This window comes from Isoptericola nanjingensis, from assembly GCF_050311635.1.
Classification (GTDB): Bacteria; Actinomycetota; Actinomycetes; order Actinomycetales; family Cellulomonadaceae; genus Isoptericola; species Isoptericola nanjingensis.
In genome coordinates this window covers 329697-385745 of sequence record NZ_JBNOZL010000006.1, presented here as the reverse complement: position 1 = coordinate 385745, position 56049 = coordinate 329697, and the positions used below count along the sequence as shown (strand labels likewise).

The following is a 56049-nucleotide window of genomic DNA, read 5'->3' as shown; positions in this document are numbered from 1 at the left end:
GGTCGCGAGGAACTCCTGCTCGACCCGGCCAACGGCGCGCTGCTCGAGACCCGCCTCTCCGACCGCCAGGGCAATGTGCTCCTGAGCACTACCGTGCTCGACCAGGGCCCCCGAGACACCGCACCGGCGGCAGAGCCGCCTCTCTGCGGTCCGGGATCGGTTCCCGCGAGGTCGTGCTGAGCGTCGCGGGGTAGTTTCGAAACCTCCAGAACCCGATTCTGGTGCGCTCCAGAATCGGTCGGTTCTGGAAGGACGCTGCGGGCGCGGGCGACGGATTCACCCGGTTCGTCGGATCTGGGGCTCGGAAGCAGCAACTACAGGCCGCGCATCTCGGTATCGGCGAGGCTGCGCTCGTTCGCCGGCCGGGACAAGGTACGCACGGCGGCCGTGGCAGGAAGCGCGGAGACCAGGAGGACCAACGGGCCGAAGGGCAGCACCGCGCCGGCGGTCACGAAGGCCATGAGGCAGGCAGCACTGACAGCTGCGAACGTGAGACGCCATCTGCCGGCGCGTACCCCGGCCATGGTGGCGAGCACGATGGCGATCAGCGCGATGACTAGTGCGGCCCACGCCGTCCCGGACTCGAAGACACCACCGGACCGGTACGCCTGGGACTGCTGCACGGATAGGTGACACCTGACCTGTGGTGCCTGCGGGTGCTGCTGGAAGGATGTGTCCCGTGCCCAGACCCCATCCCAAGGAGTTCCGCGACGACGTCGTGGCGATCGCCCGCCAGGGAGAGACCCCGATCAAGCAGGTCGCGAAGGACTTCGGAATCAGCGAGTCGTGCCTGCGCAACTGGCTGCACCGCGCTGATGTCGAGGACGGCGCGAAGCCTGGCGTGACCGCGTCGGAGTCTGCGGAGCTGCGTGAGGCGCGCAAGCGGGTGCGGCTGTTGGAGCAGGAGAACGAGGTGCTGCGTCGTGCGGCGGCGTACTTCGCCCAGGCGCACCTGCCGGGAAAATGACCTACCCGCTCGTGAGTGAGCTCGCCGTAGCGGGGATCCCCGTCGCGGTGACGTGCCGGGTCCTCAAGCTCGCCCGCCAGCCCTACTACCGATGGCTTGCCAACCCGGTCACCGTCACCGAGCTCGAGCAGGCCTACCTCGCGAACGCCCTGTTCGACGCCCACGCCGACGATCCGGAGTTCGGCTACCGGCTGCTCGGTGACGAGGCCCGCTCGGTGGGCCACGTGGCGTGCGACCGCACGATGTGGCGCCGCTGCGCCGAGGGCGGCTGGTGGTCAGTGTTCGGCAAGAAGCGCGGCTCCAAGGGCGGCAAGAAGCCTGGCCCGCCCGCACACGACGACCTCGTGCGCCGCGACTTCACTGCCAGTGAACCCAACGCCCTGTGGCTCACCGACATCACCGAGCACCCCACCGCCGAGGGCAAGGTCTACCTCTGTGCGATCAAGGACGTGTTCTCCAACCGGATCGTGGGGTACTCCATCAGCGACCGCATGAAGTCCTCCCTGGCCGTGGCCGCCCTCGAGAACGCCGTCGCCAGACGGGCCATCGAGGGTCGTGAAGTAGCCGGCTGCATCGTGCACAGCGACAGAGGCAGCCAGTTCCGAAGCCGGAAATTCCTGGCGGCGCTGCGCGCCCATGATCTGGCCGGATCCATGGGGCAGGTCGCCTCCGCGGGCGACAACGCGGCCATGGAGTCCTTCTTCGCGCTGCTGCAGAAGAATGTTCTAGACCGGCGCCGCTGGACCACCCGTGCCGAGCTACGGATCGCGATCATCACCTGGATCGAGCGCACCTACCACCGACGCCGCCGCCAGGCCCGCCTCGGCAGGTTGACCCCCATCGAGTACGAAGCCATCATCACGACTCAGGTCGCACTCGCCGCCTGACAACCGCTGTCACCTATCCGTGCAGCAGTCCCCCTCGAAGTCATCAACCTGGTTGCGCGCGTAGGCGAGATCCTCAAGCCGGAAGGTGTCGCGCCATGCGAGGACGTTCTCGCACATCAACCACGTTCCGGCCATGACAGCGACGATCACGGCTCCTGTCCCCACGGCGGCCCACCGCTCGTACTTCGCGTCCATGCTCGTCCCCATCTCTCGCGGTGGATCCGAATACTCGCACGGGCGGCCCGGCCGCTGTCGTCAGGTTGTGGGATGAAACGAGGTCGACGCGGTCGGGTCGTGGGGCACGACGACGATCTGAACGTCGTCCTCGTAGATCACGCGGCCCGGGTCGTCCGACTCGATCCGGACGCATTCCACGCCGTGCGCGCTGAGGATCGCGAGGTATGGCGGCACACGATCCAGGAGGTGGGTAGCCGACTCCTTGAACCACGCCGTGGCGCGCGGGTGCGCGGTCTCGTCGTAGACGGAGGGGTCGGTGTCCATCGGATCCGGATAGGCCGCGTTGTACCAGTCGTTCCCGGCCCGCCACGTCGCGTGTTCCGCGGGCGTCAGGTGCCCGGCACGTCCGAGGAGGTTGGCGAGCCCGAAGACGCCGGTGTGTACACCGCGCTTGCCCGGGAGTGGCGACTGGAAGCGGACGAACATGACCGCAATCTCACCACAAGCTGCGCCTCACCGAGCTGCCGTCCGCCCTGCCGCCATGGCCGCCCCCGTCGGGTTTTGAAGCATCCAGAACCCGATTCTGGCGCGGCTCAGAATCGGTCAGTTTTGAGGCAAGGGTGGCCGTTGTCGAAGGCCTACAAGGCGCCTAACGTTCGGTGGTCAGTAGGAGCTGGCGGAGCAGTTCCACTTCCGACCTCAACGCGCGCCGACCCTGTGCGGTGATGCGCACCCAGGTGCGGTTGCGGCGTCCGTCGGAACGCTTACGCAACGTCACGTGGCCCGCTTCGACCAGGACCTCGAGGTGACGCCCCAGATTCCCGTCGGTCAGTCCGAGAGCCTGCTTCAGGTGGCTGAAGTCGGCCTCCTTTGTCTCGTTGAGGATCGCGAGGATCCCGAGGCGGGCGCGTTGGTGAACCGTCTCGTCGAGAGCTGCCAACGGGTGGCGTGCATCCTGGGCAGTCACGGCAGCACCGCGGGAGGAGCGGCGGCGAGAGCACGACTTTCGCGCAGCCAGACCATCAGGGTTGTTGCTGCGAGGCCGAGGATCACGACAAGCATGACGACCTGTGTCGGCCACGGACCGAGAAACTGGGCATGGTTCTCGAAGGTGCCGAGGTTGGCGAATGGCCCCACTGCCATGAGGACAAGGCCAGGGACCCAGAGGTAGGCCTCGCGCATGCGGGCCCCGAGTACCGTCAGCCCAAGGCCGAGGAAGAACACGGCGCCGAGGAACGACAGAGCGAGAAGGCCCCAGGGGAACACGATCAGGAAGCCCAGCGAGATGATCGCCATGATTCCCCAACCGTCGTGGCCAGGCCCGACGCCCGTGCGCCATGCGCGCACGCGTGCGACGACCCAGATCACGAGGTAGACGGCGAGCGGGAGCAATGGAAGCAGCGTTCGACGATCGTGCGCGACAACGGCCCAGCCGCCTCCGGACCACTCGATCTCCGTCGTGTGCGCCAGACGGATGAGGAACAGGACGTCGAGCGCGAGCACCAAGGCCAGCGCCAGCGTGTGGATCAACAGGGGGATGAAGACCGCGTGGCGGGCGGCTCGCTCCCGGCGACTCAGTGAGTCCAGGAACGCGGGAAGCGTATCGGCGTCGCTCATGGATCGGACTCTGTCATGCAGAGTAAACCGCCGTCAACACTCTGCAGCGCAGAGTCATCGCGTCGAGGTGGCCGCTGCGCTGTCAGTAGATGCGGGCGCCTCGCGAGGTGCGGACAGTGCCGCGCACCGTCGCGGCAGTGGGCCAACGTGGCCTGAGCCGGGCGGACCTCGCAGCGCTCCATCGCGCGAGGCCCTGACGGCCATGCGGACGCCAGGAGTTTCGAAACATCCAGAACCCGTTTCTGGCGCACCTCAGAGTCGGTCGATTTTGGATGGCCCTGGCGAAATCGGTCACAGGGCGAGTGCCGCATCCATGGAGCTGACGAACTTGTGCATCTCTCGCGCGTAGTCGATCTCGCGCCGTGTCGCTGCGCCGAGATACCCCCCTTCGCTGACCACGCGGACCTCGTCCGCGAGGTCGATTCGCCGGAGGTGGAGTTGCCCGAGGGCCTCGCGTGTTGTCGGCGTCAGCGCCCCATCGATCGGTTCCGGCCCGAGCACGATTACGCCCAGCGCAGTCAACCGTCGCCGCTCCGACTCGAACAGATCCTGGAAGCGCAGGGAACCGCAGAGGCACACCACCTTGGGCCGGCCATCGACGTCCACTCCCGTGTCTCCTCGCTGCAATGCGTCGGATGGAAGCGATGCTCCACGACCGTTCCGGCCCGGGCAAGTCCCAAACCGGTCGGTTCCCGGCTCGTCCTGTCGGGGCGCGCTACGCGACAAGATCGCCGAACCTCCCTGTCGCCCGGAAGCGTCTAGGTGACTCCAGGTGCGAGCTCTTGGGTCAGATGCAACTCGTACTCATTGACTGGTAGAGGCGCGTGCTCGTGTGGTGCGAGTTCCCCGGGCTAGGACCTCAGAGTCGGTCGGTTCTGACGCTTCGAGGCTGGGCGTTTAGAGCGCGGCGAACCCGGCATGATGGAGGCCATGTCGGTTGATCGCTCCTATATCCGGGTGAAGGCCATGCTCGTCGCGCCGAGTTTCGACGGCTCCCGCCACCTCGTCAGCTACAACGTTCCGACCAGCGAGAACCCCGCGGGCTACCACCGCCTGATCGGCGGCAGTGTCGAACTGGGGGAGACACATCGGGAAGCGATCATCCGTGAGGTGGACGAGGAGCTCGGAGCGCGCATCCTCGACCTCACCTACCTGGGCATGGTCGAGAACATCTTTCGGTACGACGGCGAGCTCGGCCATGAGGTCGTCGCTCTTTACTCCGGCCAGTTGGACCCACCGCCAGCCGCCGACGGCGGAACGCTCACCGAGTCGGACGGCTCGGTCGTTCCTGTCGTCTGGCGCCCGTTCGATGATGGCGAGCTGGCGGTGCCGCTCTACCCGGCAGGGGCGATCGACCAGATTCACGGCTCGCTGGCGCAGGTCGTCCCTCCCACGGGCAACTGACCACTTTCGAACTCGCACCAGTCAACTGGTAAAGGTGCGTGCTCGAGAGGCGCGAGTTCGGCGGGGGCCGGAGACGACGAGGGCGGCGGCAGGGAAGACCTCTACATGTCCAGCAGCACCACCAGGCACGAGGACATGCCCCACGACATAGGCGGCGAGCTGGGGTCTGCGTGAAGCGCATGGGACGATGTACGAGCGTGGTGGACGAGGCTCGGGGTTGGGGAGCGGTGCGCCACGACCCGGGTCGCGGACGTCTGGCACCACTATCCTTTACGCACGCAGGGAGCTGGACCTCACCGCCTCTCCTTGGCGGCAGATCTGGCCCCACCCGCCAGCATTGCGTGGCCTGGCTTACCCTCAAGCTAGATGAACTCCCGAAATATGTGAGAGGACAAGGATGCCCAATCAGAGAAATCGGCGCATCGTATTCCTGCTGCTGGTCGGAGGCCTAATCGCGACCTCGGTGACGTCGTGCTCTTTACCGGGATCGGGGCCCTGCACTCCTACTGATCCGAAATTGACTCCCAGCCGTGTCACGGCAGGTGACGAACTTGAGATCACGGTACCTGGACTCGTCGACGGTGACCGCTGTTCTCAGAACTTGCCTCAATCAGCAGAATACGAAGTTCAGTTGTGGCCATTCGACGGTGGAGGCCATCAGATTATCGGTTTGCTCGACCCTGACAATCTAGGGGCAGCGAGTGGAACGGTCCGTGTGCCCGTCGACTACCCGCCAGGCGACGCCATAATTCGGGTAGAGGTGAATGGGGTGAGCCTACGTTGCGAGCAGTCCGAGACCGATGAATGTGCGCGTTCAGAATCGAAGGTTCGTGTCAGCAGCATGGAGGGCTGACACGAACCTCCGATGCCGGGCCTAGTTGGCCGATCGCACCGCGCGGTCACCAGCCTGGTCCGCGATGGTCACCGTCGCAGGGAGTTTCGAGCCACCAGAAGCGAGCCGTCCAATTTCTCCGTCCATGCGCCAGGCTGCCTGACCTCCAACGATCATGTACTGATCGCTTGCGGCGCCCCCCGGTGCCGTCCACTCTCGAAGATAGGTGAGGTACGTCGCGTCCGACTTCAAGAGTTCGGCTGCATCGACTGCGTACTGGGAAATGTCTCCATCTTGACGAATTTCGATGATCTCTCCAGGCTCCACCTCGCCAACGATCGACTCTGTCACTCTGGCTTGAGTTACGGTAAATGACACGTTGCCGATGCGTTCGACGCGCGACGCACCCGTCGGCTTAACGACCACGGAGACCTTAGCTTCACTGCTCACCTCGTCGAGGGTGTCGAAGCTGTCGGTGTAGTCCAGCACAATTGGCCGCGAACCCGGCGCGGGTGCGGGGGTGGCGAGTTGGTTCCGCGTTTGAGCAGAGGGGATCACGTTGTTCGAGTACAACTGATTAATTGCCTCTCGTTCGGGCGTCTGCGGAGAGGTGCGGCTGCACTCTTGCCTCGGCTTCCAATAGTGATTCATAAGCATCACATTTTCGCAGCCTGATTCCCAGATATCCTCTGTCTGATCAGTCGGGTGCGCCAACCCGATTACATGGCCTAGTTCGTGGGCAGCAGTGCTCCGCTTCATCGTGAGTGATGCGGTCGAGAATTCAGAGGAGTTCATCTCGATGAACTGCATTCGGTCATGAAAGAAGGTGAGCATATCGCAATTCTGGAAATCTGGCGCCCGCCCGGACCAGTCGGTGTCGCCGTAGTCCATCACCTCGGCCACGATCATCGCAGGCCCGAAGTTGATGGCTTCTTCTAGGTCGATAGTCGTTGGCCCATCCCATGCACTGGCCGCATAGCGGAATATCTCGCTCCACTCATCATCCAGGGCTGCAGGGGTGTCGCCACCAACAGTCCAACTGGCCCAAGGGTGTTCGAACTCACACCCCGACCACCTTGCCGATGCGGTCGCCGTTTGTGCGGTGGCGAGTGAACTCCCTGCTGCCAAAGTTGCAACTAGTACTACAGCCGTAGATCGTGACGTTGACCTGCGCGGATGCGTCGATGGTAGTGCGCGGCTCGGGCCCGGGCTTGGTGGCGTCGTCGCCAGGTGGACCAGTCCAGGACGATGCCGATGCTTTTTGTCACGACGCCGTTGAGGGCGTTGAACAGGCGTCGGGCCTCTGCGACGGTGATCGCGATCAGCCCGGGTCGGCGTTCGGCGTCGCTGCGCGCGATGGCGGCGATGACTGTGAGGAACGCGTGGGCGAGCATCGCCAGGGTGGTCCATCGGTGCCAGGAGTCCCAGCGGCGGACTTGGTGCTGGTCGAGGCCGACGAGTCCTTTGGCAGCCTGGAAGTTTTCCTCGATGCGCCACCGCTGTCCGGCCACGCGCACCAGCGTGGCCATCGGTGTCTGCTCGGGGGTGTGGCACAGGTGGTAGGCGAGCTCGCCGGTGGCGTCGTTGCGGCGTACCAGCAGCATCTGCTCGCCGCCGGTGAGCGAGTCGGTCTCGGCGGCGGGCCTGTGGTCGGGCTCGATGCTGATCAGCGCCCAGGAGTAGTAGCGCGGACCCTTGGACCCTTCGCCCGCCGAGTACGTCTGCCACGCCGAGTCGGGCATGCTGGCGGCGAGGTCACGCACGGGCATCTTCCCGGCGCGGGTGGTCACCTGCCGGGAGGCGGCGACTTGCATGACGTAGCCCAGGCCGTGGGCACGGACGGCGGCGCGCAGCTTCGCATCCCCGCCGTAGACCTCATCGCCGGCGACCCACGCCGCCGGGGTGCCGGCCGCCACGGCACGGTCGATCATCGCCGCGGCCAGCTGTGGCTTGGTCGCGAACCCGGCCGCGTCCGGAACGCCGGCACGCTGGCGGCGGGCGGGGTCGTCGCACCAGGACTTCGGCAGATACAGGGCCCGGTCGATGAACGCGTGCCCGGCCGGGGCGGCGTAGGTCAGGTAGACCGCGACCTGCGCGTTCTCGATTCGGCCCGCGGTGCCGGTGTACTGACGCTGCACCCCGACGGTGGCGGTGCCCTTCTTCAGGTCTCCGGTCTCGTCGATCACGAGCACCGCACCCTCGTCGGCGAGATGGTCCAGCACGTAGCCGCGCACGTCGTCCCGGGCCCCATCGGCGTCCCATGCCGCGCGCCCGAGCAGGTGCTGCAGCCCGTGCGGCGAGGCGTGGCCCGCGTGCTCGGCGATCGTCCAGCAGTTCTTGCGCTCCAGCGGCGCGATCAACCCGGCCACGAAGTCTCGCGCGTGAGCCAGCGGCTCACGGCGGGCGAACCGCCCCGAGATCCGTCCCACCGCGGAGGCGAACTCCGCCTCCCACCGACCAGCCGCTACCCTGCGATCCGCGGCCACCGCCACGGAGTCGTTGTTCCACACAAGCATCGAACCCTGACGCGGTGGCCGTCCCTACGTCCAGGCCGTCTCGCAGCATCAGCGCAGGTCAGAGGTGCGCGATCCGCGACTGACCTACCACGCTGAGCTCCTACATTTGGGCGCTGCGAGTCTGCCAGGATGAGGCCATGGAAGACGTCCGCGCCCATACGACTCGACGGCCGGGCGCAGCCCTGACACCGCTCGAGTCCGCTCTGCTGGAGCGCATCTGCGCGGGTACCTGGCCAGGGTCTGAGGAAGCCAGGGCGCAACTCGTCCACGCGCGTTGGGGTGGCAAGGACCACGACGGCGACGCGTGCTTCCTCATTGATGTCCCTGCCGGGGCAGATGTGCCGAGGATCCCGTCGCGCGCAGGCGGTCCGATCGAAGCTCTTTCTGTCGTCGACGGGGACGAGCACCTGGGTCTGCTCGAGCTGTGGGTCGACGACGGCCGACTCCACTCGCTCGACTACAGCACCTTCAGCGACACGGCCAGCGAGACACTGCCCGAAGTTCACCTGCTCGACGCCAGCACCGCCCACAACGGCATGGAACAGAGTAGGTAAGCCGCCCGCCGCGATAACCGCCGAAGGGCAGGCCGTCGGACATCACGATCTACGGCTGTAGTACTAGTGCGGTGCTTACGAGGGCCGATCGTAGCGCGCGCCGAGATGTCATCTGCCGATCTCCTTTGAGCTGGCTGAATGCCCCCTGTGTGATGCAAGGTAGAGCGGTTGAGTGTCGGGGGCAACCGGTGCGGCGCCACGGGTTGGGGGCAGCCGATCCTGAGCGCCCTGCAGGCGGCGGGGCCTGCGGAGGCCGGAGCAAGACGGCAGGGTCACCCGGGCGCGGACGCCACAGGCCCGCGCTAGAGGTGCGTGCTCACGAGCACGGAACCGCCCTTTCGAGGAATCGTGCATCTGATGCACGAAACGCAGGGCGACCTGCGGCGAGGCGGCGCGAGTCGACGGCGTTAGCGCGCCCAAGGCGACGGACTGTGCTGCTGACCTGCAGCGACGCTGTCATCGCACCTAGGTGCGAGTTCTTGCATCAGATGCAACGCGCACTAGTCCATAACCGATAACCTGGATTATGACGATAAGCCTTTTTGGCCCGCTTTGAGGTGCTCTGAGCCCGGATGGCCGGCACCCACTGGTCTCGGTGGGCCGGCGCGCGCGGAGCGCGGGGTCGCGGTCGGCAGGCGGGGGCTGCGGCTCAGCCGACGCCGGTCGTGGACTCGCGGACGACGAGCTCGGGCTGGAACGTCACCTGCTCGACGACGTCGTCCGGGTCCAGCAGCAGGTCCGCCGCGCGGTGGCCGAGCTGGTGCGTCGGCTGGCGCACCGACGTCAGCGGCGTGGCCAGCTCGCCCGCGAAGGTGACGTCGTCGTACCCCACGACCGCCATGCCGGACGGCACGGGGACGTCGGCGGCGCGGAGCGTGCGCAGGGCGCCGAGGGCGGTGAGGTCGTTGACGCACATCGTGGCCGTCGGGCGCTCGGCAAGCGCGAGCACCTGCTCGGTGCCGGTCTGGCCGCCGTCGGCGTTGAGGGTGGAGATCGTGATCTCGACCAGCGCCTCGACGGGGTCGAGGCCGAGCTCCACGAGCGCGTCGTGCAGGCCGGCGCTGCGGTCGGCGCACTGGCGGATGGTGTGCGGGCCGTTGAGGAAGGCGATCCGCTCGTGCCCGAGGTCGACGAGGTGGCGTGCGGCGGCGGCGGCGCCCGCGCGGTCGTCGACGGCCACCGACGACAGCGTGTCGACCGGCGACGGGCGGTCGAGCAGCACCACCCGCAGCCCCCGGGCGCGGAGGGTCTCGAGGTGCTCGAGGTCCTGCGTGGCCGGCACGACCATGACGCCCTGCACGCCGTGCTCCTCGAAGAGGCGCAGGTAGCGGGCCTCGCGCTCCGGCTTCTCGTCGGAGCTGGCGAGCATGAGGGTGTAGTCCGCCTCCTCGAGGCGGTCCTCGATGCCGCGCGCCACGTCGGTGAAGAACGGGTTGGAGACGTCGAGCACGATGGCGCCCGCCGTCGTGATGGTGCCGGCGCGGAGCTGGCGCGCGGACCCGTTGGGCACGAACGCGAGGTCGTCGATGGCGGCGAGCACCCGCTCGCGCGTGGCCGGGGAGACGCGGTCCGGACGGTTGAGCACGTTCGAGACCGTGCCGACCGACACCTTGGCCTGGCGCGCGACGTCGCTGATCGACGCGCGGCGGCGGGGGGCGGTCGTCGTCATGGGCTGCTCCTCGGGTTCGGGCGCGTCGTCGCGCCTGGGCTCCAGCGTAGAGGTACCTGGGTGCCGGCCTGGTTGCTGCCCGGCGCCGTCGCGTGTTGCTAGGTTTCATGCTATGAACCGTTTCACCGACGACGGCGCAACGACGCACGTCTGTTTCGTGTCCCGCGTACGACGCGACCGCCTCGACGAGTACAAGGCAGCGCACGCCGCCGTCTGGCCCGAGATGCTCGAGGCGCTGGCAGAGACCGGCTGGCACGACTACCGCCTGTTCCTCGGCGCCGACGGCCTGCTCGTCGGCGTCCTGCGCACCGATGACTACGAGCGAGCCCAGCGCGACATGGCCGCCCGCGAGGTGAACGAGCGCTGGCAGGCCGCCATGAAGGACTTCTTCGAGCCCGCCGAGGGGCGCCCCGACGAGGGCTTCGTCCAGCTCGAGGAGGTCTTCCACCTGGAGTCCCAGCTCGACGCCGCACGCCGCGCCGACTGACCGCCCGCGACCTGTCAGGACCACGCGCACGTACACGCGCTCTTGGCCCTGACAGCTCCCAGTGCTCGGGAGCTGTCAGGGCTACGTTCACGTAGACGTGCTCCTGGCCCTGACACGTCGGCGGGCGAGTGGTCGAACGTGCGCAGACGGTTGACGCCGCCTCGCACCCCACCTAGGCTATGAAACGATTCAAAGCGCGGTCGCTCCGCCGGCCGCACCAGCACCGCGCGAGGGAGCGCGGACGAGGAGGAGACATGACGGCGACGACGCCCGTGCTCGACGCACGGCTGCGCAAGGCCCTCGGCGAGCAGACCATCGAGCTGCCCTCGTGGGCGTTCGGCAACTCGGGTACCCGGTTCAAGGTCTTCGGCACGCCCGGGACCCCCCGTGACCCGTACGAGAAGATCGCGGACGCCGCCCAGGTGCACCGCTACACGGGCATCGCGCCGCGCGTGTCGCTGCACGTCCCGTGGGACCTGGTCGACGACTTCTCCGACCTGGCCCGGCACGCCAAGGAGCACGGCGTGACCATCGGGACGATCAACTCGAACCTGTTCCAGGACGACGACTACAAGCTCGGCTCCCTCACGCACTCCGACCCGGCTGTGCGCCGCAAGGCGATCGCCCACCACGTGCAGTGCGTCGACGTCATGCGCGCCACGGGGTCCAAGGAGCTGAAGGTCTGGCTGCCGGACGGCACCAACTACCCGGGCCAGGACTCGATCCGCGCCCGCCAGGACCGGCTCGCCGAGTCGCTCGCGGAGATCTACGCCGAGCTCGACGACGACCACCGCATGGTGCTCGAGTACAAGTTCTTCGAGCCGGCGTTCTACCACACCGACGTGCCGGACTGGGGCACCTCCCTGCTGCACTGCCTCGCCCTCGGCGACAAGGCGAACGTCGTGCTCGACACGGGCCACCATGCGCCCGGCACCAACATCGAGTTCATCGTGGCCCAGCTGCTGCGCCAGGGCCGCCTCGGCGCCTTCGACTTCAACTCGCGCTTCTACGCGGACGACGACCTCATGGCCGGCGCCGCGGACCCGTTCCAGCTCTTCCGGATCATGCACGAGATCGTGCAGGCGGACGCACTGCGCCCGGAGTCGGGGGTGAACTTCATGCTCGACCAGTGCCACAACATCGAGGAGAAGATCCCCGGCCAGATCCGCTCCGTGATGAACGTCCAGGAGGCCACGGCGAAGGCGCTGCTCGTCGACGCCGAGGCCCTCGACGCCGCGCAGCGCTCCGGCGACGTGCTCGGCGCCAACGGCGCGCTCATGGACGCTTACAACACGGACGTGCGCGGCCTCCTCGCCGACCTGCGCGCCGAGCAGGGCCTCGACCCCGAGCCCATGAAGGCGTTCGCGGCGTCCGGCTACCTGGCGCAGATCGCGTCCGAGCGTGTCGGCGGCCAGCAGGCCGGCTGGGGCGCCTGAGCATGACGACGACGGCGGGCACGACGGCGGACACCGCGCCGCCCGTCCCGGCGGACCCGGACGCCGCGGTCGCCGACCGCGTGCTCGCGGGGCCGCACGGCGACCTGCGGGTGCGGGTCTACCGGCCGGCGGGCACGCCCGTCGCGGGCCTGGTGTGGGCGCACGGCGGCGCGTTCGCGCACGGCGACCTCGACATGCCCGAGGCCGACGGCGTCGCGCGCGGCCTCGCCGCGGCGGGGGTCGCCGTCGTGAGCGTGGAGTACCGCCTGGTGCCCGCGCTCGACTACCGCGCCGCGGGCGCGACGCCCGGGACGGACGGCGTCCGCTTCCCGGTGCCGTCCGAGGAGGTCGCCTTCGCCTTCGCGTGGGCCGCCGGGGGCGGCGCCGCCGACCTCGGCGTCCCCGCGGGACGGTGGTCTCTGGGCGGCGCGAGCGCCGGCGGCGACCTCGCCGCGGGGGCGTCGCTGCGGCTGCGGGACGGCGCGGCGCCGCTCGGCACCCTCAGCGGCGCCGTCGGGCCCGACGGCGTGACCCCGCGCAGCGTCGTGCTCGCCTACCCGGTGACGCACCAGGAGCTGCCCTCGCCCAGCGCCGAGCTGGCCGCCAAGATCGCGGGGCTGCCGCCGGAGAAGGACTTCCCGCCGGCCGCCGTGCGCGCGATGAACGGCAATTACCTGGGCCACGACGGCCCGGCGACGTCGCCCTACGCCTTCCCCGGCGGCCAGGACCTGCGCGGCCTGCCGCCCACGCTGATCGTCAACTCCGACCTCGACGCCCTGCGCTCGGGCGGCGAGGCCTACGCCGCGGAGCTCGCGGCCGCCGGGGTGGACGTCTTCGTGACCCGCGAGGACGGCACCACCCACGGACACCTCAACCGGCCCGCCGAGCCCGGCTTCGCGCGCAGCCTCGCGCGGATCTCCGCCTGGCTCACGACGGACGCCCTCGTCGGCACCGCGCACGAGCGCTGACCCCCGTACCCCTCACCGCACCCACCCCCGTCCGTCGGCCGACGGACCGACCACCGGAGCACCGATGACGAAGCAGACCGTCAACCCGACCGTGGAGGCCCTCGTCGCGCGGTCGAACCGCCTGGGCGCCGACCCGCGCAACACGAACTACGCCGGCGGCAACACGTCCGCCAAGGGGATCGAGAAGGACCCGGTCACCGGGCAGGACGTCGAGCTGCTGTGGGTCAAGGGCTCCGGGGGCGATCTCGGCACCCTCACCGCGAAGGGCCTCGCCGTCCTGCGGCTGGACCGCCTGCGCGCCCTCACCGAGGTGTACCCGGGCGTGGAGCGCGAGGACGAGATGGTCGCCGCGTTCGACTACTGCCTGCACGGCAAGGGCGGCGCCGCCCCCAGCATCGACACGGCCATGCACGGCCTGGTCGACGCCGCGCACGTGGACCACCTGCACCCGGACGCCGGCATCGCGATCGCGACCGCCGTCGACGGCCCGGAGCTGACGCAGAAGATCTTCGGCGGCAAGGTCGTGTGGGTGCCGTGGCGCCGCCCCGGCTTCCAGCTCGGCCTCGACATCGCGGAGATCAAGGCCGCCCACCCGGACGCGATCGGCACGGTGCTCGGCGGGCACGGCATCACGGCCTGGGGCGAGACGGCCGAGGAGTCCGAGGCGAACTCGCTGTGGATCATCGAGACCGCCGCCGCGTACATCGCCGAGCACGGTGCGCCGGAGCCCTTCGGCCCGGCCCTCGACGGCTACGGGGCGCTGCCCGACGCCGAGCGCCGCGCCAAGGCCGCCGCGCTCGCCCCGCACCTGCGCGCCGTCGCGTCGCACGACAAGCCGCAGGTGGGCCACTTCACCGACGCGGACGTCGTGCTCGACTTCCTGGCGAGCGCCGAGCACGCGCGCCTCGCGGAGCTCGGCACCAGCTGCCCCGACCACTTCCTGCGCACCAAGGTGAAGCCGCTGGTCGTCGACCTGCCGGCCACCGCGACCGTCGAGGAGATCGTGGAGCGCCTGCCCGAGCTGCACGAGGCGTACCGCGCCGACTACACCGCGTACTACGAGCGCGGCGCCGCCGAGGCCCGTGCCCGCGGCGAGGAGCCGCCCGCCATGCGCGGCGCGGACCCGGCGATCGTCCTCGTGCCCGGCGTGGGCATGTTCTCGTACGGCGCGGACAAGCAGACCGCGCGCGTGGCGGGGGAGTTCTACGTCAACGCCGTCAACGTGATGCGCGGCGCGGAGGCCCTGTCCACGTACGCCCCGATCGACGAGTCGGAGAAGTTCCGCATCGAGTACTGGGCCCTCGAGGAGGCGAAGCTCCAGCGCAAGCCGAAGCCGAAGCCGCTCGCGTCCCGCATCGCGTTCGTGACCGGCGCGGCATCCGGCATCGGCAAGGCCATCGCGACCCGCCTCGCGGCGGAGGGTGCGTGCGTCGTCGTCGCCGACCTGGACCTCGCCAAGGCGCAGGCCTCCGCGGCCGAGCTGGGCTCGACGGACGTCGCCGTCGGGCTGGCGGCGAACGTCGCCGACGAGGCCGCCGTGCAGGCCGCGCTCGCCGAGGCCGTCCTCGCCTTCGGCGGCGTCGACATCGTCGTGAACAACGCCGGCCTGTCGCTGAGCAAGTCGCTGTTCGACACCACCGAGGCGGACTGGGACCTGCAGCACGACGTCATGGCCAAGGGCTCGTTCCTCGTGGCCAAGAACGCCGCGCGCATCCTCGTGGACCAGAAGCTCGGCGGCGACATCGTCTACATCTCGTCGAAGAACTCCGTGTTCGCGGGCCCGAACAACATCGCGTACTCGGCCACCAAGGCCGACCAGGCGCACCAGGTGCGCCTGCTGGCCGCCGAGCTCGGCGAGCACGGCATCAAGGTCAACGGCATCAACCCGGACGGCGTCGTGCGCGGCTCGGGCATCTTCGCCTCCGGGTGGGGCGCCAACCGCGCCAAGACGTACGGCATCGAGGAGCAGGACCTGGGCAGGTTCTACGCCCAGCGCACGCTGCTCAAGCGCGAGGTGCTGCCCGAGCACGTCGCCAACGCCGTCTATGCGCTGTGCACGTCCGACTTCTCGCACACCACCGGCCTGCACGTGCCCGTCGACGCCGGCGTGGCTCAGGCGTTCCTGCGGTGACGGGCACGACCCTCTCGACGGCGGCGGGCACCCTCGCCGCCGTCGACCTGGGCGCCACCAGCGGGCGCGTCATCCTGGGGCACCTGGGCGGGCGCGAAGGGCTGCGGCTGCAGCACGTCGCCAGGTTCCCCAACGACCCGGTCCGTACGCCCGACGGCCTGCACTGGAACCTGCTGGAGCTGTACCGCCAGGTGCTCGACGGCCTGGCCGTGGCCGAGCGCGAGGCGCCGGGGGAGATCCTCGGCGTCGGGATCGACTCGTGGGCCGTGGACTACGGCCTGCTGCGCGGCGGCCGGCTGCTCGGCGTGCCGTACCACTACCGGGACGCGCGCACGGCGGACGGCGTGGAGCGCGTGCACGCACGCGTGGACGCCGCGGCGCTGTACGCGCGCAACGGGCTGCAGCACCTGCCGTTCAACACGGTGTTCCAGCTCGCCACGGAGGGGCCGCTGCTCGACCTCGCCGACCGGCTGCTGCTGGTGCCCGACCTGCTCGCCCACTGGCTCACCGGGGCCGAGGTCGCGGAGCGCACCAACGCCTCCACGACCGGTCTGCTCGACGCGCGCACGGGGGAGTGGGACACGGGACTCGCCGACCTCGTCGGGATCCCGGCCGGGATCCTGCCGCCCCTCGTCGACCCGGGGGGGTCGCTCGGGGCCCTGCGCCCCGACGTCGCGCAGCTGGTCGGCCGGGCGCTCGAGGTCACGGCCGTCGGCTCGCACGACACGGCCTCCGCCGTCGTCGCCGTCCCCGCCACCGACCGGGACGTCGCCTACGTCTCGTGCGGCACCTGGGGGCTGGTCGGCCTCGAGCTCGACGCGCCGGTGCTCTCCGAGGACGCCCGCCTCGCCGGCTTCACCAACGAGGGCGGCGTCGACGGCCGCACGCGCTTCCTGCACAACGTCATGGGGCTGTGGCTGCTCAGCGAGTCGATCCGCACCTGGGAGCGCGAGTCCACCGCGGCCCAGCGCTCCAGCACGCTGCAGGAACTGCTGGCCGAGGCGGCGCACGTCACCGCGCCGGTGGCGGTCTTCGACGTCGACGACCCGCGCTTCCTGCCGCCAGGCGACATCCCCGGCCGCATCGCCGACTGGTGCCGCGAGCACGACCAGCCGGTGCCCGCCACGCGCGGGGAGTACGTGCGCAGCATCGTCGAGAGCCTCGCGCAGGCGTTCGCGGACGCCGTCACGACGGCGGCGAGGCTCGCGGGGCGCACCGTGTCGACCATCCACGTGGTCGGTGGCGGCGCGCAGAACACGCTCCTGTGCCAGGCGACGGCGGACCGCTCGGGGCTGCCCGTGGTGGCCGGGCCCGTCGAGGCCACCGCCATCGGGAACCTGCTGGTGCAGGCCCGCGCCCGCGGCCTGGTGGACGGCGGCCTGGAGGACCTGCGCGCGCTCGTCGCCGCGGCGTTCACGCCCGAGCGCTACGCGCCGCGGTAGGCCCCGTCCGACGCCGCGCCCGCCGACGGGCCATGGCTCGCCAGGTGGTGCGGCGCCGGGCCCGCGGGCGCGGCGACGGGCGCCCGGTCCGAGGTCGTGAACCGGGCCCACACGTGCTTCTCGCCGCGGTCCGTGCAGTACCAGCCGACGCGGTCGGCGATCGTCTCGGCCAGGCGCAGGCCGTGGCCCCCCTCGCCCGGCTCGCGGTCGTGCGGGACGACGGGCGGCGCGTCGGGGCTGCGGTCGACGACGTCGACCACGGCGACGTGCCCGTCGCACAGGAGCCGGGCGACGACCGGCGGCCGCGCGTGCTCCAGGGCGTTCGCGACGAGCTCGCTCGCCACCAGCACCATGCGCTGGCGCCCGGAGAGCGCGCCGAGGTCGCCGGAGCTGGCGGTCATGGCCGCGGGGCAGTCGCAGGGCAGCCGGTCCTCGAACTCCGCGCGCACCTCGGCGAGGTCGTCGACGGAGCGCACGGTCCACGACCCGACCACGTCGAGCTGCCCGACGGGGACGGCCTCGACGGGCGTCACCGGCGCACGTCCGGAACCATGCAGCAGCCTCCTGTGGCCACGGGGGATGGGTGCCTTCCGAGGGCCGCTGGGGCGGCCTGAACCGTCGTCGACACTACTGCCCCGAGGCCGCCCCCGCGCGCGCTGTGACGAACGTCGTGGTGAGCGCGGCCCACGCCCGCTGACCGCGCTCACCACGCGTCAGGTCAGCGCCAGGGCGCCCAGCCGTCGTCGCCGGACAGGTACGCCTCACGGGTGTGCGCGGCGGCCTCGTCGGCCGTGAGCTGCGGCCGTCCGTCGACGGCCCCGCCGGCGGGCGCGGCGCCCGGACCGGCGTTGCGGTACTCCCGCATGAAGTCGTCGCGCCACGACCAGCCGCTCATGTCCGACCAGGCGGGCGTGCCGACGTGCGCGCCCAGCCACGAGTCGCGGACGACGACCGACGGGTCGACGAGCGGGTTGCTGCTGGGGTGCCACGGGCGGCCGAGGAACACGGTGCCCGCCGCGGCGTCCGACGTGAACCGGGTGCCGGTGAACAGGAAGCCCCTGCCGCCCGGCACGGTCGCCGGTGCGGCCACGTACCCGTTGTTCGTCGCGGACCCGCGGTCGAGCGAGCGGATCTCCGAGTCCTCGACGACGAGGGTGCCGCCGCCGTAGACGAAGTCGACGTCGCCCTCGATGTACGAGCCGGTGACCCAGGTGCGCGCCGCCGTGGCGCCGGAGCCCGGGTCGGCCAGGTAGGTGTCCTGGTTGCCGAGCAGCCGCACGCCGTCGAGCACGGTGCGGTCGCCCGACGTCCGCAGCGCGAGCGCCTGGCTGCCGCCGTTCGCGGCCTCGTCGTAGGCGTTCTCGACGGTGAGGTCGCGCAGCGTGACGTCGTCGGCCAGCACGGACAGCACCGGCGAGCCGGTGTGCCCGAACGTGCCGCCGTAGAACTTGGCCTGGCCGGCGGCGAGGTCGTAGGTGAGCACCACGTCCTCCGGGTCGCCGGTGGCGCCGCGGATCGTGATCCCGTCGGCGCCGGGCCAGACCCGCACGACCTCGCGGTAGACGCCCGGCTCGACGACGACGTCCACCGGGTGCGGCGACCGCGACGCCGCGCCCACCGCGGCACCGATCGACGCGTAGTCGCCGGTGCCGTCGAGCGCCACCGTGACCGTGCGGCGCACCTTCTCCGGCGCGCCGAGGGTGCCCGCGCCGTCCGTGACGATGCGCGTGACGTCGGCGACGGCGTCCGGCGTGTACGCGTACCGCGCGGCCGGGTCGAACGTCGGGCCGGTGTCGTCCTTGCGCCCGCGGACGGTCGTGAACCGGTTGTCGCGCGAGTCGACCTTCGACGCCGGGTCCTTGGCGACGATCGCGTCCTCGCCGTTCGAGTACACGCTCGACTCGACGACGAGCTGCGACGCGCCGCGCGACATGGTGCCGTACTGCGCCTGCCCGTCGAACCAGTTGTTGTAGAGGTGGCCGGCGGCGACGTTGTCGATGCTCGCGTTGCGCTGGTAGGTGTTCGAGAACCGGTTGTGGTGCATCGTGATCTCGGTGACCACGTTGTCGGTCCAGCCCACGCCCACCGTCTTGTTGTGGTCGTGCAGGTAGTTCCACGACAGCGTGACCGCCGTGGAGTCCTTGCGGACGTCGATCAGCCCGTCGCCCAGGCGGGTCAGCTCGTTGTGGTCGATCCACACGTGGCTGGAGGTGTCGACACGGATGCCGTCGTTGTCGTTGTCGGCGCTCTTGCCGTCCCAGTCGCCCGGCACGTACGAGTCGCGGAAGCGCAGGTTGCGCACGACGACGTTCTCCACGTGGTCGAGCCGCAGCCCGACGCCCACCAGCTCGGCTCCGGACGCGAACCCGACGATCGTCTTGTCGCTCGCCACGTCGATCATCGAGCCGAACTCGGCCGGCTCGATGGTGCCCTTGACGTAGATCGTCAGGGGTCCGTCGGATGCCGCGGCCTCGGCGAGCGCGGCCGCGTCGCGGACGGTGACGGAGCCCCCGCCCGCGCCGCCGGTCGTGCCGTGCGGCAGGTCGTCGGTGGGAGTGGAGGCGAAGCCCGTCGCGACGGGCGACCAGACGGGCCCGTCGGCCGTCGTCGTCGCGGGCGCGCCGATGCGCTCGAGGACGGCGGCGCCTGCCGCGGCCGGGTCGACGTCGGAGGGCGCCGCCTGCGCGGCGGGGGCGAGCAGGGTCAGGGCCAGCACCGGGGCGCCGAGCAGCGCGGCGGTGCGGGTGGTCGTGAGTCTCATCGTTGCTCCTCGGTCCGGGTCAGGAGTGGCGGGGGTCGTCGGTGGAGAGTCCGCCGCCCACCAGGGGGACGTCGTCCAGCACGGTGCCGGCGGCGGCGTCGCGCAGGGCGAGGGTCTCCCTCGGGCCGCCGGCCTCGGCGTCGTAGGCGTTCTCGAGCGTGAGGTCGCGCAGGGTGACGCCGTCGGCGAGGACGGTCGCGGTGGCCCAGTCGCTCGCGGGCTTGTCGTAGGTCACGACGACGTCGGCGGGGTCGCCCGTCGCGCCGCGGATCGTGAGCCCCTCGGCGCCCGGCCAGACGGTGAGCACCTCGCGGTACGTGCCCGGTCCGACGACGATCTCGACCGGCCGGGGCGACCGCGACGCCGCGCCCACGGCGGCCTGGATCGAGAGGTAGTCGCCGGTGCCGTCCTGCGCCACCGTGACCTGCCGGCCGAGCCGGTCGTCGCGGGTGGTGCGGGTGCCGGCGTACCGGCTCAGCAGCGGCACGACGTCCTCGACGGGATCGGCTTCGTAGTCGTAGAGGTCGGACGCCTCGAACGTGGGCCCGGTCTCGGCCGGCTTCTCGCCCCAGTTCCCGCGGAACAGGTTGTCGCGCTGGTGGAGCCTGGCGGCGTCGCCGCTGAGGATGAGCGGGTTGCGGGCGTTCTCGTAGACGCTCGACTCCACGAGCAGCTGGGAGCCGCCGCGCGACGTCGTGCCGTACGAGCTCACCCCGGACAGCCAGTTGTTGTACAGGTGGCCGAGCGCCACGTTGTCGATGCTGCCGTTGCGCTGGTGCACGTTCGAGAACCGGTTGTGGTGCAGCGTCAGCGTGGTCACCACGTTGTCCGTCCACCCGACGCCGAGGGTCTTGTTGTGGTCGTGGAAGAAGTTCCACGACGCCGTCACCGCGGTGGAGTCCTTGCGGACGTCGAGCTGGCCGTCGCCGAGCCGCGCGAACTCGTTGTGGTCCACCCAGACGTGGTCCGACGTGTCGATGCGGATGCCGTCGTTGTCGTTGTCCGCGCTCTTGCCGTCCCAGTCGGCCGCGACGTACGAGTCGCGGAACGTCAGGTTGCGGATGATGACGTTCTCGACCTCCAGCAGCCGCAGCCCGCCGCCGACGAGCTCGCCGCCCGCCGCCGCGCCGACGATCGTCTTGTCGCTCGCCACGTCGATCATCGAGCCGAACGGCTCCACGTCGAGGGTGCCCTGCACGAGGATCGTCAGCGGCTCCTCGGCCGCGGCCGCCTCGGCCAGCGCCGCGGCGTCGCGCACGGTGACGGTCCGCCCGCCCGCGCCGCCGGTGGTGCCGTCGGGGAGCTCGTCGGTCGGCACAGACGCGAAGCCCGTGGCGGTGGGGGACCACACGGGCCCGTCCGCGGAGGTCGTGGGCGGGGCGCCGATGCGGTGCAGCAGCGCTCGGCCGGCGGCCTCGGCGTCCGTGCCCGACGTCGCGTGCGCCACCGGGGCGAGCAACGTCAGGCCCAGGACCGGGGCGGCGAGGGCCGCCACGGCGCGGCGGGCCCGTGGTCGCGGGCGGCGGGAGCGAGGGGAGGGGGTGCGGTGCGGTGTGGGTCGATGGTCCGCGCTGAAGGGCATCGTCGCGCCTCTCGTGAGACTCGGGCCGGGTGGCCCTCGGGTCGGGACGAGCGGGGCGGCGGCCGGGGGCCCGTCGACGACGGCGGGGTGCCCGTGGTGCCTGTCGTTGCTGGTCGTGCTGCTCGTGGTGCGGCCGACGTCGGTGTCGGTCTTCCCGTGCCCGTCGCGCTCTGCGACCGGAAACGCCTCAGAAACCGGTTTCTCACAACGTAGCCCAGGACGGACGCCCGCGTCAATAGTTCAGCCGCCGATATCAATCGGAGGCGGCGGAGGGCGGAGCCGTCAGGCGGCGATGCCGAGCCTGTCCCGCCAGCGCTCCCACGGCGGGGCGACCGCCCAGTTCAGCCGCAGGGTGCGCACGGCCCGCACCAGGCGTCGACGGCGGGCGTACCGCAGCGACCGGGCGGACACGCCGACGCGGAGCCGGCGGTCCCGGACGATCCGACGGCGGGGCCCGAGGGCGAACGCGAGGTCCAGGTCGTCGTGGATCTCCGGGTCGACCCGTTCGACCTGGTCGCGCACGTCCCGCCAGGTGCTGCGACGGAACGCCATGCAGGAGCCCCACAAGGCCGTGTGACCGAGCGCCATCCGGGTGCTGGCGTAGTACGCGGAGAGGTACAGCGCGCACGCCCAGCGGCCGCCCCGCAGGTCGGTGAACGTCCCCGTCCCGGTCACGGCGTCGGCCGCGGGGTCGTCGGCCAGGTGCTGGGCGACGGCGCGCACCCAGCCGGGCGCGGGCTGCGAGTCGGCGTCGAGGCGCGCCACGATCTCGCCCCGGGCCGCGTCGTACCCCGCCGCCGCGGCGGCGGGGATGCCGACCCGCGGCTCGTGGACCACGACCGCCCCCGCGCGTCGGGCGACGTCGGCGGTCTCGTCCGTCGAGGCGTTGTCCACCACGACGACCTCGAGCGGGGCGAGGGTCTGCGCCGCGAGCAGCGCCAGGCACCGCTCGAGCGCGGCGGCGTCGTCGCGGGCAGGGATGACGACCGAGACCGTGGGGAGCGGCCGTCCCGAGAACCGGGCACCCCGCGCCCCCGTCACGGGAGCCCCCGTGCCGGAGTCCGGGCGGCAGCCCGGGCGACGAGCCACGCCGCCGCGGCGCTGCCCACGAGCGCCGCCGCGAGGTCGCCGACGGTGTCCGGGTACGTCACGTGGATGCTGTCGTCGACGAACGTGTGCCCCACCGCCTCGAGCAGCTCCCAGACGACGGCGAGCAGCGCGCCGAGGCCGACGGTCGTCAGGGCTGCCGTCGCGCGGGGGCGGACGGGAGGCGTCGCGAGGCCGTCCCGGGTCAGGACCTGGTGGGCCAGGGCAGCGAGCGCACCGGTCGCGACGGCGTGCACGAGCAGGTCCAGGCCCGCGACCCGCTCGTAGAGACCGGCCACGGCGCACCATGCGGCGGCGAGCACGGCGGTCCCGCACGCGACGTCGAGCCACGCGGCGGCGCCGGACGCGCGGGGCACCATCGATCCGCCCAGGACGAGGGCGAACAGCGCGACCGCGACCCAGTCCGACGTCGCGGCGGCGGCCAGGACGCTCACCAGCGCCGCGACGCGGACCGCGTCGCCCAGCACGATGCCCCACGTCGGCCGCCCCGGCGAGGGGCTCCAGGCCGTCCTGGCGCGCGTGGTCCATGGTGCCGGCGTCACGTGGCCAGCCTAGGCAGCGATGGCGGAAGCCCACCCGCCGAGGAGGCGGGAGGGCCTCGGCCGCCACCCCTCAGGACAGCCGGGCGGCGCCCACCCGTCCCACCGCGAGGTCGGCGACGTCGCCGGCCCCGGTGATGTCGAGGCGCCGGTCGACGACGGCCGCCACGACGTCGACCTCGAGCGACGACCCCGCCGGCACCGTGCGGACCGTGTCCCAGGCGAGCGCCGGGCCCAGCCCGACGTAGTCGCCGACGCGGGCGAACCACGGGTCGGGCTCCCCGGACGCCTGGGCCAGCACGAGGGTGGTCCAGGCCGGCCCGGTGCGCCGCACGACGGCCACCCACGGGCTGCGCGAGCCGTGCACATCGCCGCCGCGGTCGGGACTCAGCGCGAAGGCCTCGTCGCCGGACGGGAGCCGCCAGAACCAGCCGCCGTACCCGGCGCCGGGCCGGCCGTTGGTCGCCGGGCTGCCGATCTCGAGGTCGGCGTCGCCGGCGAGCAGGCTGCCGTGCCAGCCGAGCGCCCAGGCGTCGACCTCCGGCAGCACGACGGCGGTGAGCCGCCGCTCCTCGGTCAGCTGCACGCCGCCACGCTCGTCCAGCCAGCGCACCTGCTGGGTCAGGGTGGCGCCGTCGTCGGTCACCTCCGTACGCCCGGCCTCCTGGCGGCCGTGGTTCGCGAGCAGCGTCGGCCCCTGGTCGCGCACGTACGTGCGCCCGCCCCAGTGGCTGGTGCCGTCCACGTCGGCCACCGCCATCGAGACGCCGTAGTGGTGGCGGTGGTCCAGCGGGCTCTTCGTCGTCATCGCGACGCCCTGCGCCGAGTGCACCGGGTGCAGGAACGGCCGCGGGCTGTGCACCCCGGGCATCCCCTCGCCCCGCGAGTAGCGGCTGAGGGGGCGGTCGTCGCCGACGCCGAGCACCCAGTCGTCGTCGACGGGCCGCCACCGCGCCCGGACGGTGTGGTCGCGGGCGTGCGCGCGCCCCGCGAGGTCCGCCGACGTCACCCCGAGCCGGCGCGCGGGCGGTACCGGCCCGGTGCTGCCCCGCACCACCAGCCCCGGGGTCACGTGCACGGCGATGCCCTCCGCGCCGAGCCGCGTGCGTTCGGTGCCGAGCACGCGGGCATGCAGCAGCTCCCAGGCGCGACGGCCGAGGTCGGCCTGCGGCACGGCGGCCGTGGTCAGCGACGGCGTCGCGTAGCGGGCGAGCTCGATGTCGTCGAAGCCGCCGATGGAGATGTCTCCCGGCACCGCCACGCCGGCCTCGTTGAGCCGCGCGAGGAGGCCGAACGCGACCAGGTCGTTGAACGCGACGACGCCCGTCGCCCCGGTGGCCAGCACCGCGTCCGCCGCGCGGTACCCGGCGTCCACGGTGGGGCCGCACGGCACGGTCGTGACGCGCAGCCCCGGGTGCCGTTCGCGGGCGTCGTCGAGGGCGCGGGCGCGCAGCCCGTTCGACGCGCTCGAGCGCGGGCCGGCGACGTACGCGAGCTCGCGGTGCCCAAGCGCGACCAGGTGGTCCACCATGCTGCGCACGCCGGCCGCGTAGTCCACGCGCACGCTCGGCACGGTGAGGCCGGGCACGTGCCGGTTGACCACGACGACCGGCTCCAGGCGCGGGAGCAGCTCGAGCAGCGCGTCCTCGGACGTGCGCGGCGCGGCGAGCACCAGCGCGTCGCACCGCTGCCGCGCCTCGAGCGCGACCTCGGCCTCGTCGGCCGTGTTCTCGGCGGTGTCGGCCACCAGGACGCGGTAGTCGTGCGGCGCGGCCGCCGCCATCGTGCCGCGCAGGATCTGCTGGAACATCGGGTTGGCGAGGTCCGGCACGACCAGCGCCACGGAGTTGGTGCGACCCAGGGACAGGCTGCGCGCCACCCGGCTGGGCTGGTAGCGCAGGTCCTTCGCGGCGACGCGCACCCGCTCGGCGATGTCCCGGGCGACGCTGGCCCGGCCGTTCATCACCCGCGAGACGGTGGCCCGCGACACGCCTGCGGCGGCCGCCACCTCGTCGATCGTCGGGCCGCCCGAGCGGGCCATCAGGCGTCCTTCCCGGCCACGGTGACGCGCACCGGGCCGAAGGTGCCGCCGTCGCCCGGCCGCAGGTCCGCCCCGAGCGGGGCGCTCGCGAACAGGCCGACCTCCGCACCGATCCAGTGCCCGACGACGGCCTGCCACGGGGGCGCGGCCTCGTGCCACTCCGCGTCGTCGTCCCCGGGCGGGGCGTCGTCGCGCCAGGCCCAGGTGACGCGGCCCTCGGCGTCGACGGCGGTGCGCAGGACGACGCCCGTCGCGCCCGCGGCCACGGGCTCCTGCGCGAGGATCTCCTCGTCTCCGTAGGTGCCGCCGCGCCGCACCGTCACCTCGACGCCGCCGGGCGTGCGCACCAGCCCGGCCCAGGCGTACTCGCGGCCGAGGACGACGACGCCCGCCCGGGTACCGGGCGCGTCGCCCACGAGCCCGACCCGGGTCTCCCACGTGCTCGGCTGCCCCGGCAGCTGCTGGCTCAGGACGGCGCCCTGGTCGCGGAGGTTGCCCCGGGGCGAGGGCTGCGCGGGCAGGCGCAGCGCGCCGCCGCCGTCGGCCACGGCCCAGCCCTCGGCGGGGTTCGCCTGCCAGTGCCAGCGCGGTGCGAGGCCCGGGGAGGCGAAGTCGTCGCTGCGCACCGGCTCTCCGGGCTCGGCGCCCGGCACCGGCGTCGGGTGCGTGAGCACCGGGGAGCCCTTCTCGCCCATGACCGGCCAGCCGTCGTCGTCCCACCGCATCGGCTGCAGGTGCACCACGCGGCCGAAGACGCCGCGGTCCTGGAAGTGCAGGAACCAGTCGGCGCCGTCCGGGGTGTCCACCCAGGCGCCCTGGTGCGGGCCGTTGACCGGGGTGTCGCCCTGCGCCAGCACCACGCGGTGCTCGTACGGGCCCCACACCGACCGCGCGCGGAACGCCGTCTGCCAGCCGGTCGCGACGCCGCCCGCGGGGGCGAAGATCCAGTACCAGCCGTCGCGGTGGTACAGCTTGGGACCCTCGAGCGTGCGGAAGCCCGGCAGCTCGTCGCCGTCGACCACGGTGCGCGCCGGCCCGACGACGCGGCGCAGGCCCGGGTCCACCTCGACCACCGTGAGGCGGTTCTTCACACCGGCTCGGCTCTTGGCCCAGCCGTGCACGAGGTAGGCGCGGCCGTCGTCGTCCCACAGCGGGCAGGGATCGATGAGGCCCTGGCCCGGCACCAGGCACCAGGGCTCCGACCACGGGCCGCGCGGGTCGGCGGCCGTGAGGACGAAGATCCCGTGGTCCGGGTCGGGGTAGACGATCCAGAACAGGCCGTCGTGGTGGCGCAGGCTGGGTGCCCACACCCCCGAGCCGTGGCGGGGGAGCGCGTAGTGACCCGCGGGCGGCACGGCGGGCAGCGCGTTCGCCACGTGCTCCCAGGACACGAGGTCGCGCGAGTGCAGCACGGGCAGCCCGGGGGCGCGGTTGAAGCTGGACGCGATCAGCCAGTAGTCGTCCCCGACGCGCACCGCGTCGGGGTCCGGCCAGTCCGCGTCGAGGACCGGGTTGCTGTAGTGGGTCATGGTCGCCTTCCGTCACGTCGCTGGGACAGTCGGCGAGAAACCGTGAGAAACCGGTTCCCGCCGTGCTGTGCCCAGCCTAGCAACCGGTTTCCGCCGGAGGGAACGCCCGGTCGCGTCGAAACGGTGCGGCGGCGGCCCTTCAGCCGGCCAGCACGTGCGACACGTAGAGGGCCGCGGCGCCGACGAACGAGACCGTGCCGACGGCGAGCGCCAGCGTCTGCACGCGGCGGTTGCCGACGCCGGCGCGGAGCCGGACGACCGCCCAGATCACGGCGGCGGCGGCCACGAGCGGGACCACGAAGAGCGCCAGGGACGCGACGGCGAGGACGACCAGCCAGACGTCCGCGGCGGGCGTGGCGGCGGGGGCCGCCGGCGCGGCGGCCGCGGGCGCGGCCGGGGTCGACGCGGCGGCGATGGCGTCCACCGGGCCCAGCTCGTCCAGCACGCGCCGGGCGCCGGCATCGTCCGACCCGTGCAGCGCGAGCGACTCCGCCGCGTGCTCGCGCACCGCGGCGAGGGTCTCGGCGCGCTCGCGCGGCTCGCTCGCCGCCAGCGCGTGCTCGAGGTCGGCGAGGTACGCCTCGACGAGCGGGGGGAATGCGGGTGCTGCGGTCATCAGGGCTCCAGGGTCGTGCGGACGTCGGCGGTGAACCGGGACCAGGTGGCGGTGAAGGTCTCGAGCGCCGCCCGCCCCTCGGTCGTGAGCTCGTAGTACCGGCGCGGCGGGCCCATCGGGGACGCGACCTGCGTCGTCGTGACCCAGCCCTGCTGGCGCAGCCGCGAGAGCAGCGGGTACAGCGTGCCCTCGCTGGTCAGCAGGGTGCTCGTGGCGCCGAGGTGCTCGGCGAGCTCGAGGCCGTAGGCCGGCCCCGATTGCAGGCAGGCCAGGACGCAGTACTCCACGACCCCTTTGCGGAGCTGGGTGAGGACCACGTCGGAGCTCGGTACCATGCGACACAAGGTAGCACTCCCTTGCGTCGCAAGGTAGTGGTCGCCGGGGTCCGACGACGGCCCGCCCCCGTCAGCCCGCCGCGCTGCGCACCAGGGCGGTGAGCTTCTCCTCGAACGCGGGGGTCCAGGCCAGCACCGCGAAGGCGGTCGGCCAGAAGTCGCCGTCGTCGAGCTGCGCCGCGGGGTCGAAGCCGACGGTCGCGTAGCGGGTCTTGAACTTCGCGGCGGGCTGCACGAAGACGACCATCTTGCCGGCGGCGTCCGCGAAGCCGGGCATGCCGTAGTACGTCTTGGGCACGAGGTGGGGCGCGACCTCGGTGGCGACCCGGTACAGCCCCTCGGCGATGTCCCGGTCGGTGCCCTCGAGCGGCTCGATCGCCTCGCGCACCGCCTGCTCGCCCGCGGCACGGTTCTTGCCGGCCTTCTCCTGCTCGCGCAGCTCCTTGGCACGCTGCTTCACTGCCGCGCGCTCGTCGGCGCTCAGACCCTCGGACGTGGCCATGACGTTCCTCCCGGTCGGTGGGGCGGCACCGTCGTGCGCCGCTGAGGACCAGGCTAGGGAGACACCTCGCCGCCGTGCTTCTCCGTTCCTGATCAGTACGGGACCGGTGCGGGACCGGTGCGCGACACGGGCCCGCGCACGACGACGCCCCGCCGCCCGGGGAGGCGACGGGGCGTCGTGCGGCGGGCCGGCGTCGGCGACAGACCCGCACCGGGGTGTCAAGGCCCGGTGTGCTGGAGGGCGGTCGGCCCTACAGGTGCGGCAGCACGTGCCGCGCGTACCGCTCGCCGACCGTGCGGGCGGTGTCGCGGGGGTCGTCGGCCCAGATCTCCTCGTTGAAGATCTCGGTCTCGACGTCCCCGGCGTAGCCCGCCTCGGCGACCCAGCGCGAGATCGTCGGGAAGTCGACGTACCCGTCGCCCACGTGGCCGCGCGAGTGGAGCGGGTCGGCGGCGAGCGGCAGGTTCCAGTCGCAGACCTGGTAGCCCGCGATCCGCCCCTCCGCCCCGGCCCGCGCGATCGACTCGCGCAGCTGCGGGTCCCACCACACGTGGTACGTGTCGACGACGACGCCCACGGTCTCCGGTGCGAACGGCGCCGCGAGGTCGAGCGCCTGCCCCAGGGTGGAGATCACCGCGCGGTCGGCGGCGAACATCGGGTGCAGCGCCTCGAGCACGATCCGCACGTCGTGCTCGGCCGCGAACGGCGCGAGCTCGGCGATCCGGTCGGCCACGCGGGCGCGGGCGGCGACGACGTCGCGGTCGCCCGGCCCTGCGTCGGGCCGCGGGCCCCGACCGGGCTCGCTGAGGGCGGGCAGGCCGCCGACGACGAACACCAGCTCGCGGGTGCCGACGCCCGCCGTCTCCTCGATGGCGCGCTTGTTGTCGTCGAGCGCGGCGGCGATGCCCGCCGCGTCCGCTGCCGTGAGGAACCCGCCGCGGCACAGGGACGAGACGCGCAGGCCGGCGTCCGACACGATGCGCGCCGCCTTCTCCGCGCCGTGCTCCTGCACCTGGTGGCGCCACAGGCCGACGGCGCCGAGCCCGGCCGCGGCCGCGGCATCGACCGCTTCCGCGAGCGTGGCGTGCTTGACCGTCGCGGTGTTGAGGGAGCAGCGGCTCAGGTCGGTGTCGGACGCGTGGCGTACCCCCGTGGGCTCCGTGCCCGACAGGCTCATGCGGTCACCCCGGTCGTCACCAGCAGGGCGTCCAGACGGCGGGCGGCCAGCGCCGGGTCGAGCAGCATGCCGCAGCCGTCGGCGAGACGGGCCAGCTCCACGAGGTGCGCCAGCGAGCGGCCCGACTGCAGCCCGCCCACGAGCTGGAAGCCGGACTGGAAGCCGTTCAGCCACGACAGGAACGCCACGCCCGTCTTGTAGTAGTAGGTCGGCGCCGCGAAGATGTGCCGGCCCAGCTTCTCGGTCGAGGCGAGGATCGCGTGACCGCGTGCGCCCTCTCCCGCGTCGAACGCCTGGAGGGCCGTGGACGCGGCCGGGTAGATCGCGGCGAAGATGCCGAGCAGGGCGTCGGAGTGCCCTTGCTCGTCGCCGGCGATCAGCTCGGGGTAGTTGAAGTCGTCGCCGGTGTACAGCCGCACGGGGGAGCCGTCGAGACCGGCCAGCGCCCGGCGCAGGCCGATCTCGTGCTGTGCGTCGAGCAGCGACACCTTGACGCCGTCGACCCGGTCCTGGTGGGCCTTGACGAGGTCGAGGAACGTGGCGGTCGCGGACGTGACGTCGTCGGACCCCCAGTAGCCCGCCAGGGCCGGGTCGAACATCGTGCCCAGCCAGTGCAGGACGACGGGCTTGTCGGCCTCGGCCAGCACGGCGTCGTAGACGCGGGCGTAGTCCTCGGGGGAGCGGGCGACCTTCGCCAGCGCGCGCGAGGCCATGACGATGACCTGCGCCCCGGCGTCCTGCACCACGTGCACCTGCTCGCGGTAGGCGTCGATCACCGCGGCGAGGCCCGCCTCGCCGGGCTCGACCGACGCGGGGTCGAGCTGGTCGGTGCCCGCGCCGCACGCGATGCGCGCGCCGACGGACGCGGCCTCGGCCGACGATCGGCGCACCAGCTCCTGCGTCGCGGCCCAGTCCAGACCCATCCCGCGCTGGGCGGTGTCCATGGCGTCGGCGACGCCGAGCCCGAACCGCCAGATCTCGTGCCGGTAGGCGAGCGTCGCGTCCCAGTCGACGACGGCGGGCGCGCCCGGCACGTTCTCCGCGCCGACCTGCGGCACGACGTGCGCGGCCGCGAACGCGACGCGCGACGTGATCGGCGCGGCCGGGGCGTGCCACGGGCCCGGCGCGTTGAGCTCGCGCACCTCGGTGCCGGTGGCGCGTCCCGCGGCGTCGAACCGCGGGAGGCGCACGGTGACGCCGCTGGGCGCCAGCTCGGGGGCGAGCGCGGGGTTGAGCGTCTGCGTCGTCACAGCGTGATCTCCGGGACGTCGAGGCGGCGGCCCTCGGCCGACGACCGCAGCCCCAGCTCGGCGAGCTGCACGCCGCGCGCGGCGGACAGCAGGTCGAAGCGGTGCGGCCGGCCGGCGACGACGTCGCGCAGGAACTCCTCCCACTGCAGCTTGAAGCCGTTGTCGAGGTCGGCGTTCGCGGGCACCTCGAGCCACTGGTCGCGGAAGGGCTCCGTGACGGGCAGGTCCGGGTTCCACACGGGCTTGGGGGTGTGGGCGCGCTGCTGCGCGACGCACTTGCGCAGGCCCGCCACGGCGGAGCCGTGGGTGCCGTCGATCTGGAACTCCACGAGCTCGTCGCGGTACACGCGCACCGCCCAGGAGGAGTTGATCTGCGCCACGACCGGGTCGCCGCCCGGCGTCTCGATCTCGAAGATGCCGTACGCGGCGTCGTCGGCCGTGGCGGCGTACTCCTTGCCCTGCTCGTCCCAGCGGGTGGGGATGTGGGTGGTGGTCTGCGCGTTGACGGTCTTGACCGCGCCGAGGATGCCCTCGAGGACGTAGTTCCAGTGGCAGAACATGTCCGTGGTCATGCCGCCGCCGTCCTCCTTGCGGTAGTTCCACGACGGGCGCTGGGCGGCCTGGTGCTCGCCCTCGAACACCCAGTAGCCGAACTCGCCGCGCAGCGACAGGATGCGGCCGAAGAAGCCCTCGTCCACGAGACGGCGCAGCTTGACCAGGCCCGGCAGGTACAGCTTGTCGTGCACGACGCCGGCGGTGACGCCGGTCTCCTCGCGCAGGCGGGCGAGCTCGACGGCCTCGACCAGCGTCTCGGCGGTCGGCTTCTCCGTGTACACGTGCTTGCCGGCCTGCATCGCCTTGGTGAGGGTCTTGGCGCGCAGCGACGTCATCGAGGCGTCGAACACGATGTCCGTGGCCGGGTCGGCGACGATCCCGTCGAGGTCGGTCGTGTACTCCGTGACCCCGTGCTGCGCGGCCAGCTCGGCGAGCTTGGACTCGTTGCGGCCCACGAGGACGGGCTCCACCTGCACGCGCGAGCCGTCGGGCAGCTCGACGCCGCCCTGATCGCGGATCGGCAGGATCGAGCGCACGAGGTGCTGGCGGTAGCCCATGCGGCCCGTGACGCCGTTCATCGCGATGCGCAGCGTGCGCGTGGGTGTGGTGCTCACTCGGGACTCCTTCGTCGGTGCGTCTCGGCGGTGGCTGCGACGCGATGGCGGAATGCGCTTTCCATCAAGTTAGGCGCTGCTGCTGCTGCCCGTCAAGCAGGAGCTCGGGCCGGCTCGGCGCGCGGCGGGTGAAGACCGAGCCGGTTGACACTCCGAAGCCCTCCGTGTTTCCTATAGGAAACACGATTCCACGATCGACGGAGATCTCCTTGCGCACTGCGGACACCTGGCCCATCGCCGCCAACATGCTGTCCTTCGGCTCCACCGCGGCCGACGGCACCCCCAACGTCGACGCCCCCGCCGAGTCCTGGCGCGGGCAGCTCCAGCAGGTCGCCGACCTGGGGTTCGCGGACGTCGACCCCACCGACGCGTGGCTGTCGATCGGGGAGATGACCGACGCCCGGTTCGCCGAGCTGCTCGTCGTGCTCAAGGAGGTCGGCCTCGCCGTCCCGTCCGTGTCGACGACACGCCGCAGCGTCGTCGACGCCGCCCGCGGGGAGGACTACCTGCGCTTCGGGCACACGATCATCGACCGCGCACCGGCGCTCGGCGCCGAGGTCGTGAACTTCGGCTTCATGCAGGCGCTCACTCCGGCGCAGGAGAAGGCGCTCTGGTTCTGGCTGGCCGAGGGGCACCACGACGACCTCGCCGACGCCGAGAACCGGGACCTGGCCGTGCGGCGCATCCGCGAGCTCGCCGACCACGCGGCCGAGGTGGGGGTGCAGGTCAGCCTCGAGATGTACGAGGACACCTACATCGGCACGCCGGACCTGGCCGTGCGCTTCCTCGAGGACGTCGACCGCGACAACGTGGGCCTCAACCCCGACCTCGGCAACCTCGTGCGGCTGCACCGCGAGATCGAGGACATCCCGACGATGTTCGCGAAGGTGCTGCCGCACACGAACTTCTGGCACATCAAGAACTACACGCGCGACGTGGACCTGGCGACGGGCGCGTACGCGACCCACCCGACCCCGCTGGTGCAGGGCGTCGTCAACTACCGCGTGATGATCCGGCAGGCGCTCGAGCTCGGCTTCGAGGGCGTGTTCGTCTGCGAGCACTACGGGTCGGACAGCCTCGGCATCGCGGCGCTCAACCGCGAGTACATCCGCGGCGTCCTGCGCTCCGCGGGGCGCTGAGCAGGTCCCTCCGGCGCCACGCGCCGCCCCACCCCCGTCACCGCACGAGCAAAGGTGCTGCCCCCATGACGTACGTCCACAACCGTCCCGAGGACTTCGCCCGCGAGGCGCTCAGCGGCCTCGTCAAGGCCCACCCCGGCGTCCTGCGCCGCGTGCCCGGCGGCGTCGCGCGCGCCGAGGGCACGCGCCCCGGCAAGGTCGCCGTCGTCGTCGGCGGCGGCTCCGGCCACTACCCGGCGTTCGCCGGGCTCGTGGGGGAGGGCGTGGCCGACGCGGCGGTGTGCGGCGAGGTCTTCGCCTCCCCGTCCACGCGCCAGGTGCTCGACGTGTGCCGGGCCGCGGACGCCGGGGCGGGCATCTGGCTGTCCTTCGGCAACTACGCCGGGGACGTCCTCAACTTCGGCGCCGCGGCGAGCCGGCTGCGGGCGCAGGGCGTCGACGTGGCCGTGCGCCTCGTCACCGACGACGTCGCCTCCGCCCCCGCCGACCGCGCCGAGGAGCGGCGAGGGGTCGCGGGCGACCTCGTGGTCTTCAAGGTCGCGGGCGCGGCGGCGGAGTCCGGCGCGGACCTGGCCGAGGTCGACCGGCTCGCGGGCCTGGCCAACGAGCGCACCCGCTCCTTCGGCGTCGCCTTCGACGGCTGCACGCTGCCCGGTGCCGACGCGCCGCTGTTCAGCCTCCCGGAAGGGACGGCCGGCTGGGGCCTCGGGATCCACGGTGAGCCCGGCATCGGCGAGGAGGCGGTGCCGCCCGCCGCGGACCTGGCCGCCGAGCTCGTCGACCGCGTGCTCGCGGACCGGCCCGACGACGCCGACGGCCGCGCCGCCGTCGTCCTCAACGGCCTCGGCACCGTCAAGTACGAGGAGCTCTTCGTGCTCTGGGACCGGGTGCACGACCTGCTGACGGAGCGCGGCGTGACGCTGGTGGCCCCGCTCGTCGGGGAGTACGTCACGAGCCTCGACATGGCGGGCTGCTCGCTCACCGTGGCGTGGCTCGACGACGAGCTCGAGCCGCTGTGGCTCGCGCCCGCCACGACGCCCGCGTTCCGGCACGGGGGCTGGCGCGCGGCGCCGGTCGCGGCCGCGCCCGACGTCGTCACCGAGCCGGAGCCGCCGCTCGTCGTCGCGGCGTCGGCCGAGGGCACCGAGGCGGCCCGCCTCGTGGTGCGCGCGCTGCACCGCGCGCAGCAGGTGCTGCACGACGCGGAGGACGAGCTCGGCGCGCTCGACGCGATCGCCGGCGACGGCGACCACGGGCGCGGCATGTGCCGTGGCGTCGACGCCGCGGTCGAGGCTGCCGACGAGGCGCTCGCCGCCGGTGCGGACGCCCCGTCCGTCCTGCGGCGCGCCGCGGACCGCTGGGCCGACCGCGCGGGCGGGACGTCGGGTGCCCTGTGGGGCGTCGGCCTGCTCGCCCTCGCCGACCGGCTGCCCGCCGACGAGGCGCTGACGGGCGTCCACGTCGCCGACGGCGTGCGCGCCGCGCGCGACGAGGTCTGCGCGGTGGGCGGGGCACGGGCGGGCGACAAGACGCTCGTCGACGCCCTCGACCCCGCCGTCGAGGCCCTGGCCGCGGCGCACGGGAACGGTGCGGCGGCACCCGACGCCTGGCGGGCCGCCGTCCGCGCCGCCCGGGACGGCGCGGACCGCACCAAGGACATCACGGCACGCCGCGGTCGCTCGCGCGTGCTGGGGGACAAGAGCCTCGGGGTCGCCGACCCGGGGGCGACGTCGCTCGCGCTCCTCCTCGCGGAGGTCGGGGACGCGCTCGGCGTCAGCACGGACGACGTGGAGGTGGCGGCACGATGACCACGACCCAGGGAACGACACACGAGACGACCGCGCTGCGGCTCGCGATCGGTTCGGACGACGCCGGGTTCGACTACAAGGAGCTGCTCAAGGCCGACCTCGAGGCCGACGACCGGGTGGCGTCGGTGACCGACGTCGGCGTCGGGGGCGACGAGCACACCCCGTACCCCTACGTGGGCGCGGCGGCCGCGCGCCTCGTCGCCGAGGGGAAGGCCGACCGTGCGCTCCTCGTGTGCGGCACCGGGCTCGGCGTCGCGATCGCCGCCAACAAGGTGCCGGGCGTCCGCGCCGTCACCGCCCACGACTCGTTCTCGGTCGAGCGGGCGGTGCTGTCCAACGACGCCCAGGTGCTGTGCTTCGGCCAGCGCGTCGTGGGCATCGAGCTCGCCCGCCGCCTGCTGCGCGAGTGGCTGGGCTACCGGTTCGATCCCACCTCGGCGTCGGCCCCCAAGGTCGCGGCGATCGGCGAGGTCGAGGCCGACGCGGGCACGGGGGCGGTCGCCGAGCCCGCCGGGTCCTGCGGATGACGCGCCGCCCGCTCGTCGCCGTCTCGCTCAAGGCGTACCTCGGGGCCGCGGACACCGAGCGCTGGCTCGCCGCGGTCCGCGACGCCGCCCCTGCGGGCGACGTGGACCTCGCCGTGCTGCCCGCCTTCCCCCTGCTACCCGCGGCCGCGCGGCTGCTCGGGGGGACCGGCGTCGCCTGGGGCGCGCAGGACGTGGCCCCGGCCGCGCACGGCGCCCAGACCGGCGAGGTCACGGCGGCCCTGCTCGCCGAGCTCGGCTGCACGCTCGCCGTCGTCGGCCATGCCGAGCGACGCGCGACGTTCCACGAGGACGACGACGTCGTCCGGGCCAAGGTCGCGCGCCTCGCCGAGGCGGACGTCACCCCGCTCCTGTGCGTGGGGGAGTGCGAGCAGGTCTCCCCAGCCGAGGCGGCCGACGTCGCGACGGCGCAGCTCGAGAGTGCGCTGCGGGGCCCCGCCCCGCGCGAGGTGGTCGTGGGGTACGAGCCCGTCTGGGCGATCGGCGCCCCGCGGCCGGCACCCGCCGAGCACGTCGTGACGGTCGCGCACGCGCTGCGCGAGCGGCTCGACGCGCTGGGCGTCGACGGCCGCGTGCTCTACGGCGGGGCCGCCGGCCCGGGCACGCTCACCGCCCTCGCGGGCGCCGTCGACGGCGTGTTCCTCGGGCGCTTCGCCCACGACGTCGCCGCCCTGCGCGACGTGCTCGACGAGGCCGCGGCCGCGCGACCTGCGGATTCGGCCGCCCGGCCGTGACCGCCACAGACTGGACCACGAGAGAGGAAGCAACGATGGTCACCAGCATCAGCAGCGTCGCCGTGATCGGTGCCGGCTACATGGGAGGCGGCATCGCGCAGTCGCTCGCGCTCGCGGGCCTGCCCGTCACGATCGCCGACGTCTCCGCCGACGCCACCGAGGCCGCCTTCGCGCGCCTGCTCGCGGAGGCGCAGGAGTTCGAGGACGCCGGTCTGTACGACGCCGGCGCGACGGCGACGATCCGTGCGAACCTGCGCACCGCCCCGTCGATCGAGGACGCGGTCGCGGACGTCGACTTCGTCGAGGAGGTCGTGTTCGAGTCGGTCGAGGTCAAGCACGACGTGCTGGGCCGCATCTCGGCCGCGGCGCGCGAGGACGCGATCATCGGCTCGAACACCTCGACCATCCCGGCCCGCGTGCTCGCGACGGCGGTGAAGAACCCGGAGCGGTTCCTCACCGTGCACTTCTCCAACCCCGCCCCGTTCATCCCCGGCGTCGAGCTCGTGCTGGGGGAGCGCACCGACGAGGCCGTCGTCCCCGTCGTCAAGGAGCTGCTCGCGAGGGCCGACCGGGAGGCGGCGATCGTCGCCGACGTGCCCGGCTTCGTCCTCAACCGCCTGCAGTACGTGCTGCTCAAGGAGGCGATGTCGATCGCCGAGGAGGGCATCGCGTCCCCCGAGGACATCGACACGATCGTCCGCACGACCTTCGGCTTCCGCCTGGGCTTCTTCGGCCCGTTCGCCATCGCCGACCAGGCCGGCCTCGACGTGTACGCCGGCGGCTTCCGGACGTTCGAGGAGGCGTTCGGCGAGCGGCTCAGCACGCCCGCGCTCGTCCAGGACGCCGTCGCCGCCGACCGGCGCGGCGTGAAGAACGGCAAGGGCCTGCTCAAGGACTACACGCCCGAGCAGGTCAAGGCGCTCGTCGCGCACCGCAACAAGGCGTACAGCGAGATGGGCCGGCTCGTCCGCTCGCTCGGGCCCTCGCCGGCCTGACCCCTCCACCTCCCGCGGCGCGACCCCCGACCGGGTCGCGCCGCGCCCCCGTGCACGGCTCGTCGTCGAGCCGTGCCCCCGCACGAGACACAGGAGTCCTCGAACGTGACACAGGTCAACGAGCCCGCCCTCGTCCGGAAGGTCACGCTGCGGCTGCTGCCGCTGCTGGTGGCCCTCTACACGGTGGCCTACATCGACCGCTCCGCCGTCGGCTTCGCGCAGCTCAGCATGGGCGCGGACGTCGGCATCGGCGACGCGGCGTTCGGCCTCGGCGCCGGGCTGTTCTTCATCGCGTACTTCCTGTTCGAGGTGCCGAGCAACGTGCTGATGCAGAAGTACGGGCCGCGGATGTGGTTCGTGCGCATCCTCGTCACCTGGGGCATCATCACGGCCGCGATGGCCCTCACGCAGGGACCGATCAGCTTCTACGTGCTGCGCTTCCTCCTCGGCGTCGCGGAGGCCGGGTTCTACCCCGGCGTGATCTTCTACCTCACCACCTGGTTCCCGCACCGGCACCGCACCAAGGCGACGGGCACCTTCGTGATCTCGGCGCCGCTCGCCTTCATCATCATGTCGCCGCTGGCGGGCTGGCTGCTCGGGGTGTCGGGCCTCGGCATGTCAGGCTGGCAGTGGCTGTTCCTCGTCGTGGGCGCGGCCGCGGTGCTCATGGCGATCCCGACGTGGAAGCTCCTCCCCGAGTCGCCGAACCGGGTGAAGTGGCTGTCGAAGGACGAGTCCGACTGGATCGCCCGCGAGCTGGAGAAGGACAAGGCGGAGCGCAAGCAGGAGGACGGCAAGAACCCGCTGCGCACGCTGATCGACAAGCGGGTGCTGGTCTTCGCGCTGCTGTTCTTCCCCTCGACGGTCGGCGTGTACGGGCTGTCGTTCTGGCTCCCGCAGGTGGTGAACCAGTTCTCCACCTCCACCCTGCAGACCGGGATCCTCACCGACGTCCCGTACCTGTTCGCGCTCGTGGGCGTGCTGGTGACGTCCCGCTGGGCGGCCCGGCACTTCCGGGACAACTGGGTGCCGCTCGCCTGCCTGTTCGTCGGGTCCGCGATCGGCATGGGGGTGAGCGCCGCCGTCGCGTCGCCGGTGCTCCAGCTCGCCGCCCTGTCCCTCGCGGCGTTCTGCGTGTACTCCATCGCGGGCGTCTTCTGGTCCCTGCCGAGCGGCGTGCTCGCCGGTGCCACGGCCGCGGTGGCGATCGCGGCGATCAACTCGTTCGGCAACCTCGGCGGCTTCATCGGGCCGTACGTCGTGGGCCTCTTCACCCAGGCGACCGGGAGCACCGAGGCGGGCATGTACTTCCTCATGGTGGTGCTGCTGCTCGGCGCGGCCGGGACGTTCGTCGCGCGGCGTGCCGTCGTGCGGATGCAGCGGGCGGACGACGCCGTCGAGCCCGGTGCCGACGTGCCGGGCACCGAGGGCCGGGGTGCCGCGCGGGTCTGACCCCTGCCGCTGGGAGCCGGCACCCCCGCAGCGCTACGCGCTCGGCGGGGGTGCCGGCTCCTCGCGTTCCGACAGGGACCGCGTCCGGACCCCCTCGATGTGCCGGCGCATGAGCTCCTGCGCCCGCTCGGGCACCCCCGACCGCATGGCGTCGAGGATCGCCCGGTGCTCCTCGACCGCCACGGCCTTGTCGGTGACCCCCTTGCCCGAGAACTGCCGGAAGCGCTGCGCGAGCCCGCCGAGGGCGGCGAAGGCGGCCTGCAGGTAGGAGTTGTCCGCCGCCTGGGCGACCAGGGCGTGGAAGCGCTCGTCGGCCTCCCAGTAGTCGCGGAACTCCTGGTAGGTGGGGCCGTTGGGCGAGCACTCGAGCTCCGCGACGGCCTCCTCGAGCCCGGCAAGGAACTCCTCGTCGCCGCGCTCGCACGCGAAGTACGCGTTCGCCGGCTCGACGGCGAGCCGGGCGTCCATGAGGTCCGTCAGCTCCTTGGTGGTCGGCGCCGGGGTGACGAAGTAGCCGCGCAGGGCGACCCGCCGCACCATGCCGGTGGCCTCGAGCCGGGCGAGCGCCTCGCGCACGGGGGTCGGCGAGACGTCGAGGTCGCGGGCGATGCCGTCGATGTTGAGGCTGCTGCCCGCCGCCAGGGTGCCGTCCATGAGCCACGAGAGCAGCTCGTCGAACACGTGGTCGGCGAGCGCCCGCCGCGGGACGGGGCGCGCGGTCGAGCTGCTGGTCCTGGGCACGGGCCGATTCTATCGGTGCGGGCCTCGGCGGCCCTCGCGGCGCCGCACCCCGGGCGACCGCCTCGGTCGGGTCCCGGGCGTCGACGGAAGACGTTTTCCGTGCGCCGATAGGCTGTGCACCGGCGAGCACGTCCGGAGTGCCCGCGTCGGGCGGGTACCGGCCGCCCCGGAGATGGAGGTGTGCTCGTGGCCCGAGCGAGGCTGCAGGACGTCGCCGACCGTGCGGGGGTCTCCCTCGCCACGGCGTCGCGGGTGCTCAACGGCTCGGCGCGGCAGCCCGGGGCCGAGCTGGTCGCGCGGGTCAAGGCCGCGGCCGCCGACCTGGGCTACGTCGTGAACGCGCAGGCGCAGGCCCTGGCGCGCGCCCGGTCGGGGCTGCTCGGGCTGGTCGTGCAGGACATCTCCGACCCCTACTTCTCCTCGATCGCCGCCGGCGCGCAGGCCGCGGCCCGGGCCAGCGGGCGGCTCGTGCTGCTCGCGTCGACCGGCCGCGACCCCGTGGCGGAGCGGGAGGCCGTGGCCGCGTTCGCCGCCCAGCGCGTGGACGCCGTCGTCGTCGCCGGGACCCGGTGGACCCCCGACGACGACGCCGCGCTCGCGGCCGAGCTCGACGCCTTCGTCGCCGCGGGCGGCCGGTCCGTCATCGTCGGCCAGCCGGTGGGCGACGGCTCCGTGGTGCGCCCGCCCAACGCGACCGGCGCCCGCGCCCTCGCGGAGGCGCTGCTGGCGCAGGGGCAGCGGCGGTTCGTCGTCCTCGGCGGGCCGGCGCGCGTCGTGACGTCGCGCGAGCGGACCGACGCGTTCACCGCCGCCGCCCGTGCGGGTGGCGGCGACGTCGCGGAGGTGCTGGTCACCGAGTTCTCCCGCGACGGCGGGTACGCGGCCGGCGACGACGTCGCCGAGCTGGTGCGCGAGCGCGCGGCCGAGAAGCCGCTGACGGTCTTCGCCGTCACCGACGTCATGGCGATCGGGCTCATCGCCCGCCTCCGCGAGCTCGGGGTCGAGGTGCCGCGCGACGTGCGCGTCGCCGGGTTCGACGACGTCCCGACCCTGCGCGACCACGCGCCGGCGCTGTCCACCGTGCGCATCCCGCTGGAGGAGATGGGCAGCCTCGCCGTCCGCGCCGCCGTCGGCGACGCCGCGCCCGGCGCCGTCACCGAGGTCGACTTCGAGGTGCAGCTCCGCGACTCGACGCGCTGACCGGCGTCAGGCGCGCGCGAGTGTCAGCCCCAGCCCGCGGTGGGCGCGCTCGATCGTCGCCGCGTAGGCGGACAGCATGCGCACGTGGCTGAACCGCGGCCGCGCCGCGACGAGCGCCCCGGTGAGGGCGTCCCGACGCGCCGCCGCCTCGCGCCACGCCGCGGCGATCTCCGCCGGGTCGAAGCCGGTGACGAGGCCGATGCCGTCCACGATCCGCGCGCTGTCGCCCACCGGCGTGGTGACCGGCACCGCCCCGCACATGGCGCCCTCGATGAGGCACAGCGGCGCGGCCTCGCCGAACGCGGAGGTCAGCGCGACGACGTCGGAGGCCGCGAGCACCTGCTCCATGTCGTGGCGCACGCCGAGCAGGTGGACGCGGCCCCGCAGGTCGGGCCGGTCGGCGAAGGCGTCGTCCAGGTCGGCCGCGAGGTCCGGGTTGGCGGCGCTCATGCCGGACCCGCACATCACGACGTGCGCGTCGGCGTCGCCCGCCAGCAGCTCGCGGGCCGCGGCGACGAACAGCCGGGGGTTCTTCATCGCGTCGTAGCGCGCGGCGTACGCGACGACCGTCCCGTCCGCGGGGAGCCGGTGCGCCCCGCGGAACGCGAGGCGTCGCGCGGTGCGGGCCGGGCGGAACCGGGTGAGGTCGACCCCGTTGGGGATCACGCGCAGCAGGTGCGCGGGCACGCCGGCGGCCTCGTAGGCGGCTCGCGTGGACTCGGCGCAGCAGACGACGGCGGCGAGCCGGCCGTCGTCCGCCGCGCGCAGCAGGTGCCCCAGGCCCGACCCCTGGTGCTCCGGGTCGGAGCGGTGCAGGCAGGCGACCACCGGCCGGTCGGGCAGCACGTCGGGCCGGGAGAGCAGGCGCAGCGGCTGCTCCTTGAGCGAGAGCACCACGTCGGTGCGCCGCAGCTCGCGGGCCAGCACCTCGGCCTCGGCGTCCGTGAGGGCCTCCGGGTCGTGGGGCACCTCCGAGGACCGGCCGAGCGACGTCACGCGGACCCCCGCGCCCTTGAGCTGCCGGTACCGGCGGTCGTCGACCATCCGCTGCAGTGCGGCGTCCCGCCGCACCTCGTCGTGCACGCTCAGCGCCGCGTGCCGCTGGCGGCCCTGGGCGTGCAGGCCGGCCACGACCGACGAGTGCAGCACGCGCGCGCCGCCGCTGAAGAAGCCTTCGTAGAGAGAGAGCACGCGGACCGCTCCGTGCTCGTCGCGCCGTTCGATCGTGCGCTGGACGTCCTGCTCGGCCATGGGGACCACCTCCTGCCCCCAGCGTGAGCGGCGATGGTGTAAGGCGGATGACCGGCGTGTGACATTCTCATGACGCGTCGTGGCCCGGGGATGGGCAGGTCTTGGGCATCGCGGCCCGCCGTCACGTCGGGGGCGCGTGCCATCGTGGCCCCATGGCCACGTCCCCGCGCCCCCCGACGTCCGTGGCGCTGCTGCGGGGGATCAACGTGGGCGGCCACCACCGGGTCGCCATGACCGACCTCGTGGCGTGCTTCCGCGACGGCGGCCACGGGGAGGTCCGCACCGTGCTGCAGAGCGGCAACGTGCTGCTGGCCGCCGATCCGCCGAGCGGTCCCGAGCTCGAGGACGCGATCGAGCGGATGCTCGCCGCCCGCCTCGGCTTCGCCGTCCCGACGCTCGTCCGCTCCCGCGACGAGCTCGCGGCCACCGTCGCGGCCGCGCCGCCCGACCACTCCTCCGGCGCGCTGCGCAGCGAGGTCTTCTTCCTCAAGCACCCGCTCACCGCCCGGGAGGTGCTGGCGCAGATGCCCGAGCTGCGCGAGGGCGTCGACGCCGTCGCGCCCGGGCCGGGCGTCGTCTACTTCTCCCGGGTCGCCGCCGAGGCACGGCGCACCCGGATCACCCGGCTCATGGGCATGCCCGTGTTCCGGCAGATGACCGTGCGGACCTGGCGGACGACGACGCGCCTCCTCGCGCTGCTCGACGAGCCGCTGCCCGCGTAGCGGGTCTCAGTCGATGCAGAACTCGTTGCCCTCGACGTCCTGCATCGTGATGCAGGACTCCTCCTCGCCGTCGGCGTACTGCGTGTAGAGGTAGACCGCGCCCAGCGGCTCGAGGCGGGCCTGCTCGGCCCACAGCGCGGCCAGGCGCTCGTCGCCGACCAGCCCGGTGCCGACGCGGACGTCGAGGTGCACCCGGTTCTTGACGACCTTGCCCTCGGGCACGCGCTGGAAGTACAGCCGCGGGCCCTCGCCGGTGGGGTCCTGCGCGACGCAGTCGACGCCGTCGGGCATGACGTAGCCGAGCACCGTGCACCAGAACCGGGCGACCCGCTCCGGTTCCGCGCAGTCGAAGGTCACCTGGAACGTCCGCACCGTTGCCATGCGCACACCGTAGGCGCCGAGGTGGCCGGCACCGAAAGGACATCAGGGGGCGAGCAGCGCGCGGATGTCCCGCTCCGCCTGCGCGGGCGTGACGAGGCGGCAGCCGAGGTCCGTCCACCGCCGCACCAGCGCGGGCTCGGCGCGCAGCAGCCCCCATCCCCGGCGCACCAGCGTGGGCAGCGGCTTGCGCGACTCGGCGACGTCGCGCAGGAAGCGGAACCAGAAGTTCATGACGCGCGGCTGGCTGAGGCAGATCGCGTCGGCGAGGATGCCGTCGGCCCGGCACGCGGACACGAGCTCGGCGGCGAAGATCCCCTCGGCGACGACGACGGGCGCGTCGCCCGCCTCGAGCGCCGTGCCGCCCGTGCGGCGCGAGGTGGGGATGTCGTACACGGGCACGTCCGCGCGGCCGGCGCGCACCACGGCGCGCAGCGCGTCGAGGGCGGCCGCGGAGTCCCAGCTGCGGGGGTCGTCCCAGTCGACGATGCCGTACCGCATGGGCATCCCCGGGAAGTCGGCGTCGTGGTAGAAGTCGTCGAGGTTCATCACCGGCAGGCCGAGCCGCCGGGTGAGCGCGGTCTTCCCCGACCCCGAGGGCCCCGTGAGCAGCACGATCCGCCGCGCGGGGCGCCGGGCGCCGGGGGGCACCTCGAAGAGGGCGTCGGACTCGTTCGCCGGGTCGTCGGTCGGCGGCGCGCTGTCGGTCACGGGCACCCATTCTCGGCGGCGGCGGTCGTGCTTGTCGAAACCGGGACCCGACCGGCGGGCGCGCCGCCCCGCCCGCGGGTACGTTGCGGACGTGCAGGACCGCGCGCCCCGGCCGGCCGCCGGCGTCGCGCTCGACGCGTCGGTCGCCGTCGTCGTGCTCGCCCTCCCGGTCTCGCTGTGGGCCACGGGGGCGATGCCGTTCGTCCCGTGGGGCGCCGCCGCCACCGTGATCTCCTGCGCGGCGCTCTTCTGGCGCCGCAGCCACCCGACCGTCGTCCTCGCCGTCACCGCGGTGCTCGGCGTCGCGGAGACCGCGGCCGCCGCACCGGGCGGGGCGCTGCTGCTGCCGCTGGCGATCGCCGTCTACACCGTCGTCTCCCTCGGCGAGCGCCGGCTCGGGCTCCTGGCCGCGGCGGGCTCCGCCGTCGTGCTCGACGGCGTGCTCCTGCTGCGGGGCGCGAGCCCGGGCTCGGGCGTGGTCGCGGCCGTGCCGCTCCTGCTGGCGCTCGCGGCCGTGGTCGGGCTCGTCGTCGCGGCCCGGCGGGCGGAGCTGACGACGGCGCGGGACCGGGCCTCGCGCGCCGAGGCGACGCGCGAGGCCGAGGCGAGCCGCGCCGTCGCGGAGGAGCGGCTGCGGATCGCCCGCGAGCTGCACGACGTGCTGGCGCACCAGGTCGCCGTCGTGGGCGTGCAGTCCGGGGTCGCCGAGACCCTGCTGGTCGACGACCCCGACGCCGCGCGGGAGGCGCTCGTGCACGTGCGCACCGCGTCCGCCGATGCGCTGCGGGAGCTTGCGACCCTGCTCGACCTGCTGCGACGCGGCGACGAGGAGGCACCCGAGCGGGCCGCGCCGGCGCCGTCGCTCGCCCGCCTCGACGCGCTGCTCGACGCCGTGCGCGCCACCGGGCTGCGGGTGGACGTGCGGGTCGAGGGCGACGCCCGGCCGCTCGTCCCCGTCGTCGACCTCGCCGCCTACCGCGTGGTGCAGGAGGCGCTCACCAACGCGCACAAGCACGGCGCCGGCAGCGCCCGCCTCACGCTCGCGTGGACGCCGGACGGCCTCGGTGTCGAGGTCGTCAACCCGGTGACCCGCGCCGCGGTGGGCGGCGTCGCGGCGGCCCCGTCGACGGGGCACGGGCTGCTCGGCATGCGCGAGCGCGTCGCGGCGGTGGGCGGGGCTCTCGAGGTCGGCCCCCGCGGCGGCGAGTTCGTCGTGCGGGCGGAGCTGCCTGCCCCCGCCCCGACCCCCACCCGCTCCGAGGAGGGACCGGCATGACCGTCCGCGTGCTCGTCGTCGACGACCAGGAGCTCATCCGCGGCGGCTTCGTCGCCCTGCTGCGGCACGCCGACGGCGTCGAGGTCGTGGGGGAGGCCGGCGACGGCGACCAGGGGGTGCGGCTGACGCGCGAGCTGCGTCCCGACGTCGTCCTCATGGACCTGCGCATGCCGGGTACCGACGGGCTCACCGCCACCGCGCGCATCGCGGACGACCCGGACCTCGCGGCCGTCCGCGTCGTCGTCCTCACGACGTTCGAGGGCGACGCCGAGGTGCTCGGCGCGCTGCGCGCCGGCGCCAGCGGATTCCTCGGCAAGGGCGTGGCGCCCGCCGACCTCGTCGCCGCCGTGCGGACGGTCGCGGCCGGCGAGGCGCTGCTGTCGCCCGCGGCGACGCGCGCCGTCGTCGCGCACCTGGGCAGCGGCCCGCACGCCGCGCGCGGCATCGACCCCGGGCTCGTCGCGCACCTCACCGAGCGGGAGCTCGAGGTCGTGGCCCTCGTGGGCCAGGGGCTGTCGAACGACGAGATCGCCGAGGAGCTCGTCGTGTCCCCGTTCACGGCGAAGACGCACGTCAGCCGGGCGCTGGCGAAGACCGGCGCCCGCGACCGCGCCCAGCTCGTCGTCATCGCCTACCGGTCAGGGCTGGTCGAGCCGCGCTGAGCCGCGCTGGTGCCCGCCGCTCCGTCGTCGGGCGTACTCCCTGGGGAGTACGCGCAGGTCCACCCGCCAGCACGACGACCGCGGGGGTGCCCGGCGCGCACCCTGGGGTCATCGATGCAGCAGGCATCGGTCGAGGGGCGGGGCCTCACCGAGCAACCCGCACGCCAGGAGCGCACGATGACCACCATGACCAGCAGGAGCGTCACCACCCACGAGGTGCCCACGAGGGGCCAGGCCCCGGACTTCCCCCTCTACGCCGGGGACCCGGTGCGGCTGTCCGGCCGCCGGTGGGCGGTGCTGATGGCGTCCGTCGTCGTGGCCGCCGCGTGCGACCTGCTCGTCGCCGTCCCCGGGCCGGCCTGGCTGGCGCTCGCGCTGCGCGGCACCCTGTTCGCCGGCATCCCGCTGCTGACGCTGCACCTGGTCGCGCCGGGCACGGTCGGCCGGCTCTTCCAGCGGCTGCGGCCGCGGGCCGGGCTGCTCGCCGTCGGCATCGCCGTCGCGAACGTTCTGGCGTCGTTCCTCGTGGGGGCGCTCGTCTCGGTCCTCGTCGGGGCCCAGCCCAACCCGATGGGCGGCACGATCGCCGCCCAGGGCGGCGTCGACAAGGTGCTCACGTTCCTCGCGATGATCCCGCAGCTGGTCGGCGAGGAGGTCTTCACGGTCCTGCCGCTGCTCGCCGTCCTCACGCTCGGCATGTCGGTGCTGCACCTGTCGCGCCGGTCGAGCCTGGTGCTCGCGGTGGTCGTCTCGACGCTCCTGTTCGCGGCGCTGCACCTGCCCACCTACGGCTGGAACGTGCTGCAGTGCGTGCTGGTCATCGGCACCGCGCGGGTGATCCTCCTGATCCCCTACCTGGTCACCAAGAACCTCACCGCCTCCGCCACCGCGCACGTGCTCAACGACTGGGCGTTGTTCGGCTCGGCCGCGATCCTCGGCTAACCCGTACGGCTCGGGCCGGCGGGGTCAGCCCACCAGGAGGACGTGCAGGGTCCGCGGGCCGTGCACGCCCTCCACGCGGTCCAGCTCGATGTCCGACGTGGCGCTGGGACCGGAGATCCAGGTCAGAGGGCGGTCCGGGTGCTCGCCGAGCAGCCGGACCGCCTCCGGCACGGTCTGCACGACCTGGTCCGCCCGCACGACGCACAGGTGCACGTCGGGCACCAGCGAGATCGCGCGCCGGCCCTGGTCGGGCTCGCCGTCGAGCACGATCGTGCCCGTCTCGGAGATCGCGACCCGCGCCGCGGTGACGACAGCCGCGACGGCGTCGAGCTCCGTCGCGGCGAGCGGGCGCTCGCGCGAGTCCCGCACGACGTCGACGTCCGCCGGCAGCGCCGCCAGCCACGCGTCGTCCAGCCCGTCGGGGACCACCACCCGCACGGACCTGTCAGGGCGGGCGCCGGGAACGTCCCGCGCTGGTCCTGACAGCTCGGCGACGAGGGCGGCGACGGTGGCGGGCAGGGCGTCGGTGGCGACCTGGTGCACGTGGGCCTTGTAGTCCACCAGCCGGTCGACGAGCTGCTCCAGCACCTCGGGCGAGCCGACGGCGTGCTCCCCGGCGGCACGGTAGGCGCGCGGCACGGGCTCCGGGTGCGGCGCGGTGCCGACCTTGCCCGACGGCGTCGTGCCGGAGCCGGTCTGCCCCAGCGCCGCCCGCACGCGCGCCAGGACCTCGGTGCGTGCCCCGCTCATCGGGCGCCCTCCTCGTTCTCGTGCTCGGCCTGCCACCACTGCCGGAACGTCTGCTGGGGCGGCGCGGGCAGGTCGCGCGCCTTCGTCCACGCCGACGCGGGTGGCGGCGCCACCGAGACGGCGTGATCCCGCCCGCCGAGCCCGCTGCCCAGCGTGGCGGCACGGCCGGCGAGGGCGAACCGGTCGCCGTCGGCCATGACCCAGGACGCCGCCTTCATGGCCGTCTTCCAGGGGTCGACACCGCGCGACGACCGGTCGGCGTCGACCTCGCGGGCGCGCAGGTCGACGAGGATCGACGGGATGTCGATCTTCACGGGGCACACCTCGTAGCAGGCGCCGCACAGCGTCGACGCGTAGGGCAGCGAGGCGTTCGGGTCGTGGTGCCCGGACACGCCGCCCGTCGACGCGGTGAGCTGCGGCGTGAGGATGGCGCCGATCGGCCCGGGGTACACGGAGCCGTAGGCGTGGCCGCCCACCCGCTCGTAGACGGGGCAGACGTTGAGGCACGCGGAGCAGCGGATGCAGTGCAGCGCGGACCGGCCGACCTCGTCGGCGAGCACGTCGGTGCGGCCGTTGTCGAGCAGCACCAGGTGGAACTCGTGCGGCCCGTCGCCCGGCGTCACGCCCGACCACATCGACGTGTACGGGTTCATCCGCTCGCCGGTCGACGAGCGGGGGAGCAGCTGCAGGAACACCTCGAGGTCGTCGAAGGTGGGCACGAGCTTCTCGATGCCCATCACCGTCACGAGCGTCTCGGGCAGCGTGAGGCACATGCGGCCGTTGCCCTCCGACTCGACGACGGCGAGCGTGCCCGTGTCCGCGACGGCGAAGTTGGCGCCGCTCACCGCGACCTTGGCGGACAGGAACTTGCGACGCAGGTGCGCGCGGGCCGCCATGGCGAGCTCGCGCGGCACGTCCGACAGGTCGGGCGGGGCGTCGCCCATGCGGGCGAGGAAGATGTCGCGGATCTCCGACCGGTTGCGGTGGATGGCCGGGACGAGGATGTGCGAGGGCATGTCGTCGGCGAGCTGCACGATGAGCTCGGCCAGGTCGGTCTCGATGGCGGCGATGCCCTCGTCGGCCAGCGCCTCGTTGAGCCCGATCTCCTGCGTGGCCATCGACTTGACCTTCACCACCTCGTCGGCGCCCTTGGCCTTCGCGATGTCGGCGACGATCCGGTTGGCCTCCGCCGCGTCGCGCGCCCAGTGCACGACGCCGCCGCGCGCGACGACGTTCTCCTCGAGCTGCTGCAGCAGGTCGGGCAGCTGCGCCATCACCTGCTGCTTGACGGCGGACCCGGCGTCGCGCAGCGCCTCCCAGTCGGGCACCTCCCCGACGACGGCGGCCCGCTTGGTGCGGATGACCTGCGTGGCGTGGCCGAGGTTGCGCCGCAGCTGGTCGTTCTTCAGGGTCTGCTTGGCGGCGGCGGGGAAGTCGTCGCCCCAGCGCAGCGGCTCCTGCGGGTGGGGGACCGGGCCGAACGGCTGGTCGGCCCCCGCGTCGTCGGGGCGGCGCAGCGTGCGCGGCAGGCCGAGGAACGTGCGGCTCATCGGGTGGCCTCCGTCCGCGCCGGGCGCCGGCGTTCCGGGCGCGTGAACGTCGTCTCGGGCAGGGGCGTGGGCTCCTCCCGGGTCGAGGCGAGCACCTCCGCCAGGTGCAGCGCGCGGACGCCGGTGCCCTGGCGGGAGAGCCCGCCGCCGATGTGCATGAGGCACGACATGTCGCCGGCGGTCAGCACCTCGGCGCCGGTGCCCCGCACGTTCGCCGTCTTGTCCTCGAGCATCGCGGCCGACGTGTCCGCGTTCTTCAGCGCGAACGTGCCGCCGAACCCGCAGCACGAGTCGGCCGCCGGGAGCTCCACCAGGTCGATGGCCTCGACGGCGCGCAGCAGCCGCAGGGGCTTGTCGCCCACGTGCAGCATCCGCAGCGAGTGGCAGGTGGGGTGGTAGGTGACGCGGTGCGGGAACCAGGCGCCGACGTCGGTGAGGCCGAGCACGTCGACGAGCAGCTCGGACAGCTCGTACGTCTTGGCGGACACCGCCTCCGCCGTCGCGGCGAGGTCCTCGAGGCCCGCGCGGCGGCAGACCATCGCCTGCTGGTGGCGCACCGACCCCGTGCACGAGCCCGACGGCATGACGACGGCGTCCCACTCGCCGTCCGCCACGGGCGCGAACGTCTCCACGTGGTTGCGGATGACGGGCACCGCCTCGCGGAAGTAGCCGGTGTTGACGTGCATCTGCCCGCAGCACGCCTGGTCGGCGGGGAAGACGACCTCGTGGCCGAGGCGTTCCAGCAGCCGCACGGTCGCGCGCGGCGCCCCGGGGAACAGGGTGTCGGCGAGACAGGTGGCGGCGAGGGCGATGCGCATGCGACTCCTCTGTGCTTCGTGCGGTCGTGCTCGTGCGGTGCCGGCGCCAGGCCGCTGCGGTACGGCTGTGGTCAGCCACCGTTCGGCTCGGTCCAGCATGACCCGGGCGGGTCGGGGGCGCCACGGCGGCGGCGCCGAGCGGCCACTGTAGCGGATGTGGTCAGACCATTGCTCCGTGCGGTCGTTACGCTGAGCCCGTGCGCACCCACGAACGAGTTCTCGCCCACCTCGAGGAGGGCATCGCCGCCGGCCGGTGGGGCCTCGGCGAGCGGCTGCCCGGCGAGCGGGCGCTCGCGGAGGACCTGGGCGTGTCCCGGCCCTCCGTGCGGGAGGCGATCCGCGTGCTCGACGCGCTCGGCATCGTGCGCCCCGGCGTCGGCTCCGGGCCGACCGCGGGCGCCGTCGTCATCGACCGCCCGGCCGCCGGCCTGGGCGCCGCGGTGCGGCTGCACGTGGCCACCGGCACGCTGCCGGTGCGGGACGTCGTCGCGACCCGCGTGCTGCTCGAGTCCTGGGCCGTGGCCCAGGCGGCGGAGCGGGCGACGGACCTCGCGCCCGGCGCGGCCGCCCACCTCGAGGAGGCGCGCCGGCTCCTGGGCCGGATGGAGGACGACGACGTCCAGCCGGCGGAGTTCCTCGAGCTCGACCAGGCGTTCCACCTGGAGTTCGTGCGCATGGCCGGGAACGTGCTGGTCGAGGCCGTGATGACCGGGCTGCGAGGCGCGATCGGCGGGTACGTCGCCGTCGGGATCGAGCGGCTGCCGTCGTGGCCGCGCACCGCCACGCGGCTGCGTGCCGAGCACCGCGCCGTGCTCGACGCCGTCGCCGCCGGGGATGCCGAGGCCGCCTCCGCCGCGGTGAAGGCGCACATCGAGGGCTTCTCCCGCGAGGCCGGGGTCTGACGCTCGCACGGTGGCACGCGCGACCTGTGGACGACGGGCAGGGGGTGTCCGCGGGGGCCGCTAGCGTCCTGCGGGTGGCCGCGGCTCGGCGGCCGGACGCGACGGGCCCGGACGGCGGGGGGGTGACGGATGGAGCGGGAGGACGCCGCCCGGCTGGCGCGCGGCCTGATGGCCGAGCACGGGCTGTCCGGCTGGACGTTCCGGTTCGACCGGGCGCGGCGGCGCGCGGGCCTGTGCCGGTACGACCGCCGCGAGATCAGCCTGTCGGGGCCGCTGACGGAGCTGTACGACGAGGCGGACGTGCGCGAGGTGGTGCTGCACGAGATCGCGCACGCGCTGGCCGGCGCGCGGCACGGGCACGACGCCGTCTGGCGCGCGACGGCGCGGTCGATCGGCTCCACGGGCCGGCGCGTGGTGCGCGACGACAGCCCCGAGGTGGAGGGCGACTGGGTCGGCCGGTGCCCGGCCGGGCACCGGGTGACGCGCTTCCGCCGGCCGCAGCGCCCGCAGGCGTGCGCCCGCTGCTCGCCGGTGTTCGACCGGCGCTTCCTGCTCACCTGGACGTACCGCGGCCGGCCGGTGCCCGAGCTCGGCCCGCCCGCGGCGACGGGTGGCGGGGCGCCTCGGACCAGCGGGACCTCGGCGCCCGCGGAGGCGCCGTCGCGGGTGGACCCGGCCGGTGTCCGGCCGGGGGAGCGGCTGCGGGTGGTCGCGCCGGGCCGGTACGACGGCGTCGTCGGCACGCTGCTGAAGCGCGGGCGGACGCGGTTCCACCTGCAGGTCGGCAGGTCGGTGCTCACGGTGCCGTTCGGCCTGGTGGAACGCCCCTGACCGGCCGTCCGCGCGAAGTGGTGCGGACCGGACGCGCCGCCGACGCGGTCGGCACGCCGCCCTGACCTGGGGTTGTGCTTGCCCGGGTCGACGGGCATCATGGTCGCGCACCACCTGCTTGAATCCATTCAACCTCGACGGCCGACGACGGCCGCCGAGGGTGGCTCGACGACGAGACCTCGAGGTGAGCACCAGTGCCAGCACAGAACCGCCCAGCGCGTCCATCGGAGGAAAGCGCTCACCAGCCGCTCCGTCGCCCGGCGGCTCGGCCCGCCCGCAGGGCCCTCGCCGCGGGCGCGACGACCGTCGGCCTGGTCCTCGCGGGCCTGTCCGCCACCGTCGGCGCCGCGTCGGGCGCGGCGGCCGCCGACGTCCCCGCTCCCACCGCCGTCCGCGTCGCCCGCGCCGTCGACGGCGCGCTGTCGATGCGCTGGAACGCTGTGGAGGGCGCCGCCGGCTACGTGCTGTCCCGCAGCGACGCCGTCGACGGGGAGTACGCCGAGGTCGCGCGCACGGACGAGCGCACGGTCTACGCGACCGACGACGTCGACACCACCGCCGTGCACTACTACCGGGCGCAGGCGATCGGCGCCGACGGCACCCTGTCCGCGCCGTCCGCGGTCGCCGTCGGCGCGCTGGTGGGCGACGGGGTCGCGGACCCGGAGATCCCCGAGGGCGGGCTCACCCTCGACTTCGGCAACGGCGCGACGGCGGCGGGAGCGACGCGGATCGTCGCGGGTCCCGCGTACTCGAAGGCGCACCGCGTCGGCTTCGTCGACCCCGCCCAGGTGACCCCGGTCCGGCGCGACGGCGACGACCCGCTGCGCTCCGACCTGGTCCGCGTCGGCGACACGGAGCTGGTGGTCGACCTCCCCGACGGCGACTACACCGTGGGCGTCGTCGCGGGTGATCCCGAGGCCGCCACCGACATCGCGATCACCGCCGAGCAGATGGCCAAGGTGCCCGCCACCGAGAAGGCCGCGGGGGAGTTCCTCGAGACCGAGTTCGACATCGCGCTCGTCGACGGCCAGCTCAACCTCGACTTCGCGGGCGCGGCGGCGAACCTCGCCGCCCTCACGATCACCCCGCAGGCGCCCCGCGAGGCGGGCGCCGAGCCCACCGTCTACGTCACCGGCGACTCGACCGTCCAGACCTACACCGACTACTGGGCGCCGCAGGCCGGCTGGGGCCAGATGCTGGGGCGGTTCCTGTCCGACGGGGTGACCGTCGACAACCACGCGATCGGCGGCCGGTCGTCCAAGAACTTCATCAGCCAGGGCCGCCTCGACGAGGTGCTGCGCCAGATCCGCCCGGGCGACTACCTCTATGTGCAGTTCGGGCACAACGACAACAGCTACGGCGTCGACGACCGCTACGCGGCGCCGGCGGACTACCGCAACTACCTGCGCACCTTCGTCGAGGGCGCGACGCAGCGCGGCGCGACGCCGATCCTCGTCACCCCCGTGTCGCGACGCAGCTTCGACGCATCCGGGCACGCGAACGTCTCGTTCCCGCAGTACGTCGAGCAGGCGCGGGCGCTCGCCGAGGAGACCGGCACCCCGCTGGTCGACCTGTCCGCCTCCAGCCGCGCCTACCTGGACGAGATCGGGCCCGAGGCCGCCACGTCGGTGTTCCTGTGGGTGCCCGCGGGCGTCTACCCGGCCCGTCCGGACGGCACCCAGGACGACACCCACTTCCAGGAGTACGGCGCGATCCAGATGGCGCGCCTGGTCGCGCAGGACACCGCCGGCCTCGACGTCCCGCTGGCAGACGAGGTCGTCGAGGCCGAGCCGCCCGCCGAGGTGCCGGCCGCGCCCACGGGGCTCGCCGCCTCCGCGGTGTCGGGCGCGGGCGCCACGCTGACCTGGGACGCGGTCGACGGCGCGGACATCTACCGCGTGCTGCTCAAGGACGCGGACGCCGGCGACGACGCCTACGCCCTGCGGACGACGTCCACCATCGGACGCGTCGACCTCACCGGCCTCGAGTCGGGCGCCTCCTACGACGTGCGCGTCGTCGCGGTGAACGGCCGCGGCGACTCCGCGCCGTCCGAGGCCCTGCGGCTCACCACGAAGGAGCCGCTCTACCGGTTCGACGTGCAGCCCGCGGGCGCCGTGACGATGGACGGCTACCTCCCGCTCGACGGCACGACGCTCTACGCGCAGGGCCTGGGGTACGGCTTCACCTCGGCGACCGGCCCGGGCGGGCGCGACCGCGGCACGGGCTTCGACCCGGTGCCGACGGCGCTGCAGCGCGACTTCCTGCTGCCGTCGGCGAGCACGCCGATCGCCGTCGACGTCGAGGACGGCACCTACTCCGTCGCCGTCGAGTGGGGCGACATGCTCGGCACCTCCGGCCTCGCCGTGACGCTCGAGGGCGAGGACCGCGGCTCGGCCAACGCCGGGCGCGGCACCACCTCGACGCGCGTGCTCGCGCCGGTCGAGGTGACCGACGGCCGGCTCGACGTCGTCGCGTCGGGCTGGCTCAACGGACTGACCATCACGCGCCTCGACGACGAGGCCACGACCACCGGAGGGAACCGATGACGACACCCCTGCACCACCCCACCGCATCACCGCGAAGGAAAGGCCGCCCCCTGGCCGCCGGGGCGCTGGCGCTGGGCCTGGTCCTGCCCGTCGTCTGCGCGGCGTCGGCCGCGCCCGCCACGGCGTCGGACGGCGTCGTGACGTCGTCGAGCACGACGACGCCGAAGCGGCAGGCCGAGCGCCTCGACCGCTCCCCGGTCGCGGTGTCCACCGACGACGGCGTGTACGTCGGCTGGCGCATGCTCGGTGACGACCCCGAGGCGATCGGCTTCCACGTCTACCGCGACGGCAAGCGCCTCACGGACCGTCCGGTCAGGGACTCGACCAACTTCGTCGACCCCGACGGGACGGCGTCGTCGACGTACCGGGTGAGCACCGTCAAGGGCAACGGCAAGGGCAAGGGCAACGAGCGGTGGGCCACGGACGAGTTCAGGGTCTGGGACGGCCAGACCCTCGACGTCCCGCTCGACAAGCCGGCCGACGGCACGACGCCCGACGGCAAGGCGTACTCCTACCGCGCCAACGACGCCTCCGTGGGCGACGTCGACGGCGACGGGCAGTACGAGATCGTGCTCAAGTGGGACCCGACCAACTCGCAGGACAACTCCAAGGGCGGGTACACGGGCAACGTGTACCTCGACGCCTACGAGCTGGACGGCACGCAGCTGTGGCGAATCGACCTGGGGCGGAACGTCCGGGCGGGCGCCCACTACACCCAGTTCCAGGTCTTCGACTACGACGGCGACGGCCGCGCCGAGGTCATGGCCAAGACCGCCGACGGCACCGTCGACGGCGCGGGCACGGTGATCGGCGACGCGGACGCGGACCACCGCAACGCGAGCGGCTACGTGCTGGCCGGGCCCGAGTTCCTCTCCGTCTTCGACGGCGAGACCGGCGCCGCGGTCGACACGGTCGACTACACGCCGGCGCGCGGCACGGTCACCGACTGGGGCGACGGTTACGGCAACCGGGTCGACCGGTTCCTCGCCGGCACCGCCTACCTCGACGGCGAGCACCCGAGCGCGATCTTCTCTCGCGGCTACTACACGCGGGCCGTGATCGCGGCCTACGACTTCGACGGCGAACACCTGACGCGACGCTGGGTGTTCGACTCCGACGAGGCGGGCGACCAGTACGAGGGCCAGGGCAACCACAACCTGTCCGTCGCCGACGTGGACGGGGACGCTAGGGACGAGATCGTCTTCGGCTCGATGACGATCGACGACGACGGCTCCGCGCTCTACAACACCGGGCTGGGCCACGGGGACGCGCTGCACGTGGGCGACCTGGACCCGTCCCGGCCGGGTCTCGAGGTCTTCGCGGCCCAGGAGTCGATGAGCGCCTCCGGGAACCGCGGGGCGACGTTCCGCGACGCTGCGACCGGCGAAGTGCTCTGGTCGATCCCTGCCACGCGCGACACCGGGCGCGCCGCCGCCGGCGACATCGACCCGCGGTACGCGGGCGCCGAGGGCTGGGCCGTCGGCGGCGACGCCGCATGGAACTCCCGCGTGGGCGAGCTGCACGCCGCGTCCGGCGAGCTGATCGGGAGCACCATCCCCGCCGCCAACTTCCTCACGTACTGGGACGGCGACCTGCTCGCGGAGATCGGCGACCACGAGTTCGACGACGGCCCCCGCACCGGCGTGCCCACGATCTCGAAGTGGGACTACGAGAACGGCGAGCAGGTCGAGCTCTACCGCGCGACCGGCACGCTGTCGAACAACGACACCAAGGGCAACCCCGCCCTGCAGGCGGACCTGTTCGGCGACTGGCGCGAGGAGATCGTCACCCGCACCGAGGACTCGACGGCGCTGCGGATCGCCACGACCGTCATCCCGACGGAGCACCGGCTGCGCACCCTGATGTCCGACCCGGTCTACCGGCTTGGCGTCGCCTGGCAGAACACCGCCTACAACCAGCCGCCGCACACGTCGTACTTCCTCGGCGAGGGGATGACGACGCCGGCCGCCCCGGCCCTGGCGTACACGACGCCGGCGCGGCCGGGGGAGAAGGTCGGCCGCTGAGCCGCCCGCCCCGCGAGCACGGGTGAGACCAGGGCGGGTGCGGTGGGATGATCGCTCCCATGAGTGAGTCCACCGCACCCGCCCTGACGCTGCCGGCGGGCGCCGCCGGGTCCCGCATCGTCGGCCTCGGGCACCACCAGCCCGAGAGGGTCATGACCAACGACGACGTCGCGAAGCTCGTCGAGACCAACGACGAGTGGATCCGCTCCCGGACCGGCATCGTCACCCGCCACGTCGCGGCCGACCACGTCACCGTCGCGGACATGGCCACGGGGGCCGCCCGGCACGCGCTCGACGACGCCGGCGTCGCGGCCTCCGACGTCGACCTCGTGGTCGTCGCGACCACCACCGCGTTCGACCGGTCGCCCAACACGGCG

General features: G+C 73.3%; 54 protein-coding genes (2 of these 54 running past the window's edge). 25 read left to right on the top strand and 29 right to left on the bottom strand.

From position 1 onward, the window contains the following. Window positions 1-180, top strand: the 3' end of a protein-coding gene (locus ACQP6G_RS14330; RefSeq protein ID WP_429765205.1) for a CU044_5270 family protein. 807 nt of this gene lie to the left of the window's left edge; the window shows 180 of its 987 coding nt (coding positions 808-987); its start codon lies off the left edge, out of view; it ends in the stop codon at window positions 178-180. Between the two features lie 134 nt (window positions 181-314). On the opposite strand, the gene ACQP6G_RS14325 is transcribed toward ACQP6G_RS14330, so the two are convergent. Beyond that, window positions 315-623 (bottom strand): hypothetical protein, encoded by a 309-nt coding sequence (locus ACQP6G_RS14325; protein ID WP_429765155.1) that lies wholly within the window; start codon window positions 621-623, stop codon window positions 315-317. 56 nt (window positions 624-679) lie between these two features. On the opposite strand from ACQP6G_RS14325, the gene ACQP6G_RS14320 reads away from it, so the two are divergent. Next, a protein-coding gene (locus tag ACQP6G_RS14320; RefSeq protein ID WP_429765153.1) for an IS3 family transposase occupies window positions 680-1854 on the top strand; the annotation gives its coding sequence in 2 pieces (ribosomal slippage) (window positions 680-958 and window positions 961-1854; 1173 coding nt in all). Between the two features lie 9 nt (window positions 1855-1863). Here ACQP6G_RS14320 and ACQP6G_RS14315 read toward each other — a convergent pair. The 5 genes from ACQP6G_RS14315 to ACQP6G_RS14295 form a co-directional block, all read right to left on the bottom strand. Beyond that, complete coding sequence (locus ACQP6G_RS14315) at window positions 1864-2049, bottom strand: hypothetical protein (RefSeq protein ID WP_429765152.1); 186 nt, start codon at window positions 2047-2049, stop codon at window positions 1864-1866. 60 nt (window positions 2050-2109) lie between these two features. Then, window positions 2110-2517, bottom strand: coding sequence for a hypothetical protein (locus ACQP6G_RS14310; RefSeq protein ID WP_429765150.1), 408 nt, complete (start codon window positions 2515-2517; stop codon window positions 2110-2112). A 163-nt stretch (window positions 2518-2680) separates the two neighbouring features. After that, on the bottom strand, window positions 2681-2998 hold the full coding sequence (locus tag ACQP6G_RS14305) for a transcriptional regulator (protein ID WP_429765149.1): 318 nt from the start codon (window positions 2996-2998) through the stop codon (window positions 2681-2683). Further along, on the bottom strand, window positions 2995-3648 hold the full coding sequence (locus ACQP6G_RS14300; RefSeq protein ID WP_429765148.1) for a hypothetical protein: 654 nt from the start codon (window positions 3646-3648) through the stop codon (window positions 2995-2997). Before ACQP6G_RS14300 ends, ACQP6G_RS14305 begins: the two co-directional genes overlap by 4 nt. A 291-nt stretch (window positions 3649-3939) precedes the next feature. Beyond that, window positions 3940-4254, bottom strand: coding sequence for a hypothetical protein (locus ACQP6G_RS14295; RefSeq protein ID WP_429765146.1), 315 nt, complete (start codon window positions 4252-4254; stop codon window positions 3940-3942). Between the two features lie 312 nt (window positions 4255-4566). On the opposite strand from ACQP6G_RS14295, the gene ACQP6G_RS14290 reads away from it, so the two are divergent. Then, window positions 4567-5052, top strand: coding sequence for an NUDIX domain-containing protein (locus tag ACQP6G_RS14290; RefSeq protein ID WP_429765144.1), 486 nt, complete (start codon window positions 4567-4569; stop codon window positions 5050-5052). 874 nt (window positions 5053-5926) lie between these two features. Here ACQP6G_RS14290 and ACQP6G_RS14285 read toward each other — a convergent pair. Next, complete coding sequence (locus ACQP6G_RS14285; protein ID WP_429765142.1) at window positions 5927-6793, bottom strand: hypothetical protein; 867 nt, start codon at window positions 6791-6793, stop codon at window positions 5927-5929. A gap of 233 nt (window positions 6794-7026) precedes the next feature. Then, complete coding sequence (locus tag ACQP6G_RS14280; protein WP_429765204.1) at window positions 7027-8370, bottom strand: IS701 family transposase; 1344 nt, start codon at window positions 8368-8370, stop codon at window positions 7027-7029. Window positions 8371-8537: 167 nt separating this feature from the next. On the opposite strand from ACQP6G_RS14280, the gene ACQP6G_RS14275 reads away from it, so the two are divergent. Next, window positions 8538-8954 carry a hypothetical protein gene (locus tag ACQP6G_RS14275; RefSeq protein ID WP_429765140.1) on the top strand — a complete coding sequence of 139 codons (417 nt, stop codon included), beginning with the start codon at window positions 8538-8540 and terminating at the stop codon, window positions 8952-8954. 649 nt (window positions 8955-9603) lie between these two features. Here ACQP6G_RS14275 and ACQP6G_RS14270 read toward each other — a convergent pair. Continuing rightward, window positions 9604-10623: a LacI family DNA-binding transcriptional regulator gene (locus ACQP6G_RS14270; protein WP_429765139.1), complete on the bottom strand. Its 1020-nt coding sequence runs from the start codon at window positions 10621-10623 to the stop codon at window positions 9604-9606. A 112-nt stretch (window positions 10624-10735) separates the two neighbouring features. Between ACQP6G_RS14270 and ACQP6G_RS14265 the strand changes: the two genes are divergently transcribed. From ACQP6G_RS14265 to ACQP6G_RS14245, 5 genes are all read left to right on the top strand, one after another. Next, window positions 10736-11110, top strand: coding sequence for an L-rhamnose mutarotase (locus tag ACQP6G_RS14265; RefSeq protein WP_429765137.1), 375 nt, complete (start codon window positions 10736-10738; stop codon window positions 11108-11110). Between the two features lie 254 nt (window positions 11111-11364). After that, a complete protein-coding gene (gene rhaI, locus ACQP6G_RS14260; RefSeq protein WP_429765136.1) occupies window positions 11365-12546 on the top strand; it encodes an L-rhamnose isomerase in 1182 nt (393 codons plus the stop codon). A 2-nt stretch (window positions 12547-12548) separates the two neighbouring features. Continuing rightward, complete coding sequence (locus ACQP6G_RS14255; protein WP_429765134.1) at window positions 12549-13514, top strand: alpha/beta hydrolase; 966 nt, start codon at window positions 12549-12551, stop codon at window positions 13512-13514. A gap of 64 nt (window positions 13515-13578) precedes the next feature. Continuing rightward, a complete protein-coding gene (locus ACQP6G_RS14250; protein ID WP_429765132.1) occupies window positions 13579-15645 on the top strand; it encodes a bifunctional aldolase/short-chain dehydrogenase in 2067 nt (688 codons plus the stop codon). After that, window positions 15642-17087, top strand: coding sequence for a rhamnulokinase (locus ACQP6G_RS14245; protein WP_429765130.1), 1446 nt, complete (start codon window positions 15642-15644; stop codon window positions 17085-17087). Before ACQP6G_RS14250 ends, ACQP6G_RS14245 begins: the two co-directional genes overlap by 4 nt. Here the strand turns inward: ACQP6G_RS14245 and ACQP6G_RS14240 are convergent. The 13 genes from ACQP6G_RS14240 to ACQP6G_RS14180 all read right to left on the bottom strand — a co-directional run bounded on the left by ACQP6G_RS14240 (window position 17072) and on the right by ACQP6G_RS14180 (window position 31659). Beyond that, window positions 17072-17620, bottom strand: a complete 549-nt coding sequence (locus ACQP6G_RS14240; protein WP_429765129.1) for an ATP-binding protein — start codon at window positions 17618-17620, stop codon at window positions 17072-17074. The genes ACQP6G_RS14245 and ACQP6G_RS14240 overlap by 16 nt on opposite strands. 185 nt (window positions 17621-17805) lie before the next feature. After that, entirely contained in the window at window positions 17806-19848 is a 2043-nt protein-coding gene (locus ACQP6G_RS14235; protein ID WP_429765127.1) for a pectinesterase family protein, read from the bottom strand. 19 nt (window positions 19849-19867) lie between these two features. Then, window positions 19868-21343 carry a pectate lyase family protein gene (locus ACQP6G_RS14230; protein WP_429765126.1) on the bottom strand — a complete coding sequence of 492 codons (1476 nt, stop codon included), beginning with the start codon at window positions 21341-21343 and terminating at the stop codon, window positions 19868-19870. A gap of 369 nt (window positions 21344-21712) precedes the next feature. Continuing rightward, a complete protein-coding gene (locus ACQP6G_RS14225) occupies window positions 21713-22471 on the bottom strand; it encodes a glycosyltransferase family 2 protein (RefSeq protein ID WP_429765124.1) in 759 nt (252 codons plus the stop codon). After that, window positions 22468-23079 (bottom strand): DUF2238 domain-containing protein, encoded by a 612-nt coding sequence (locus ACQP6G_RS14220; protein ID WP_429765123.1) that lies wholly within the window; start codon window positions 23077-23079, stop codon window positions 22468-22470. The genes ACQP6G_RS14225 and ACQP6G_RS14220 overlap by 4 nt, the downstream gene beginning before the upstream one ends. 70 nt (window positions 23080-23149) lie before the next feature. Next, on the bottom strand, window positions 23150-25117 hold the full coding sequence (locus tag ACQP6G_RS14215) for a DUF6807 family protein (protein WP_429765121.1): 1968 nt from the start codon (window positions 25115-25117) through the stop codon (window positions 23150-23152). Further along, a complete protein-coding gene (locus ACQP6G_RS14210) occupies window positions 25117-26646 on the bottom strand; it encodes a glycoside hydrolase family 43 protein (protein WP_429765119.1) in 1530 nt (509 codons plus the stop codon). The genes ACQP6G_RS14215 and ACQP6G_RS14210 overlap by 1 nt, the downstream gene beginning before the upstream one ends. Window positions 26647-26785: 139 nt before the next feature. Next, entirely contained in the window at window positions 26786-27262 is a 477-nt protein-coding gene (locus ACQP6G_RS14205) for an HAAS signaling domain-containing protein (protein ID WP_429765118.1), read from the bottom strand. After that, a complete protein-coding gene (locus tag ACQP6G_RS14200) occupies window positions 27262-27597 on the bottom strand; it encodes a PadR family transcriptional regulator (protein ID WP_429765116.1) in 336 nt (111 codons plus the stop codon). The genes ACQP6G_RS14205 and ACQP6G_RS14200 overlap by 1 nt, the downstream gene beginning before the upstream one ends. A 70-nt stretch (window positions 27598-27667) precedes the next feature. Next, on the bottom strand, window positions 27668-28099 hold the full coding sequence (locus tag ACQP6G_RS14195; protein WP_429765115.1) for a hypothetical protein: 432 nt from the start codon (window positions 28097-28099) through the stop codon (window positions 27668-27670). A 250-nt stretch (window positions 28100-28349) separates the two neighbouring features. Further along, entirely contained in the window at window positions 28350-29276 is a 927-nt protein-coding gene (locus tag ACQP6G_RS14190) for a sugar phosphate isomerase/epimerase family protein (protein WP_429765114.1), read from the bottom strand. Beyond that, the gene (locus ACQP6G_RS14185) at window positions 29273-30466 is read right to left on the bottom strand and encodes a dihydrodipicolinate synthase family protein (RefSeq protein ID WP_429765203.1); all 1194 of its coding nucleotides are present in this window, start codon (window positions 30464-30466) and stop codon (window positions 29273-29275) included. Before ACQP6G_RS14185 ends, ACQP6G_RS14190 begins: the two co-directional genes overlap by 4 nt. Before the next feature lie 56 nt (window positions 30467-30522). After that, complete coding sequence (locus ACQP6G_RS14180; RefSeq protein ID WP_429765201.1) at window positions 30523-31659, bottom strand: Gfo/Idh/MocA family protein; 1137 nt, start codon at window positions 31657-31659, stop codon at window positions 30523-30525. Between the two features lie 245 nt (window positions 31660-31904). Between ACQP6G_RS14180 and ACQP6G_RS14175 the strand changes: the two genes are divergently transcribed. The 6 genes from ACQP6G_RS14175 (at window position 31905) to ACQP6G_RS14150 (ending at window position 38368) form a co-directional block, all read left to right on the top strand. Then, entirely contained in the window at window positions 31905-32834 is a 930-nt protein-coding gene (locus ACQP6G_RS14175; protein ID WP_429765112.1) for a sugar phosphate isomerase/epimerase family protein, read from the top strand. A 65-nt stretch (window positions 32835-32899) separates the two neighbouring features. Beyond that, entirely contained in the window at window positions 32900-34642 is a 1743-nt protein-coding gene (locus ACQP6G_RS14170) for a dihydroxyacetone kinase family protein (RefSeq protein ID WP_429765111.1), read from the top strand. Next, window positions 34639-35169 (top strand): ribose-5-phosphate isomerase, encoded by a 531-nt coding sequence (locus ACQP6G_RS14165; RefSeq protein ID WP_429765110.1) that lies wholly within the window; start codon window positions 34639-34641, stop codon window positions 35167-35169. Before ACQP6G_RS14170 ends, ACQP6G_RS14165 begins: the two co-directional genes overlap by 4 nt. Then, window positions 35166-35921 (top strand): triose-phosphate isomerase family protein, encoded by a 756-nt coding sequence (locus ACQP6G_RS14160; protein WP_429765108.1) that lies wholly within the window; start codon window positions 35166-35168, stop codon window positions 35919-35921. Before ACQP6G_RS14165 ends, ACQP6G_RS14160 begins: the two co-directional genes overlap by 4 nt. A 35-nt stretch (window positions 35922-35956) precedes the next feature. Beyond that, the gene (locus tag ACQP6G_RS14155) at window positions 35957-36916 is read left to right on the top strand and encodes a 3-hydroxyacyl-CoA dehydrogenase family protein (RefSeq protein ID WP_429765107.1); all 960 of its coding nucleotides are present in this window, start codon (window positions 35957-35959) and stop codon (window positions 36914-36916) included. Window positions 36917-37021: 105 nt separating this feature from the next. Further along, a complete protein-coding gene (locus ACQP6G_RS14150; protein ID WP_429765105.1) occupies window positions 37022-38368 on the top strand; it encodes an MFS transporter in 1347 nt (448 codons plus the stop codon). Window positions 38369-38401: 33 nt separating this feature from the next. Here ACQP6G_RS14150 and ACQP6G_RS14145 read toward each other — a convergent pair whose 3' ends face one another. Beyond that, window positions 38402-39109, bottom strand: a complete 708-nt coding sequence (locus ACQP6G_RS14145; RefSeq protein ID WP_429765104.1) for a GntR family transcriptional regulator — start codon at window positions 39107-39109, stop codon at window positions 38402-38404. Between the two features lie 186 nt (window positions 39110-39295). On the opposite strand from ACQP6G_RS14145, the gene ACQP6G_RS14140 reads away from it, so the two are divergent. Next, on the top strand, window positions 39296-40309 hold the full coding sequence (locus tag ACQP6G_RS14140; RefSeq protein ID WP_429765103.1) for a LacI family DNA-binding transcriptional regulator: 1014 nt from the start codon (window positions 39296-39298) through the stop codon (window positions 40307-40309). A gap of 6 nt (window positions 40310-40315) precedes the next feature. On the opposite strand, the gene ACQP6G_RS14135 is transcribed toward ACQP6G_RS14140, so the two are convergent. Beyond that, the gene (locus ACQP6G_RS14135; protein WP_429765102.1) at window positions 40316-41560 is read right to left on the bottom strand and encodes a glycosyltransferase; all 1245 of its coding nucleotides are present in this window, start codon (window positions 41558-41560) and stop codon (window positions 40316-40318) included. A gap of 152 nt (window positions 41561-41712) precedes the next feature. On the opposite strand from ACQP6G_RS14135, the gene ACQP6G_RS14130 reads away from it, so the two are divergent. Further along, a complete protein-coding gene (locus ACQP6G_RS14130; protein ID WP_429765101.1) occupies window positions 41713-42282 on the top strand; it encodes a DUF1697 domain-containing protein in 570 nt (189 codons plus the stop codon). A 6-nt stretch (window positions 42283-42288) separates the two neighbouring features. Here ACQP6G_RS14130 and ACQP6G_RS14125 read toward each other — a convergent pair whose 3' ends face one another. Both ACQP6G_RS14125 and ACQP6G_RS14120 read right to left on the bottom strand, forming a co-directional pair. Continuing rightward, window positions 42289-42663 (bottom strand): VOC family protein, encoded by a 375-nt coding sequence (locus tag ACQP6G_RS14125; protein ID WP_429765099.1) that lies wholly within the window; start codon window positions 42661-42663, stop codon window positions 42289-42291. Window positions 42664-42705: 42 nt separating this feature from the next. After that, entirely contained in the window at window positions 42706-43371 is a 666-nt protein-coding gene (locus ACQP6G_RS14120) for a uridine kinase family protein (protein ID WP_429765097.1), read from the bottom strand. A 91-nt stretch (window positions 43372-43462) separates the two neighbouring features. On the opposite strand from ACQP6G_RS14120, the gene ACQP6G_RS14115 reads away from it, so the two are divergent. The 3 genes from ACQP6G_RS14115 (at window position 43463) to ACQP6G_RS14105 (ending at window position 46251) form a co-directional block, all read left to right on the top strand. After that, window positions 43463-44647, top strand: a complete 1185-nt coding sequence (locus tag ACQP6G_RS14115) for a sensor histidine kinase (RefSeq protein ID WP_429765096.1) — start codon at window positions 43463-43465, stop codon at window positions 44645-44647. After that, on the top strand, window positions 44644-45309 hold the full coding sequence (locus ACQP6G_RS14110) for a response regulator (protein WP_429765095.1): 666 nt from the start codon (window positions 44644-44646) through the stop codon (window positions 45307-45309). Before ACQP6G_RS14115 ends, ACQP6G_RS14110 begins: the two co-directional genes overlap by 4 nt. Before the next feature lie 177 nt (window positions 45310-45486). Continuing rightward, complete coding sequence (locus ACQP6G_RS14105; protein ID WP_429765093.1) at window positions 45487-46251, top strand: CPBP family intramembrane glutamic endopeptidase; 765 nt, start codon at window positions 45487-45489, stop codon at window positions 46249-46251. Between the two features lie 24 nt (window positions 46252-46275). On the opposite strand, the gene ACQP6G_RS14100 is transcribed toward ACQP6G_RS14105, so the two are convergent. Genes ACQP6G_RS14100 through ACQP6G_RS14090 form a run of 3 tightly spaced genes read right to left on the bottom strand, consistent with a single transcriptional unit; the run spans window position 46276 to window position 49369 of the window. Continuing rightward, the gene (locus ACQP6G_RS14100) at window positions 46276-47001 is read right to left on the bottom strand and encodes a LutC/YkgG family protein (protein WP_429765091.1); all 726 of its coding nucleotides are present in this window, start codon (window positions 46999-47001) and stop codon (window positions 46276-46278) included. After that, the gene (locus ACQP6G_RS14095) at window positions 46998-48551 is read right to left on the bottom strand and encodes a LutB/LldF family L-lactate oxidation iron-sulfur protein (protein WP_429765090.1); all 1554 of its coding nucleotides are present in this window, start codon (window positions 48549-48551) and stop codon (window positions 46998-47000) included. The genes ACQP6G_RS14100 and ACQP6G_RS14095 overlap by 4 nt, the downstream gene beginning before the upstream one ends. After that, on the bottom strand, window positions 48548-49369 hold the full coding sequence (locus tag ACQP6G_RS14090; protein ID WP_429765088.1) for a (Fe-S)-binding protein: 822 nt from the start codon (window positions 49367-49369) through the stop codon (window positions 48548-48550). Before ACQP6G_RS14090 ends, ACQP6G_RS14095 begins: the two co-directional genes overlap by 4 nt. A 197-nt stretch (window positions 49370-49566) precedes the next feature. On the opposite strand from ACQP6G_RS14090, the gene ACQP6G_RS14085 reads away from it, so the two are divergent. The 5 genes from ACQP6G_RS14085 to ACQP6G_RS14065 all read left to right on the top strand — a co-directional run. Then, entirely contained in the window at window positions 49567-50271 is a 705-nt protein-coding gene (locus tag ACQP6G_RS14085; RefSeq protein WP_429765087.1) for a FadR/GntR family transcriptional regulator, read from the top strand. A 129-nt stretch (window positions 50272-50400) separates the two neighbouring features. After that, a complete protein-coding gene (locus ACQP6G_RS14080; RefSeq protein WP_429765086.1) occupies window positions 50401-51102 on the top strand; it encodes a SprT-like domain-containing protein in 702 nt (233 codons plus the stop codon). A 194-nt stretch (window positions 51103-51296) separates the two neighbouring features. After that, on the top strand, window positions 51297-53648 hold the full coding sequence (locus ACQP6G_RS14075; RefSeq protein ID WP_429765084.1) for a GDSL-type esterase/lipase family protein: 2352 nt from the start codon (window positions 51297-51299) through the stop codon (window positions 53646-53648). Next, window positions 53645-55672: a rhamnogalacturonan lyase gene (locus ACQP6G_RS14070; RefSeq protein ID WP_429765083.1), complete on the top strand. Its 2028-nt coding sequence runs from the start codon at window positions 53645-53647 to the stop codon at window positions 55670-55672. Before ACQP6G_RS14075 ends, ACQP6G_RS14070 begins: the two co-directional genes overlap by 4 nt. Before the next feature lie 59 nt (window positions 55673-55731). Further along, window positions 55732-56049: the beginning of a beta-ketoacyl-ACP synthase III gene (locus tag ACQP6G_RS14065; protein ID WP_429765081.1), read on the top strand. Its footprint extends 729 nt past the window's final position; 318 of the gene's 1047 nt are visible here — the first part of the coding sequence; the start codon lies at window positions 55732-55734; its stop codon lies beyond the right edge, outside the window.

Coding starts and splice junctions, on each gene's coding strand:
- ACQP6G_RS14315 (WP_429765152.1), bottom strand. CDS start 2,049: ATGGACGCGAAGTACGAGCGGTGGGCCGCCGTGGGGACAGGAGCCGTG.
- ACQP6G_RS14310 (WP_429765150.1), bottom strand. CDS start 2,517: ATGTTCGTCCGCTTCCAGTCGCCACTCCCGGGCAAGCGCGGTGTACAC.
- ACQP6G_RS14300 (WP_429765148.1), bottom strand. CDS start 3,648: ATGAGCGACGCCGATACGCTTCCCGCGTTCCTGGACTCACTGAGTCGC.
- ACQP6G_RS14290 (WP_429765144.1), top strand. CDS start 4,567: ATGATGGAGGCCATGTCGGTTGATCGCTCCTATATCCGGGTGAAGGCC.
- ACQP6G_RS14285 (WP_429765142.1), bottom strand. CDS start 6,793: ATGATCGTGGCCGAGGTGATGGACTACGGCGACACCGACTGGTCCGGG.
- ACQP6G_RS14275 (WP_429765140.1), top strand. CDS start 8,538: ATGGAAGACGTCCGCGCCCATACGACTCGACGGCCGGGCGCAGCCCTG.
- ACQP6G_RS14270 (WP_429765139.1), bottom strand. CDS start 10,623: ATGACGACGACCGCCCCCCGCCGCCGCGCGTCGATCAGCGACGTCGCG.
- ACQP6G_RS14265 (WP_429765137.1), top strand. CDS start 10,736: ATGAACCGTTTCACCGACGACGGCGCAACGACGCACGTCTGTTTCGTG.
- rhaI (WP_429765136.1), top strand. CDS start 11,365: ATGACGGCGACGACGCCCGTGCTCGACGCACGGCTGCGCAAGGCCCTC.
- ACQP6G_RS14255 (WP_429765134.1), top strand. CDS start 12,549: ATGACGACGACGGCGGGCACGACGGCGGACACCGCGCCGCCCGTCCCG.
- ACQP6G_RS14250 (WP_429765132.1), top strand. CDS start 13,579: ATGACGAAGCAGACCGTCAACCCGACCGTGGAGGCCCTCGTCGCGCGG.
- ACQP6G_RS14235 (WP_429765127.1), bottom strand. CDS start 19,848: ATGAGACTCACGACCACCCGCACCGCCGCGCTGCTCGGCGCCCCGGTG.
- ACQP6G_RS14215 (WP_429765121.1), bottom strand. CDS start 25,117: ATGGCCCGCTCGGGCGGCCCGACGATCGACGAGGTGGCGGCCGCCGCA.
- ACQP6G_RS14210 (WP_429765119.1), bottom strand. CDS start 26,646: ATGACCCACTACAGCAACCCGGTCCTCGACGCGGACTGGCCGGACCCC.
- ACQP6G_RS14205 (WP_429765118.1), bottom strand. CDS start 27,262: ATGACCGCAGCACCCGCATTCCCCCCGCTCGTCGAGGCGTACCTCGCC.
- ACQP6G_RS14200 (WP_429765116.1), bottom strand. CDS start 27,597: ATGGTACCGAGCTCCGACGTGGTCCTCACCCAGCTCCGCAAAGGGGTC.
- ACQP6G_RS14195 (WP_429765115.1), bottom strand. CDS start 28,099: ATGGCCACGTCCGAGGGTCTGAGCGCCGACGAGCGCGCGGCAGTGAAG.
- ACQP6G_RS14190 (WP_429765114.1), bottom strand. CDS start 29,276: ATGAGCCTGTCGGGCACGGAGCCCACGGGGGTACGCCACGCGTCCGAC.
- ACQP6G_RS14180 (WP_429765201.1), bottom strand. CDS start 31,659: ATGAACGGCGTCACGGGCCGCATGGGCTACCGCCAGCACCTCGTGCGC.
- ACQP6G_RS14170 (WP_429765111.1), top strand. CDS start 32,900: ATGACGTACGTCCACAACCGTCCCGAGGACTTCGCCCGCGAGGCGCTC.
- ACQP6G_RS14165 (WP_429765110.1), top strand. CDS start 34,639: ATGACCACGACCCAGGGAACGACACACGAGACGACCGCGCTGCGGCTC.
- ACQP6G_RS14160 (WP_429765108.1), top strand. CDS start 35,166: ATGACGCGCCGCCCGCTCGTCGCCGTCTCGCTCAAGGCGTACCTCGGG.
- ACQP6G_RS14155 (WP_429765107.1), top strand. CDS start 35,957: ATGGTCACCAGCATCAGCAGCGTCGCCGTGATCGGTGCCGGCTACATG.
- ACQP6G_RS14135 (WP_429765102.1), bottom strand. CDS start 41,560: ATGGCCGAGCAGGACGTCCAGCGCACGATCGAACGGCGCGACGAGCAC.
- ACQP6G_RS14130 (WP_429765101.1), top strand. CDS start 41,713: ATGGCCACGTCCCCGCGCCCCCCGACGTCCGTGGCGCTGCTGCGGGGG.
- ACQP6G_RS14125 (WP_429765099.1), bottom strand. CDS start 42,663: ATGGCAACGGTGCGGACGTTCCAGGTGACCTTCGACTGCGCGGAACCG.
- ACQP6G_RS14110 (WP_429765095.1), top strand. CDS start 44,644: ATGACCGTCCGCGTGCTCGTCGTCGACGACCAGGAGCTCATCCGCGGC.
- ACQP6G_RS14105 (WP_429765093.1), top strand. CDS start 45,487: ATGACCACCATGACCAGCAGGAGCGTCACCACCCACGAGGTGCCCACG.
- ACQP6G_RS14100 (WP_429765091.1), bottom strand. CDS start 47,001: ATGAGCGGGGCACGCACCGAGGTCCTGGCGCGCGTGCGGGCGGCGCTG.
- ACQP6G_RS14095 (WP_429765090.1), bottom strand. CDS start 48,551: ATGAGCCGCACGTTCCTCGGCCTGCCGCGCACGCTGCGCCGCCCCGAC.
- ACQP6G_RS14090 (WP_429765088.1), bottom strand. CDS start 49,369: ATGCGCATCGCCCTCGCCGCCACCTGTCTCGCCGACACCCTGTTCCCC.
- ACQP6G_RS14080 (WP_429765086.1), top strand. CDS start 50,401: ATGGAGCGGGAGGACGCCGCCCGGCTGGCGCGCGGCCTGATGGCCGAG.
- ACQP6G_RS14070 (WP_429765083.1), top strand. CDS start 53,645: ATGACGACACCCCTGCACCACCCCACCGCATCACCGCGAAGGAAAGGC.